Genomic DNA, 57,671 nt, shown 5'->3' with positions numbered 1-57,671 from the left:
CGGGCCAGGATCGTCACCTTGTAGATCGGCTCGATGTCGGGCATCGCCCACGCCGCGAGGGTGTGCCCACCCTCGTGGTAGGCCGTGATCTTCTTCTCCTGTTCGCTGATGATCCGGCTCTTGCGGCGCGGACCGCCGACGACGCGGTCGACGGCTTCCTCGAGCGCGGCGCCGGTGATCACGGTGCCGTTCTCCCGGGCCGTCAGCAGCGCGGCCTCGTTGATCACGTTGGCCAGGTCGGCGCCCGACATCCCGACGGTGCGCTTGGCCAGCCCGTCGAGGTCGGCATCGGGAGCCATCGGCTTGCCCTGCGAGTGCACCCGCAGCACGGACTTGCGGCCGGCCAGGTCGGGGCTGGTGACCGGGATCTGGCGGTCGAAGCGGCCGGGCCGCAGCAGGGCCGGGTCGAGGATGTCGGGCCGGTTGGTGGCCGCGATGAGGATGACGCCCTGGCGGTCGCCGAAGCCGTCCATCTCCACCAGCAGCTGGTTCAGCGTCTGTTCGCGTTCGTCGTGGCCGCCGCCCATACCCGCACCACGCTGGCGACCGACCGCGTCGATCTCGTCGACGAAGATGATGCACGGGCTGTTCTGCTTGGCCTGTTCGAACATGTCGCGCACGCGGGAGGCGCCGACCCCGACGAACATCTCGACGAAATCCGAGCCCGAGATGGTGAAGAACGGGACGCCGGCTTCCCCCGCCACGGCGCGGGCCAGCAGCGTCTTACCGGTGCCGGGCGGACCGTAGAGCAGCACGCCGCGCGGGATCTTGGCGCCCAGCGCCTGATACCGCGACGGGTTCTGCAGGAAGTCCTTGATCTCGTAGAGCTCCTCGACCGCCTCGTCGACGCCGGCGACGTCGGCGAACGTGGTCTTGGGCATGTCCTTGGAAAGCTGCTTGGCCTTGGACTTGCCGAAGCCGAAGCCCATCCGGCCGCCGGTCTGCATGCGGGAGAACATCACGAACAGCGCGACCAGCAACAGCAACGGGAGCATGTAGATCAGCAGCGTGCCGAGCATGCTGCTCTGGTTGACCACCGTGTTGATCTTGGCGTTCTTGCTCTGCAGCTGCTCGAACAGCGGCACGCCGTACCCGGTCGGGTACTTGGTGATGATCTGCTTGCTGCCCTCGACCTCGTTCTTCAGCTCCAGCCGAAGCTGTTGTTCGCGGTCGTCGAGCTGCGCCTTGTCGACGTTGTCGCCGGCGATCTGGGCCACCGCGACGGACGTGTCGACGGGCTTGTATCCGCGGGTGTCGTCGCTGAAGTAGAAGAACGACCAACCGAGCAACAACACCACGGCGATCACCGTGAGTGTGCGGATCACATTTTTTCGGTTCATGAGCGGGTGCGGTTCATCGATGTGTACAGCCGGCGAGCGGACCCGCCAACAAAATCCTTCCGAGATGCGCAGCTGGAATAGTCAAGGCTACCGCTAGACCAACGATTGGCAGTTCCCGGACGTTCACCTGTTCCTGGTTGAGTGGGCAGGTGCGCACGCAGATGGTGCAGACGAACGGGGTGTGGCTGCGCGTGGCCGAGGCCGGGCAGCGGGGCGCTCCGCTGGTGGTGCTCTGCCACGGCTTCCCGCAGCTCGCGTTCACGTGGCGACACCAGATCGACGCGCTGGCCGCCGCGGGCTATCACGTGCTGGCCCCCGACCAACGCGGGTACGGCGGCTCGGAGGCGCCCGAGGCGGTCGAGGCCTACTCCGTCGACGAGTTGACCGCCGACGTGGTCGGGCTTCTCGACTCGGAGGTCGGCGGTGGCGCCGACCAGGCGGTGCTGGTGGGCCACGATTTCGGCGCCGTGGTCGCCTGGACGGCGCCCCTGCTGGCGCCGCAGCGCTTCCGCGCGGTCGCCGGGCTGAGCCTGCCCCCGGTGCCCAGGCCCAGGGTCCCCACCACCCAGGCCTTCCGCCGCATCGTCGGGGACCGCTTCTTCTACATCCTGTACTTCCAGGAACCCGGCCCCGCCGACGCCGAGCTGGCCCGCGACCCGGCCACGACGTTCCGCAAGATCTTCGCGATGGGCCCCAGCGCCGTCAGTGACGCCACCGGCGCTGCCGCAGGCTTCCTCGACCGCCTCCCCGACCCGGGCCGGGTGCCGCCCTGGCTGTCGGAACGCGACTTCGCGGTCTATGTCGACGAGTTCACCCGCAGCGGGTTCACCGCACCGCTGAACTGGTACCGCTGCTTCGACCGCAGCTGGGAGTTGACGGCCGACCCGCCCGCGCCGACCGTCGACGTCCCCGCGCTGTTCATCGGCGGCACCGCCGACCCGACCCTGGCCTACACGCCGCGGCACCGGGCGCGTGAGGTCGTCACCGGCGACTACCGCGAGGTGATGATCGACGGCGCCGGCCACTGGCTGCCCGAGGAACGGCCCGACGAGGTGACGCGCCTGCTGACGGAGTTCCTCGCGGGCCTGCCCTGACCCCACGCCAGGTGCGCCGGCCACCCACTACTGTGCCTGGCATGCCGATCACAGCCACCGCCAGGAAAGTCACCCTCGCCGCCGCCAGCGGTCTGCTGGTCGCGGGACTCACGGCGTGTGACGCGCAGTCCGGACCGACACTGGAGCCCAGTTCGGACACCCGGCAGGTCACCGTGGTCGGCGAGGGACAGGTCGAGGGCACCCCGGACACCCTGACGGTCAACGCATCGATGGAGTCGTTGGCGCCGGACGCGACGACCGCGATGAACGAGACCAACGAACTGCAACAGCAGGTGATCGACGCGCTGGTCGAGCTCGGCATCGACCGCCGGGATCTGTCCACCACCGAGGCCAGCCTGCAGCCGCAGTTCGGGCCGCAGGACAACACCATCACCGCCTACCGGGCCACCAACTCGCTCGACGTCAAGATCCGCGACCTGACCCGGGCCTCCGACGCGATCTCGCTGGTGGTCAGCACCGGCGGCAACGCGGCGCGGGTCAACTCGATCAGCTACTCCATCGAGGACGACTCCCAGCTGGTGCGTGATGCGCGAGCCAGGGCGTTCGAGGACGCGAAGGACCGCGCCAACCAATATGCGCAGCTGTCCGGCCTGGATCTGGGCAAGGTCATCTCGATCTCCGAGTCGGCCGGGCCGACGCCGCCGGTGCCGATGCCCGCGTCCCCGCGGGCGCTGGAAGCCGCCGTGCCGCTGGAACCGGGCCAGCAGACCGTCGGCTTCACGGTGACGGTCGTCTGGGAGCTGGCCTAACCGACGGGCTCGACGAGCACCGGGATGCCGTTGAGCACCGCGGTGCCCGACAGTGGATCGAGCGTCGTCCCGTCGTTGAGTTGGTTGACGTTGACGCCCGGCTCGGCGGCGGCCACCTGCTGACCTGTGCCGGCACGGTCGTGTCCCCAGCCGTGCGGCAGGGAGGTGACGCCGCGGCGCATCCCGTCGTCGAGTTCCACCGGAACCACCAGCTCGCCCCCGGGCCCCTTCACCCGGGCGGTGTCGGTGACGCCGATCTCGGCCGCGTCGTCGGGATGGATCCGCAGGGTGCACCGGTTGGTGCCGCCGGCCAGCGCCGGCAGGTTGTGCATCCAGCTGTTGTTCGAGCGCAGATGGCGCCGGCCGATCAGCACCATCGCGGCCGGTGTCGACGTCACCGCCTCACGGAGCCGCGCGGTGTCGGCCACCAGCTGGTCGGGGGCGAGTTCGATTCGGCCCGAAGGGGTTCGGAGCACCTCGGCCAGCCGCGGCCGCAACGGCCCGAGGTCGATGCCGTGCGGTGCGGCCTTCAGCGCGGCCAGCGTCAACCCGTCGGGCCGGGCGCCGAACGCGTCGCCGTAGGCACCCAACCGGAGCATCAGGTCGAGTCGCCGCTCGTAGCCGGGGCCCTCGGCCAGCATCGCGGTCAGTTCGTCGACGTCCCGCCCGGCCACCGGTGAGTCCGGGTCGGCGGTCTCCTTGGCCAGCGTCGCCGCGATGACCTGATCGTCGACCAGAGCCGGATCGCCGTCAGCCCCGACGCCGGACAGGATCAGCACGATGCGCGCCAGGATCTCGGCCTCGTCGGGCCGGTCGGCGCGGGGCAGCACCGGCGGCGAGTAGCGCGCGTTGTTGCGCACCGCGAGCGCGTTGAGCGCCAGATCGAAATGCGGGCTCGCCGACGGCGGGGGCGGCGGCAGGATGACGTCGGCGTGCCGGGTCGTCTCGTTGAGGTAGGGGTCGACGCTGAGCATGAAATCCACACTCGCGAGCGCCCGGTCGAGGCGGTCGCCGTCGGGCGCGGACAGCACCGGATTGCCGGCGATCGTGACGATCGCCTTGATCTGCCCCTCGCCGGGGGTCTCGATCTCCTCGGCCAGCGCAGCCGCCGGCAGTTCGGACAGCGCCTCGGGATACCCGGACACGCGGCTGTGCCACCGACCGGTGCGGAACCCGCGGCCGGGCTTGGGCGGCCGCGGCGCCGGGGCGGTGGGCGCCAGCGGGAACATCACCCCGCCGGGCCGGTCCAGATTTCCGGTGAGGATGTTGACGACGTCGACGAGCCAGCTGCCCAGCGTGCCGAACTCGACGGTGGAGGTGCCGATGCGGCCGTAGACCGCGGCCGACGGCGCCGCGGCGAGCTCGCGGGCCAGCACCCGGATCTCCGACGCGGCCACGCCGCAGTGGTCGGCGACGACCTCGGGGGCGAAGTCGTCGGCCAGCGCCCGCACCTGCTCGAGACCGTCGACGTGCTCGGCCACCGGTCCGAGGTCGACGAGGGCTTCGTCGAACAGTGCGTGCACCACCCCCAGCAACAGCGCCGCGTCGGTGCCGGGGCGCGGGGCCAGGTGCCGATCGGCGATCTCGGCGGTGCGGGTGCGGGCCGGATCGATGACGACCAGCCGGCCGCCCCGCTTGCGCAGCGCGCGCAGCTTGCCGGGGAAGTCGGGGGCGGTGGTCACACTGCCGTTGGAGACCAGCGGATTGGCCCCGATCACCACCAGGTAGTCGGTGCGGTCCAGGTCGGGAACGGTGAACGCGACGGGGCTGCCGAACATCAGGCCCAGCGCCACGTGCTTGGGCATCTGATCGAGCGTGCTGGCCGAGAACACCTGCCGGGTGCCCAGCGCGCGCACCACCAGCGGGGTGTAGAGCCCGCCCGCGACGGTGTGCGCGTTGGGATTACCGAGGTAGACGCCGACCGCGCCACCGCCGTGCTGGGCGAGGACACCGCCGAGGCCGTCGGCGACCGCGGCGAACGCCTCGTCCCAGGTGGCCTCGGTCAGGACGCCGTCGCGCCGCACCAGCGGGGTGGCCAACCGGTCGGGGTCGTTGTCGAGTTCGGCGAAGCTGGCCCCCTTGGGGCAGATGAAGCCGGCGCTGAACACGTCGTCACGATCACCGCGGGCGCCGGTGACGCGGCCGTCCGCCAGCGTCAGCGTCAACCCGCAGGTGGCCTCGCAGAGTGGGCAGATCCTCAGCGCCGTGTCGGTCATGACCGCATTCTGCGCTCGTCAGCCGGCTTCGTACACCCTGGGTTCGAGGGTGCCGATGAACGGCAGGTCCCGATAGCGCTCGGCGTAGTCCAGGCCGTAGCCGACCACGAACTCGTTGGGGATGTCGAAGCCGACGTAGGTGATGTCGACGTCGGCGCGCACCGCGTCGGGTTTGCGCAACAGCGTGCAGACCCGCAGCGACCGCGGATTGCGGGTCGCGAGGTTGCGCAGCAGCCAGGACAGCGTCAGCCCGGAGTCGACGATGTCCTCCACGATCAGCACGTCGCGGTCGTTGATGTCGCGGTCGAGGTCTTTGAGGATGCGCACCACCCCCGACGACGATGTCGAGGATCCGTAGGAGCTGACCGCCATGAACTCCAGTTGGGTGGGCAGCGGAATCGCGCGCGCCAGGTCGGTGACGAACATGACCGCGCCTTTGAGCACCGTGATCAGCAGCAGATCCTGGCCGCCGGGGTCGGATGTCGCGTCGCGGTAGTGGTCGGCGATCTGCGCGGCGAGTTCGGCGGTCTTGGCGCGAATCTGCTCCTCCGACAGCAACACCGACTTGATGTCCCCCGGATACATCTGGTCAGCAGGCGCAGGCACGTCCACAGCGTAGCCGGGGCGGGGCGGCGCGCCCGGGCGGGTGGCGGCCGCTCAGACCGGCTCGCTGTACAGCCGTAAGCAGCCACCCCGGCGGCCCGCGAACAGGCGCACCCGGCGGCCGGTGCTGGGTACCGCCACCGCGCCCTGGCCGCGCCATGCGGTGACCAGCGCGTCGACCGCGCGCAGGTGGGTGTCGGTCAGCCCGCAGGCGCCGTGGGCGAGCAGCCATCCCCGCAACACGCGGCGCCGGACCGCGTCGGGCAGCTCGGTCAGCGCTGCGACGTCGGGCTCTTCGCCGAGACCGGACAGGACCGCGGCGGCCATCGCATCGAGCGCGTCGTTGTCCTCGCGCAGCGCGGTGGCGGTGCGGGCGAGCGCCTCGGCGACCCCGCCGGAAAGGACGTCTTCGAGCAGCGGCAGCACCTCGGTGCGCAGCCGGACCCGGGTGTAGCGCGGGTCCCTGTTGTGCGGGTCCTGCCACGGGGTCAGGCCGGCCTGCGCGCACGCGGCCCGGGTGAGCGCGCGGCGCACTCCCAGCAGCGGCCGGCACCACGGCGGGTCCAGTGGGCGCATGCCGGCGATCGAGCGGGCCCCCGAGCCGCGCCCCAGACCGAGCAGAACCGTCTCGGCCTGGTCGTCGAGCGTGTGCGCGAGCAGCACCGGCCGACCGTCGCGAGCCTGCTCGAGCGCGCGGTAGCGGGCCGTCCGGGCCGCCGCCTCCGGACCACCCGCACCCTCCACTTGCACCGGGATCACCTGCGCCGCAGTGCATCCCGCGACGATGGCCTGTTCTCGTGCGGCGGCGGCGACTGCGCGGGAATCGGGTTGCAGGCCGTGGTCGACGATCAGCGCAGTGGTCGGGCGCAGCCCGGCCGCGGCGATCGTCAGCGCCAGGGAATCCGCACCACCGGACAACGCGACACACCACGGACCCGGGTCGAGCCGGTGATCGCGCGCGAACCGCGCGACGGCGTCGCGCACCTGCGCTACAGCACCCGGTCGATCCATCGCTGTGGCACGTCGATCTCGGCGGGGCGCGGCAGGGTCTGCGCGTCGGTCCACACGACGTTGAACCGGTCCATGCCGACCTTGCCGACGACCTCGTCGACGAAGGCCTTACCGCGGGTGTACTGGCTCAGCTTCGCGTCGATGCCGAGCAGGGCGCGCAGAACACGTTGCAGCGGAGACTGTTTGCGTTGCCGGCGCTGGTCGAAGCGGGCCCGGATGGTGGCCACCGTCGGCACCACCGCCGGCCCGACCGCGTCCATCACGTGCTCGGCGTGGCCCTCCAGCAGCGTGCCCAACACCAGTAGCCGGTCGAGGGCCTCGCGCTGCGGCTCGGACTGCACGGCGCGCAGCAGGCCAAGCACCCCGCCCGTCGAACCCGGCTCTGCGGCAACCGGATCGCTGCGCCGGTCCCGCACATAGCCGGCCAGCCGGGAGACCACCTCGGTCAGGTCGTCGGTGGCCTCCTCGGTGAGCACCGCCAGCGCGTTCTTCATGTGTTCGGCCAACCACGGGTTGGCCCGGAACTGCACCCGGTGGGTGACCTCGTGCAGGCAGACCCACATCCGGAAATCCGCGGGCGCGACGCGCAGCTGGCGCTCGACGGCGATCACGTTGGGATAGACCAGCAGCAGTTCGCCCCCGCCCGGGGCGAACGGGTCGTACTGGCCCAGGATCCCCGACGACACGAACGCCAGCACCGCGGCGGTCTGCGCACCGGCGATCCGGCCGGTGATCATCCGGGGCTTGGCGCCGCCGTCGTCGGAACCGCCGCCGGTCATCACCTTCATCGAGTGCGTCGCCGCCCGGATCCACTGCGGGCGGTTGACGATTCGCGCCTCGGGGATCTCGCCGCCCTCTATCAGCCCGGTGACCTCGCGTACCGGGATCTCCGACGCGCGGGCCGAGTCGGTGAGTTGCTCGACCGACTGGCGCCGGGTGTAGTCGGTGGCCGGCGGCTCCGGCCGGGCCAGCTTGCCGCCCAGCGTGGCGGCCAGCTCCCAGTCCACGGCGCGCCCGACGGCGAACGACGCTCGGGCAGAACGGTTCACGTGCGACACCCGCAGGACCGCAGGGTCGCGGCGAAGGCGTCCAGCGCGGTGCGGCCGGTCGGTCCGGCGTCGTTGGACAGCAACGCGAACGTCAGCACCCGGCCGTCGGCGTCGGTGACGATGCCGGCCAGCGAGTTGGTTCCGGTCAACGAACCCGTCTTGGCGCGCAGGTACCCGGCCGCCTCGGTGTCGTGGTAGCGGTAGGACAGCGTGCCACTGCCGCCGGCGATCGGCAGCAGGTCGACCAGCGGCCGCAGGTCCGGGTGCTCGGTGCCGGCGGCCGCGGTGACCACCTCGTCGAGCGTGGCGGCGGTCAGCCGGTCGTCGACCGACAGCCCGCTGGAGTCGAACAGACGCGCACCTGTGGTGTCGATGCCGGCTTTCTTCAGCGTCGTCAGCACGGCGTCGGCGGCGCCGTCGAAGCTCTGCGGCTTGCCCAGCTCCGCGGCCACCTCGCGGCCGATCGACTCGGCCATCACGTTGTCGGAGAAGTTCATCATGTCGCGCAGCCGCTGCATCAGCGGCGGCGACTGCACCGACGCGATCTCGCGGCCCTGCGCAGCCGACGGGAGCACCCGCACCGTCTTCGGGTCGACCCGCAGCGCCGTCGCCAACGACCTCCCGGCATCCAGCGCCGGGGTCGCCGACCGGCGGGACTCGACGCTGACCGGCTGGGTACGGCCACCGTCGAGCATCACGGACTCGATCGGCGCGATGTCGCCGCCGTCGATGTCGAGCGGATCCCAGCCGACGGCCATCGACGGGCCCCTGTAGGCGCTGACGTCGACCGCCACGGTTCTGACGGTGACCCCGCTGCGGCGCACCTGGTCGGCAAGGTCGACGATGCGCGCCGCGTCCCGGTACCAGGTGTCCTGGCCCCGCGGCACGGCCGACAGCGTCTGGTCGCCGCCGCCGACGAGCACCACCACCCCGGGCGACGGCGTCACCACCCGCGTGGTCAGCCGGTCCTCGCGGTCGAGGACGAGCAGCGCGGCCGCGGCCGTAAGCGCCTTGTTCGTCGACGCCGGCTGCATCGGGATGCCCGCGCCCTGCTCCCACAGCTGCTCACCGCTCATCGCGTCGGTGATGCTTCCGGTGAACAGTCCGAGGTTCGGATCGGCCAGCACCGGGGCCAGCGCGGCGGCCAGCCCGTTCGGCGTCGGCTTGGCCGCGGAGTCGGTCACCGGTGTGACGCCGGGCTGCGCCGAGGCCGGGGCAGGCGCGGGCGGTGCGGCGATCTGCTCGCCGGACTGGCGGGCGGCCAGCACCGATGCCGCCCCGACCACGGCCACCAGCAGCACGACTGCCAGGCCGAGGAGCACGTAGGTGGATCGTCGCCACCGAGTGGGCCGCATGTAGTGCAGGGTATCGCTCGTCTAGGGTTAACCCGCGTCGTCGGCAGACGACCCCACGTCAGATCGAACCTAGGAGTCGCGGCGGTGCAGTTCGACGTCCTCATCGAGATCCAGAAGGGATCCCGCAACAAGTACGAGGTCGACCACGAGACCGGCAAGGTCAAGTTGGACCGCTACCTGTTCACCTCGTTCGGCTACCCCACGGACTACGGCTACATCGAGGACACCCTGGGCGAGGACGGCGACCCGCTCGATGCGCTGGTGCTGCTGCCCGAGCCGGTGTTCCCCGGGTGCATCGTCGAGGCTCGCCCGGTCGGCATGTTCCGGATGACCGACGAGAAGGGCGGCGACGACAAGGTGCTGTGTGTACTGGCCGACCCGCGCTGGGACCACGTCCAGGACATCGGCGACGTGTCGGACTTCGAGCTCGACGCGATCAAGCACTTCTTCGTGCACTACAAGGACCTCGAGCCGGGCAAGTTCGTCAAGGCCGCCGACTGGGTGGGCCGCGAGGAGGCCGAGGCCGAGGTGAACCGGTCGATCGAGCGGTTCAAGACCTCCGGCCACTAGCGATTTCGGCGTGATTGTCGACGCTCAGCGACGGAAACCACGCCGAAGCCGCTGAATTTGCACGGCCGTAACACGACGTAACGTCAGCGCTGCGTGCCGGTCCGATCATGGCGGCATGTTGTTGCATCAGGGGATCGGCCTCGACGCGTTCAACGGCATGCCGTTTCGCCGGGCCGTACACTGCGTCTTCGAGTGCTGCTACAGCGTGCCGCTGGCCGCCGGCCTGGCGCAGGCGCGCCCGTTCGACAACCACGACCAGCTGTTCCGTCATGCCGACGAGCTGCTGTTCAGCCTCAGCGAGGAGTCGATCGACTCGATCCTGCAGGCCCACCCGGACATCGGGCGGCGTCCCGGCAGTGCCAAATCCTCGGCGGAGCAATGCGCGGTGTTCGACGAGCGCCCCGAGGTGATGGCCGAGCTGTCGGCGGCGGCCAAGGCCTACGCGACGCATTTCGGGTTCGGCTTCGTCATGCTGGTCGACCGGCTCGGCGCCGACGACGTGCTCGCCGCCCTGCGGGACCGCCTGCACAACGACTACGACACCGAGCGCAAGGTGATGCGCAACGAGCTCGCACGGATCAACCGCACCCGGCTGGAACGCATGCTCGGCCCGGAGGGCGGCTTCGACTACTGGTGACGCGCGCTCAGCGCGGCGGCCCGGAATCGGGTGCCGGCTCGGGCGTGCGGCCGTTGCGGACGTCGTGCACACGGGTCTTGTACAGGCTGGCCACCGTGGTGATCAGCAGCGTGACGACGATGACGCCCAGGCTGGCCAGCGTCGGGATCTCCGGCACCGGGACGTGCTCACCGCCGTTGATGAACGGCAGCTCGTTCTCGTGCAGCGCGTGCAGCAGCAACTTGACCCCGATGAACCCGAGGATGACCGCGAGCCCCTGCGACAGGTAGACCAGCCTCTTGAGCAGGTCACCGAGCAGGAAGTACAGCTGCCGCAGCCCCATCAGCGCGAACACGTTGGCGGTGAACACCAGATACGGTTCGCGGGTCAGGCCGTAGATCGCCGGGATCGAGTCCAGCGCGAACAGCAGGTCGGTGGTGCCCAGCGCCACGATGACCAGGAACATCGGCGTCATCACCCGGGTGCCGTTGTCCCGCACCCAGAGTTTGAGGCCGTCCCAGGTGTCGGTGAACTTCAGCCGCTTCTGCGCGAACCGCACCACCGCGTTGTCGGCGTCGTCGTCGTGTTCGGTGTCGCGCACCAGCTTGACCGCCGTGTACACCAGAAACGCGCCGAACAGGTAGAACACCCACGAGAACTGCTGGATGGCGACCGCACCCAACGCGATGAAGATGCCGCGGAACACCAGCGCCAGGATGATGCCGACCAGCAGGGCCTGCTGCTGGTAGATCCGCGGCACCTTGAAGCTGGCCATGATGATCAAGAAGATGAACAGGTTGTCCACCGACAGGCTGTACTCGGTGAGCCAGCCGGCGAAGAACTCCAGGCCGTACTGGCTGCCGTGGAAGAACCAGGTCCACAGCCCGAACGCGATCGCCAGGCCGACGTAGAGGGTCAGGTAGCCGGCGGTCTCCCGCCGGGTCGGCTCATGCGGACGCCGCCCGATCACGATCACGTCGAACAGCAGGATCGCCATCGTCACCGTGAGCGTGATCGCCCACTCCAGCCCACTGACGTTCATTCATCCTCCGGTCGGGGTGTCAACGCCGGAGGTCGATCGGCGCCCTCCAAACTGCGCCATTCTGCCAGGCCGACGACCGACACGCGCAAGCCGGCGCCGCCCGGCAGCGACGTCCCGGTCCCGACGCTTAGGGTTTGACTCAGTGTCAGGGTGGGGTCGCCGCTTAGTGCGGTGGTTGGATCCTTTGCACCTGGTGTCTGGCTCGTAGGGTTTGTGCCGCCTTCGGGTTGGTGTGCATGCGTTTTGTCGGCATCAGGTGTGAAGGACCGGCCGGCGTGACTTGATAGGAGCGTGGCATCGCCCCCACTGAGGTTTGTCCGCCGACCGGCCCAACCGTCACCTCACAGTGAAGGAGGCAACCACCATGGTTGTTGTTGGAGCCGATGTACACAAGCGCACCCACACCTTCGTCGCCGTCGACGAGGTGGGCCGCAAGCTCGCTGAGAAGACCGTCACCGCGATCACCGCTGGGCATGCCGAGATGGTGATGTGGGCCCGGCAACGGTTCGGCGACGATGTCGTCTGGGCGATCGAGGACTGCCGGCATCTGTCGGCGCGTCTGGAACGCGATCTGTTGGCCCTGGGCCAGAAGGTGGTGCGGGTCCCCCCGAAGTTGATGGCCCAGAGCAGGGCCTCGGCCCGTACCCGCGGCAAGTCCGACCCGATCGACGCACTTGCAGTCGCGCGGGGTTTCCTGCGTGAGCCCGATCTTCCGATCGCCTCGCATGACGAGATCTCGCGCGAGCTCAAGCTGCTGGTGGATCGCCGGGAAGTCCTTGTCGCCCAACGCACCGCGACGATCAACCGATTGTTGTGGCGGGTCCACGAACTCGACCCCGGACACGCACCCAAACCGCGGTCGCTGGACCTGGCCAAACATCGCCGCCTGCTTGGTCAGTGGTTGGACACCCAGACCGGGATCGTCGCCGAGTTGGCCCGCGACGAGCTGGCCGACATCACCCGCCTGACCGAGACGATCAACACGTTGGCCACACGTATAGGCGAACGTGTGCGTAAGGTCGCGCCGGTCTTGCTGGCCATGCCGGGCTGTGGGGAGCTGACCGCGGCCAAACTGGTCGGTGAGGCCGCCGGGGTCAGCCGGTTCAAAAGCGAGGCGGCCTTCGCCCGTCACGCCGGGGTGGCGCCGGTGCCGGTGTGGTCGGGAAACACCCGTGGACGTGTTCGGATGACCCGGTCAGGCAACCGCCAACTCAACGCCGCACTACACCGCATCGCGGTCACCCAGATCCGCCTCGACGGCGTCGGCCAGACCTACTACCGACGCCGCCTCACCACAGGCGACTCCACACCCGAAGCCCTGCGCTGCCTCAAGCGCCGCCTGGCCCGCGTCGTCTACGGACACCTCCACACCGATCACAACAACCATCACAAGCCTTGCCAAACGGCAGCGGCTTGACATAGGAGAAACGCGTGACAGCAGCGGATTTCACGCCGCAGATCCCGAGCCAGTTCCTCCAATCTGCGCTAGCACCCCCACCGCGCACCCTGATCGACATCCTGTACGACACCGCGCAGCGCTACCCGGAGGCGCCGGCCCTCGACGACGGCGAGGTGCAGCTGACCTACGCCGAGCTGATCGGCGACATCGAGGACAGCGTTGCGTGGCTCGCGGCGCGCGGCATCGGCCGCGGCGACCGCATCGGCATCCGGATGCCGTCGGGCAGCTACGCGCTCTACGTCGCGATCCTGGCCACCCTGGCCGCCGGCGCGGCCTACGTGCCCGTCGACGCCGACGACCCCGCCGAGCGGGCCGAGCTGGTCTTCACCGAGGCCGACGTCGTCGCGGTGATCACCGAACGCGGGCTGGTGCGCGGGCCGGGTTCGTCGCGCGGCTGGCGGGCGGCGGCGCCGCTGAGCCGCGACGACGCGTGGATCATCTTCACCTCCGGCTCCACCGGCACCCCCAAAGGCGTGGCCGTCACCCATCGCAGCGCCGCGGCGTTCGTCGACGCCGAGGCCACCATGTTCTGCCGGGACAACCCGCTGGGACCGGGCGATCGGGTGCTGGCCGGGCTGTCGGTCGGGTTCGACGCGTCGTGCGAGGAGATGTGGCTGGCCTGGCGGCACGGCGCGTGCCTGGTCCCCGCGCCCCGCTCACTGGTGCGCAGCGGCATGGACCTGGGCCCGTGGCTGGTGACCCGCGACATCACCGTCGTGTCGACGGTGCCGACGCTGGCCGCCCTGTGGCCCCCGGAGGCGCTCGAATCGGTGCGATTGCTCATCTTCGGCGGTGAGGCGTGCCCGCCCGAGCTGGCCGACCGGCTGGCGGCCGGTCCCGACGGCGCGGGGCGCGAGGTCTGGAACACCTACGGTCCCACCGAGGCCACCGTGGTGTCCTGCGCGGCACGTCTGACCGGCGGCGGAGCCGTCAGCATCGGGTTGCCGCTGCCCGGCTGGGATCTGGCGGTCGTCGACGCGGCCGGCGAACCGGTCGGCGAGGGCCAGACCGGTGAGCTGGTCATCGGCGGTGTCGGGCTGGCCCGCTACCTCGACGCCGCCAAGGATTCCGAGAAGTTCGCCGCGATGCCTTCGCTGAGCCACCTCGGCTCCTGGAGCCGCGCCTATCGCAGCGGCGACCTGGTGCGCCTGGAGTCCGACGGCCTGTACTTCGTGGGCCGTGCCGACGACCAGGTCAAGGTGGGCGGGCGGCGGATCGAGCTCGGGGAGGTCGACACCGCCCTGCTGAATCTGCCCGGCGTGGCCGGCGGTGCGGCCGCGGTGCGCCGGACCCGCGGCGGCACCCCGGTGCTGGTCGGATATGTGGTCGCCGCCGATCCCGCCGGTTTCGACGTCGCCGGCGCGCGCGCCCTGCTCGCCGAGCGGCTGCCCGGGGCACTGGTCCCGCGTCTGGTGCTCGTCGACGAGCTGCCCACCCGTACCTCCGGGAAGGTGGACCGGGACGCGCTGCCGTGGCCCGTCGGCGACGACCGCGATCCCGGTGCCGCCGACCTGGCCGGGACCGCCGGCTGGCTGGCCGAGCTGTGGCGTGACGTGCTCGCCGCGCCGGTCGACGGGCCGCAGGCCGACTTCTTCGCGCTGGGCGGCGGCTCGCTGTCGGCCGCGCAGCTGATCGCCGCGCTGCGCGGGCGCTACCCCGAGGTGACCGTCGCCGATCTCTACGACCATCCCCGGCTCGGATCGCTGGCCGCCTACCTCGACGAGATGGCGCCGGCGCCGGAGGTGACCCCCCGGTCGGTCCGGCCGGTGCCGCGGTGGTCGCAGGCCGTGCAGGTGATCTCGACGGTGCCGCTGGCGATGCTGGGCGGCGCCCAGTGGGTGGTGTGGCTGGCGCTGGCCAACAACGTCGCCGCGCAGCTGGCCCTGGTGCCGTGGGCGCGGCCGGTCAGCTGGTGGTGGGTACTGGCCGGGTTCGTGCTCTTCGTGACCCCCCTGGGCCGCATGGGAATCGCCGCGTTCGGTGCGCGCCTGCTCGTCGGCACCCTGGCCCCGGGGAGCTACCGCCGGGGCGGACCCGAGCATCTGCGGGTGTGGCTGGCGGAGCGGTTGGCCGCCGCCGGCGGGGCGGAGAACATGGCCGGTGCGCCGTGGCTGGTGTATTACGCGCGTGCCCTGGGCAATTCGGTCGGGCACGGGGTGGACCTGCACTCGGCGCCGCCGGTCACCGGGATGCTGACCCTCGGGCATCGGTGCGCCATCGAACCGGAGGTCGATCTGACCGGCTACTGGGTCGACGGCGACACCTTCCACGTCGGTCCGATCACCGTCGGCAACGACGCCACGATCGGCGCCCGGACCACGCTGCTGCCCGGCGCCGTGGTGGGCAAGAACGCCGACGTCGCGCCGGGATCGGCGGTCGTCGGCAAGGTCAAGAACGCGCAGTACTGGAAAGGGTCACCCGCGGTGAAGTCGGGCAAGGCCAAACATCCGTGGCCGGACCAGCGTCCGCCGCGCGCACCGCAGTGGGCCGTGGTCTTCGGCGTGACATCGTTGCTGCTGGCCGCGTTGCCGCTGGTCGCGCTCGCTTCGGGGCTTGCGATCATCGGTGCGGCGGTGCGCGGCACCGAGTCGCCGGCCGCCGCGGTGACGCCGACCCTGGTGTGGCTGGTGCCCGCGACGCTGACCTCGCTGGTGGTCTACGCCGCGCTGACGGTGATCGGCGTGCGGGTGCTGGCCATCGGCCTGACCGAGGGGTATCACCCGGTGCGCAGCCGGGCCGGCTGGCAGCTGTGGGCCACCGAGCGGTTGATGGACTCCGCGCGAAATTATCTGTTCCCGATCTATGCGAGCCTGCTGACCCCGGCCTGGCTGCGTCTGCTCGGTGCGAAAGTCGGTCGGGGAACCGAGATCTCGACGGTGCTGCTGATCCCGAAGTTCACCGTCGTCGACGACGGCGCGTTCTTGGCCGACGACACCATGGTCGCGTCCTACGAACTCGGTGGCGGATGGATCCACGTGGCGCGGGCCACCGTCGGCAAGCGGGCGTTCCTCGGCAATTCGGGGATCACCCAGCCGGGGCGCCGCGTGCCCGACGACGGGTTGGTCGCGGTGCTGTCGGCCACGCCGACCAAAGCCAAGACCGGCTCCTCCTGGCTGGGCAGTCCCCCGATGCGGTTGCGCCGCAAGCCCACCGCGGCCGACGCCCTGCGCACCTTCCAGCCGTCGGCCCGCCTGAGGATGTTGCGGGCCGCCGTCGAGACCTGCCGGGTGGTACCCGTGGTGGTGACGTTCGCGCTGGGCGTGGCCGTGCTCGCCGCGCTGCAGGCGATGGCCGTGCACGTCGGCTGGTGGTGGGCGGCGCTGGCCGCCGGGGCGATACTGCTGGCCGCCGGCGGGCTGGCCGGCGCGGTCGCGGTGATCGCCAAACGGCTTGTGGTGGGACCGATCCGCGTGGGCGAACATCCGTTGTGGTCGTCGTTCGTGTGGCGCAACGAAGTCGCCGACACGTTCGTCGAGACGGTCGCGGCCCCGTGGTTCGCCCGGGCTGCCGCAGGAACCCCGGTGATGAACGTGTGGCTGCGCGCGCTGGGCGCGACGATCGGGCGCGGTGTGTGGTGTGAGACCTACTGGCTGCCCGAGGCGGATCTGGTGACGCTCGGTGACGGATCGACGGTCAACCGCGGCTGTGTGGTGCAGACGCACCTGTTCCACGACAGGATCATGCGGATGGACGTCGTCACGGTGGAAGCCGGCGCCACGCTGGGACCGCACTGTATCGCCCTGCCGGCCGCCCGGATCGGCTCCGGCGCCACCGTCGGCCCGGCCTCGCTGGTGGTGCGCGGCGACGAGGTGCCAGCGTCCACCCGGTGGCAGGGCAACCCGATCGCGCCGTGGCACGCCCGCCGCAAGAAGGGCGCGCCGGAAACCGGGACCAAATCCAAGAAGTCCGCGGCGGCGTGACCACCCGTCGACGCGCAGCCAAGAAAGCCGCGGCCCCGGTCATCGACCCGTACCTGCCCGGCGTCGGCAACTTCGGCTACCGGGTGTCGCGGTACGAGCTCGATCTCGACTACAAGGTCGCCAGCAACCGGCTGGCCGGTGCCGCGACGATCACCGCGGTGACGCTGGCCGAACTGACGTCGTTCACGCTGGATCTGTCGGGCGCGCTGACGGTGTCGAAGGTGTCGGTCAACGGACGCCGGCCGGCCCAGTTCCGCACCGCCGAGGACAAGCTGCACATCACGCTGACCGATCCCCTGCCCGCCGGCGCGGCGATGACGATCGTGGTGCGCTACGGCGGCAACCCGCGCCCGATCCGAACGGTTTGGGGCGCAGTGGGTTTCGAGGAGCTGACCGAAGGCGCGCTGGTCGCCGGCCAACCGAACGGGGCATCGTCGTGGTTCCCGTGCGACGACCATCCGGCCGCCAAGGCCAGCTTCGGCATCCGGGTGGCCACCGAGAGCCCGTACTACGCGCTGGCCAACGGCGCGTTGACCTCTCGGCGCGCCCGCGCCGGGACGACCACCTGGGTCTACGAGCAGGCGGAGCCGACCTCGACCTATCTGATCACCCTGCAGATCGGCGTGTACCAGCGGCACCGGATGAGCAAGAATGGCGTCGAGATCGCGGCCGTGCTGCCCGACCGGTTGCGCCGAGCGTTCGACCACGACTTCGCCCGTCAGCCCGAGATGATGGAGTTGTTCACCGAGTTGTTCGGGCCCTACCCGCTCTCGACCGGCTACACCGTGGTGGTCACCGACGACGACCTCGAGATTCCGCTGGAGGCGCAGGGCATTTCGATCTTCGGGGCCAACCACTGCACCGGTAGCCGATCGTCGGAGCGACTGATCGCCCACGAACTGGCCCATCAGTGGTTCGGCAACTCCGTCACCGCGCAACGGTGGCGCCACATCTGGTTGCACGAGGGCTTCGCCTGCTACGCGGAATGGTTGTGGTCGCAGCACAGCGGCGCGCGCAGCGCCGACGAACTGGCCCGCCACTACCATCAGAAGCTGGCCGGCTCCGCCCAGGATCTCGTGCTGGCCGATCCGGGCCCCAAGGACATGTTCGACGACCGTCTCTACAAGCGCGGCGCACTCACCCTGCATGCACTGCGCAAACAGCTCGGCGACTCGGATTTTTTTGCGCTGCTACGGGATTGGACCACCCGTTATCGACACGGAACCGCGGTGACCGACGACTTCACCGGTCTGGCCGCGCACTACTGCGACCGGTCGCTGCGCCCGTTGTGGAAAGCCTGGTTGTACACCCCTGAACTCCCGCCGCTGGACGGGTGGGCGTGACCGACGCGACCGCCGGTCCGTCCGGCGCGGTGACCCGGGGCAGCGTGGTCCGGGTCGGGACCGCCACCGCGGTGTCGGCGCTGTGCGGGTACGCCGTGCTCTACCTGGCCGCCCGCGACCTCGATCCCGCCGGGTTCTCGGTGTTCGGGGTGTTCTGGGGCGCATTCGGTCTGGTCAGTGGTGCGGCGTTCGGGCTGCTGCAGGAGACCACCCGCGAAGTCCGGGCGGCACCGTACGCGCCGCCGGGGGCCGAACGCACCCGTCCCATCGGTGTCGCGGCCGGGGTCGGCCTCGGCGCGGCCGCGGTGATCGCGGCCACCTCACCGCTGTGGTCCGGGCAGGTGTTCGTCGAGCAGCGGCTGCTCAGCGTCGCGTTGCTGTGTGTCGGCCTGGCCGGATTCTGCCTGCACACCACGCTTCTCGGGTTGCTGGCCGGGACCGACCGGTGGTCGCACTACGGCGCACTGATGGTCGCCGACGCCGTGGGCAGAGTCACGGTGGCGGCGGCCGGCTTCGCGCTCGGCTGGGGGCTGGGCGGCTACCTGTGGGCCACCGTGGCCGGAGCGATGGCGTGGCTGTTGATGCTGGCGGTATCGCCCACGGCCCGGGTGGCCGCCGGGCTGCTCACCCCCGGCGGCACCCGGGCATTCCTGCGCGGCACCGGACATTCGATCGCCGCGGCGGGCGCGTCGGCGGTGCTGGTGATGGGATTCCCGGTGTTGCTGCAGGCCACCTCCGAAGAACTGGGAGCTGCCGGCGGGGTGGTGATCCTGGCGGTGACGCTGACGCGGGCGCCGCTGCTGGTGCCGCTGACGGCGATGCAGGGCAATCTGATCGCGCATTTCGTCGACCAGCGTGCGCACCGGCTGCGAGCGTTGATCACCCCGGTGGTGGTGGTCGGCGCGCTCGGCGCGGCCGGGGTGGTGCTGGCGGGGCTGTTCGGGCCGTGGCTGCTGCGCGAGGCATTCGGCGCGCAGTACGTCGCCGACGGCGCGCTGCTGGCGTGGCTGACGGCCGCGGCGGTGGCCATCGCGTTGCTGACGCTGACCGGCGCGGCCACGGTGGCCGCGGCGCTGCACCGCGCCTACGCCGCGGGGTGGGTGAGCGCGACGGTCGCGGCGGCGCTGTTGCTGTTGCTGCCGCTGGACCTGCAGGTGCGTACCGTCGTCGCGTTGTTGTGCGGGCCGCTGCTGGGCATCGTCGTGCATCTGGCGGCACTCGTTACGGTGGCATACCGACCCTCCCGGCGGACATCGACGAGCTGACGACGAAGGAGACACCGTGACCTGGTTGGTGACCGGCGGCGCCGGATACATCGGCGCGCATGTGGTGCGGGCGCTGCGCGGCGCCGGTCTGGACACCGTGGTGATCGACGACCTGTCCACTGGTCTGGCGCGATTCGTCCCGGACGGGGTGCCGCTGGTACACGCCACCCTCCTCGACGCCGATGCGGTGCGCTCGACGCTGGACACGTACGGGGTGAGCGGAGTCATTCATATCGCCGGCTACAAGTACGCCGGGGAATCGGTGCAGCGGCCGCTGCACACCTACGAACAGAACGTGTCGGCGATGGTCACGCTGCTGGCCGCGACGACCGCCGCCGGTATCGACAAGGTCGTGTTCTCGTCGAGCGCGGCGACCTACGGCACACCCGAGACCGACGTCGTCGACGAGGGCACCGCGACCCGCCCGGAATCGCCGTACGGCGAGAGCAAGCTGATCGGCGAATGGTTGCTGCGCGACATCGGCGCCGCCTCCGGGTTGCGCCACACCAGCTTGCGGTACTTCAACGTCGTCGGCTCCGGTTCCGACGATGTCTTCGACGTCAGCCCGTTCAACCTGTTCCCGAAGGTGTTCGACATGCTTCTGCGGGGCCAGACCCCGCGGATCAACGGCGCCGACTATCCGACACCGGACGGCACCTGCGTGCGGGACTACGTCCACGTCGCCGACATCGCCGCCGCGCACGTCGCGGCGGCCCGCCGACTGGACGCGGGCCAGCCGATCGAGCGGGTGTACAACCTCGGCAGCGGCTCGGGCACCTCGGTGCGCGAGATCATGACGGCGATGCGCGCGGTCACCGGGGTCGATTTCGAACCCGAGGTGGCGCCGCGCCGGCCCGGGGACCCGGCCCGCATCGTCGCCAACGGCGACCTCGCCGCCCGGGACCTGGACTGGCGGATGCGCCACTCGCTGACCGACATGGTGGCCTCGGCGTGGTCGGCGCGCCAGGCCGCCGGCGCGTCCTATCCGACTGCTGGGACGGCCCCCTGACGGGCGCGCGTAACTGGGTCGCCCGCACCGCCGTAGCGCTGATCGCGCTGCATCTGGTGGTCCGGGCGGTGCTGGCGTTCGGCGGTTACTTCTACTGGGACGACCTGATCCTGGTTGGCCGCGCCGGCACCCAGGGCCTGCTGTCGCCCGGATATCTGTTCGACGACCACGACGGGCACGTGATGCCCGGGGCGTTCCTGGTCGCCGGGGTGATCACCCTGGTGGCGCCGCTGAACTGGGCGGGCCCGGCGATGAGCCTGGTGGTGCTGGCCCTCCTGGCCTCGTTGGCGCTGCTGAGGGCCCTGTGGGTGATCCTCGGATGGCGGCCGGTGTTGTTGCTGCCGTTGACCTTCGCGCTGTTCACGCCGCTGGCGGTGCCGTCATATGCGTGGTGGGCGGCGGCACTGAACTCGTTGCCGATGCTGGCCGCGCTGGCATGGGTCTGCGCCGACGCCATTCTGCTGGTGCGCACCGGGCGTCAGCGCTACGCGGTGTCGGCAGCGCTGGTGTACCTCGCCGGGCTGCTGTTCTTCGAGAAGTCGGGCATCATCCCGTTCGCCGCGTTCACCGTCGCGGCGCTCTACTTCCACGTCACCGCCGCCGCATCGGTGCGACAGGTGTGGGCGCGTGGCCTGCGCCTGTGGGCGGCCACGGCGGCTCTGACCGTCGCATGGGTCGGCGTGTATCTGATCGTCGTCGACCAGCAGCGCTGGAGTTTCGACCTGGCGATGACGTGGGACCTGCTGGCCCGTTCAGTGACCCACGGCGTCGTGCCCGGGGTGGTCGGCGGCCCGTGGGACTGGCAGCGCTGGGCGCCGGCGTCGCCGTGGGCGACGCCGGGCGTGCCGGTGATGGTGCTCGGATGGGTGGGCCTGGCTGTCGTGGTGGCGGTCTCGCTGGCGCGCAAACAGCGCATCGGCTGGGTGTGGCCGGCCGCGGCCGGCTACGCGGTGGCCTGTCAGGTGCCGATCTATCTGATGCGCTCGTCGCGGTTCACCGCTCTGGAGCTGGCGCAGTCGTTGCGCTACCTGCCCGACCTGGTGGTGATGCTGGCGCTGCTGGCGGCGGTCGCGCTGTGTGCGCCCAACCGGCCGGACTCCCACCGGCTGGACCGCTCGGCGCTGCGGTCGGCGATAGTGGCTTGCGCGGCAACGCTGTTCGTGGCCAGCAGCCTCTACTCCACGGCGACCTTCTACACCAGCTGGGGTGACAACCCGACCAAGAGCTATCTGCGCAACGCGCAGGCCGGTCTGGCCGCCGCCCACCGCTCCTCGGCGGCGCCGATGCTCGACCAGGAGGTCGACCCGCTGATCCTGCAGCGCATGGCCTGGCCGGAGAATCTGGCCTCGCACATGTTCGCGTTGCTGCGGGACCGTCCGGAGTTCGCCTCGGCCACCACGGATCTGCGCATGCTCGATCAGCACGGCAACGTCGTCGACGCGCTGGTCACGTGGGTGCGCAGCATTCGTCCCGGCCCCGACCCGCAGTGCGGATACCTGGTGCAGCCCGATTTCCCGGCCGAGATGCCGCTCGACGGGCCGCTGCTGCCTGCGGAATGGACCGTCGAGATCAACTACCTGGCCAACAGCGACGGCTCGATAATGCTGGCGCTGTCCGAGGGCGAGGATGTGCGCGTGCCGGTGCGGCCCGGCCTCAACCGCGTGTTCGTGCGGATGCCGGGAGCCGGCGATGCGATCACCGCCCGCGCGGTCACCGCAGCGCTGTCGGTGTGCATCGCGGCCGGCCCGGTCGGCTTCGTCGCTCCGAGGTAGGAGTCGTACTCGCCCAGCGTGCGCTGAGGGCGGAAAAACGGCGCTCTGAGCGCCACACACGCACGCTCGACGCATCGACGAACTGGTGGAGCCGCCTGGGGGAATCGAACCCCCGACCTATTCATTACGAGTGAATCGCTCTGCCGACTGAGCTAAGGCGGCCTGGTTGGGCGGGACGAGTCTACGGCAGGGGTCGGCACCGACCCAACTCAGCCGCGCAGCGCCTGCCCGACCGTGCCGACCATCGCGTCGACCGCGAACTTGGGCTTGACGTTGACCGCCAGCGCCTCCCGGCAGTCGAGCACGGCCTCGATGCAGCGCAACAGGGCCTCCGGCGACGCGTGGGCGGCCATCGCCGCGACCCGATCGGCCATGTCGGGATGGTTCGGGGTGACGTCGCCGGCGCCCGACGCGACCAGCAGCGCGTCCCGGAAATACGTCGCCAGGTCGATCAGCGCGCGATCCAGCGCATCGCGCGACGCCCGCGTCTGCCGCGACTTCTGTCGCTTCTCCAGGTCTTTCAGCGCCCCGGCGGCGCCGCGCATGGTGCCCGCGGTGCCCTTACCGGTGCCGCCGGCGCCCAGCGCCGTGCGCAGCTCTTCGGCCTCGGTTTCGTTGCGGTCCTCGGTCAGCGCTTTCGCTTCGGCCTCGGCGGTGGCCACCAATTCCTCGGCCGCGGCGTACGCCCGGGACGGGGTCGCGGCGTCGCGGGCCAGGCCCAGTGCCCGTCGGCGCCGCTCGCGGGCCTGTTCGTCGGTGGCCAAACGCCGCGCTCGGCCGACGTGTCCCCCACTGACCGACGCCGCCCACGTCGCGTCCGCCTCGGGGATGCCGTCGGCGTCGATCAGCACCTGCGCGATGGCCTTCGCCGGCGGTGTGGTCAGCGCGACGTGGCGGCAGCGCGACCGCAGGGTGATCGCGATGTCCTCCGGATCCACCGACGGCGCGCACAGCAGGAACACCGTCGACGGCGGCGGCTCCTCGACCACCTTCAGCAGCGCGTTGGCCGCACCCTCGGTGAGCCGGTCGGCGTCTTCGATCACCACGATCTGCCACCGCCCGGTACCCGGCCGGCGCGACGCGATCTGCACGATCGTGCGCATCGCGTCGACCCCGATCGACAACCCCTCGGGCACGATGCGGCGCACGTCGGCATGGGTGCCGGCCATCGTCGTCGCGCAGGCCCGGCACTCTCCGCAGCCGGGCACCGCGTCGGACGTGCACTGCAGTGCCGCGGCGAAACACAGCGCCGCCACCGACCGCCCCGACCCGGGCGGGCCGGTGATCAGCCACGCGTGCGTCATGACGCCGGCCTCAACCGCGACCTCGGCGTGAGCCGCGTCACCGCGGGCCGCGCGCGCCGCCGCGACGAGCTCCGCCTCAACTGCGTCTTGGCCCACAAGACGTGTGAAAACCCCGGCCATCGCCGATAACAGTAACGCTGCGAACCGACACGTCCGTCCCAGAGGCCACGTCCGCGTCAGCTGCGCCCGTTACGGTGAACCAATGGCCACGCAAGCGATCGAACCGGGGCGAATCAGTGCATTCGTCCGCTGGGTCGCGCGCACCCCGTGGCCGGTGTTCACGCTGGGCATGCTGCAGGCCGACATCATCGGCGCGCTGCTGGTGCTGGGGTTCCTGCGGTTCGGGCTGCCGCCCGAGGACCGGATCCAGCTGCAGGATCTGCCCGCGTACAACCTGGCGATCTTCCTCGGCTACCTGTTCATCTCGTTCACCGTCGCGTCCTACCTGACGCTGCGGATGCTGATCCCGGTGATGCGCTGGCAGCGCCGCGAGATGCTGCTGGGTGACCGGGACCCCGGCGACACCGAAGTGGCCCGGATGCGGGCGCTGCGCATGCCCTTCTACCGCTCGCTGATCAGCGCCACGAACTGGCTGCTCGGTTCGGTGGTCTTCATCGTCGCCAGCTGGCCGGTGGCCAGCAAATCCGCGCCGGTGGTGGCCGTCGCGACGGGCCTGGGCGCCACCGCCACCGCCATCATCGGCTACCTGCAGTCCGAACGGGTGCTGCGGCCGGTCGCCGTCGCCGCGCTGCGCGGCGGCGTACCGGAGAACTTCCGGGCGCCTGGGGTGATCCTGCGCCAGGTGCTGACCTGGGTCCTGGCCACCGGTGTCCCGCTGCTGGCGATCCTGTTGGCCCTGATCGCCAGCAAGTTCGCGGTGCTCACCGCGCCGGCCGACCGACTGCTGACCACGATTTTGCTGCTGGCCATCGTCGGGCTGGTGATCGGGCTGACGAGCACGGTGCTGGTGGCCATGTCGATCGCCGATCCGCTGCGCCAGCTGCGCTGGGCGCTCGGCGAGGTGCAGCGCGGCAATTACAACGCCCACATGCAGATCTACGACGCCAGCGAGCTGGGGCTGCTCCAGGCCGGGTTCAACGACATGGTGCGCGACCTGGCCGAACGGCAGCGGCTACGGGACCTGTTCGGTCGGTACGTCGGCGAGGATGTGGCCCGCCGGGCGCTGGAGCGCGGCACCGAGCTGGGTGGCCAGGAACGCGAGGTCGCGGTGTTGTTCGTCGACCTGGTCGGGTCGACGCGGCTGGCGGCCACCATCCCGGCCGCGGAGGTGGTGAACCTCCTCAACGACTTCTTCCGCGTCGTCGTCGACACCGTCAACCGGCATGGCGGCTTCGTCAACAAGTTCCAGGGTGACGCTGCGCTCGCCATCTTCGGGGCACCGATCGAGCATCCCGACGCGTCCGGGGCTGCGCTGGCCGCCGCGCGGGAGTTGCACGACGAGCTGATCAAGGTGCTCGGGGAGACCGAGTTCGGCATCGGGGTGTCGGCGGGCCGGGCCATCGCCGGCCACATCGGCGCGCAGGCCCGCTTCGAGTACACCGTGATCGGCGACCCGGTCAACGAGGCCGCCCGGCTGACCGAGCTCGCCAAGCTGGAAAAGGGCCATGTGCTGGCCTCGGCGGTGGCCGTCAGCGACGCGCTGGACGCCGAAGCGTTGTGCTGGGATGTCGGCGAGATCGTCGAGCTGCGTGGCCGCACCGCGCCCACCCAGCTGGCCCGGCCGGTGAAGCTGGCCTCCCCGGAGGAGGCGTTCTCCGAGCGGGCCCGCCTCGACGATCAGATGACGGGCGACGTCAGCCACTCGTCCTGACGGCTAGCTCTTCTTGGTGGCCTTCTTGGCGGGCGCCTTCTTCGCCGCGGCCTTCTTCTTGGCCGGCGCCTTCTTGGTCCGCTTCACCGGGCCGCGGGCGCGGCGGTCGGCCAGCAGTTCGGAGGCGCGTTCGTCGGTGATGGCCAGCACGTCATCGCCCTTGCGCAGGCTGGCGTTGGTCTCCCCGTCGGTGACATACGGCCCGAAACGGCCGTCCTTGACCACCATCGGCTTGCCCGACACCGGGTCGTTGCCCAACTCGCGCAGCGGCGGGGCGGCCGCGCCCTGCCTGCCACGGCGCTTCGGTTCGGCGTAGATCTTGAGCGCCTCGTCGACCGTGATCGAGAAGATCTGGTCCTCGGTGGCCAGCGACCGGGAATCGGTGCCGCGCTTGAGGTACGGGCCGTAGCGACCGTTCTGTGCGGTGATCTCCTCGTCGGTGTTCGGGTCCACGCCGACCACCCGGGGCAGCGAGAGCAGCTTCAGCGCGTCCTCGAGGGTCACCGTCTCCAGATCCATGCTGCGGAACAGGGATCCGGTGCGCGGCTTGGGACCGGTCGGCTTCTTGCCCTTCTTCGCCGGGGATCCCGCCTCGCCGTCATCGCCGCCCTTCGGCTCGGGCAGCACCTCGGTGACGTACGGTCCGTACCGGCCGTCCTTGGCGACGATCTCGTGACCCGTTTCCGGGTCGACACCGAGTGACCGGCCTTCCTGCGGTGTGGCGAAGAGCTTTTCGGCCAGTTCCAGCGTCAGCTCGTCGGGGGTCAGCTCGTCTTTGAGGTTGGCCCGCTGGGGTTTGAGCTCGCCAGGGTTGTCAGGATCGACGACCATCCGTTCCAGATAGGCACCGTTGCGGCCCACCCGGACGTTGACCGCGCGTCCTTCGGCATCGTCGAACAGCTTGATGGAGTTGACTTCTCGGGCGTCGATCTCCTCGAGATTGCCACCGACCAACTTCTTCAGACCGCCGGCCCGCGCGATCGATCCTTCCACGCCGTGCTCGCCACCGAAGTAGAAGTTGTTGAGCCAGTTGGTCCTTCGCTCATGGCCTGCCGCGATCTCGTCGAGTTCGTCCTCCATCGCAGCGGTGAAGTCGTAGTCGACCAGGCGGGCGAAGTGCTGTTCGAGCAGGCCGATGACGGCGAACGCGACCCAGGACGGGACCAGTGCGCTGCCCTTCTTGTGCACGTAGCCACGGTCCTGGATGGTCTTGATGATCGAGCTGTAGGTCGACGGGCGGCCGATGCCGAGGTCCTCGAGCGCCTTGATCAACGATGCTTCGGTGTAGCGCGCCGGTGGCGAGGTGGTGTGGCCGTCGGCGGTCAGGTCCCGGGCGTCGACCCGCTGCCCCTGGGTCAGGTTCGGCAACCGGCTCTCGGCGTCGTCGGCCTCGCCGCCGGCCAGGTCGTCGATGCTCTCCACATAGGCCTTGAGGAAGCCCGGGAACGTGATGGTGCGACCGCTGGCGTTGAACACGACCTGCTCACCCGACTGGGCTTGCCCGCCGATACGCAGGCTCAGCGTGGTGCCGCGGGCATCGGCCATCTGGGAGGCCACAGTGCGCTGCCAGATCAGCTCGTAGAGCCGGAACTCGTCGTTGTCGAGCTGGCTGTGCAGCTGGCCGGGCGTGGAGAACACGTCGCCGGCGGGACGGATGGCCTCGTGGGCCTCCTGGGCGTTCTTCACCTTGCGGGTGTACTGCCGCGGCGACGGGTGCAGGTACTCCTCGCCGTAGAGCTGGCGGGCCTGGTTGCGGGCGGCTTCGATAGCGCTGGCCGACAGCGTCGTCGAGTCGGTACGCATGTAGGTGATGTAGCCGTTCTCGTAGAGCCGCTGGGCGATGCTCATCGTGCGCTCGGAGGAGAACCGCAACTTGCGGCCGGCCTCCTGCTGCAGCGTCGAGGTCATGAACGGCGCGTAGGGACGACGGGTGTAGGGCTTCTGCTCGACCGACGAGACCGCCAGCTGGGCCCCGCGCAGGCCGGTGGCCAGCGCGTTGGCCGCCGCCTCGTCGAGGACCAGCACCTCGTCGGGCTTGCGGACCGCGCCGAGGGAGTCGAAGTCACGGCCGGTGGCCACGCGGCGCCCGTCGACGGTGTTGAGCTTGGCGGTGAAGGTCGGCGGGCTGGCCTGGGCGTCGGAGACGCTGGCGTCCAGCTCGGCGGTGACATCCCAGTATCCGGCGCTGCGGAACGCCATGCGTTCGCGTTCGCGCTGCACGATGATGCGGGTGGCCACCGACTGCACCCGCCCGGCCGACAGCTTGGGCGCGACCTTCTTCCACAGCACCGGAGAGACCTCGTAGCCGTAGAGCCGGTCCAGGATGCGCCGGGTCTCCTGGGCGTCGACCAGCGCGTTGTCCAGGTCGCGGGGATCCTCGGCGGCGGCGCGGATCGCGGGTTCGGTGATTTCGTGGAACACCATCCGTTTGACCGGCACCCGGGGCTTGAGGGTCTCGAGCAGGTGCCAGGCGATCGCCTCACCCTCGCGGTCACCGTCGGTGGCCAGATAGAGTTCGTCGACGTTCTTGAGCTTGTCCTTCAGCTCGGCGACGGTGCTCTTCTTCTCCGGGCTGATGATGTAGAGCGGTTCGAAGTCGGCGTCGACGTTGACGCCCAGCCGGGCCCACGGCTCGGACTTGTACTTGGCCGGCACGTCGGCCGCGGCCCGCGGCAGGTCGCGGATGTGCCCGCGCGACGACTCCACGATGTAGTTGGAGCCCAGGTAACCAGCGATTTTGCGCGCTTTGGTGGGCGACTCGACAATGACGAGTCGCCGGACAGTGCCGTTTGCCCCGCTGCCGCGGTCGCCGTCAGCCAATTTGGTCTTGCTCCACTTTCTTCTGTTGCCCGCAGGCCGGACCTCTGAATCCATGCTGCCTGCCTCGGCAACTGACAATTTGACACCCCGGGCCTACCGACGCAAACCGGCCCCCTCCGCGGTGACCGGCTCGACACTCCTACACCCGGGGCCATTGCACCACCGCTTCCGGATCCGCGGGCGGCTCTCCCACGTTCTCTACCAGCCGCGACAGCCTACGGCGGCCGCTGATGCGCAACGCCGGCCGAGAGCCTCGCGTGCCGATGAGCGTCGGCGCGATTCCAACCCGCATCATCGCCGACGCGAGCGCGGAATGCGTGTCGGGTGCGTGCGGGTCCAACCCCAGCAGATAGCGGTCATCCTCAGGTCTGCCCGCCGCCAGCGTCCAGGCCCGCAGTTCGCGCGGACCCGGTAGCCACTGCGGCGGCACCGTCTTGACCGCGCCCCTGGTCCACTCGGCGGCGATGGCGACCAACCGGACGTCCACCGAGGTGCGCACCAGCGGGCTGTCCTCCTCGGTACGGGCGATCTCGGGCTCCAGGTCCGCGTCGGCGATCATCTCCGCCAGCCCCTCGGCGCGCCAGAGCTCGTCGACCACCACCGACAACCGTGCGCCCTGCTCACCGGCGCCGCCGACCAGGACAACCTGCCCGGACGCAGCCAGGATCCCCGTCAGGTCGGCGATGGCCGGGGGCACCGACTCCGCCGAGAAGAAGGACAGCTGGCTCACACTTCAGACATTAGGCCAGCGCACCCGCACAGACCGGTTACCCGGCCGGGCGCTCCCCGGAAAGGAACACCCCCGCGGCGTCCGTGTGGACAGCGCGGGGGTGCCGTGAGGTCTGGGGTGGTCTCAGACGGCGCGGACGCCGGTAGCCTGGGGACCCTTGGGGCTCTGGCCGACCTCGAACTCGACCTTCTGGTTCTCTTCAAGGGTGCGGAAGCCGGAACCCTGAATCTCCGTGTAGTGGACAAAAACGTCAGCAGAGCCGTCCTCGGGGGCGATGAAGCCGAAGCCCTTCTCCGCGTTGAACCACTTCACAGTTCCCTGTGGCATCTTTCGTACATTCCTTCTCTGTATTCACCGGGCGGTCCGCCGTCTTTCGGTAGACCGGGCCCGTTCCGACCGCCATACCTTCGTGGAGTGCTCGGAACTCGACCCGACCTACAACCCTCGCAGGAACCGCGATCGCAACGTCGTTCCTGCGAGTGCTGATACACGAACACAGAAGCTGCGACCGTGGTAAGTCAATCACGTTCGGGGCCGCTGCGACAGTCTGACGAGGCCTTCGGGGGATCCTGTAGTGAACAATTAACTCCAGGACTGTTCGGGTGCGGCGTTTCGGGAGGGCGAGTTTGGCGGATCCGGTAGCCGATTTCGGCCGGGAACTGCTGGCGTATGCGGTCGAGGGGGCCGGAGCCGACAGCGCGGCCGACGACGCCCCCCTGCGCCACGTCGCCGATCTGCCCCCGCGGCGGGCCGCGACGCGGGCATGGCCGTGCTGGGCCGACTCAGATGTGGTGCGGGCCTTTCTCGATCGAGGAGTCGAGGCGCCGTGGTCGCATCAGCTGGCCGCGGCTCAACTGGCCCGCGACGGTCGGCACGTCGTGGTGAGCACCGGAACCGCCTCGGGCAAGTCGCTGGCCTACCAGTTGCCGATCCTGACCGCGATGGTGGAGGACCCCCGGGCCCGGGCGCTGTACCTGTCGCCGACCAAGGCTCTCGGCCACGACCAGTTACGGGCGGCGACATCACTGACGGCGGCCATACCGGCGCTCGCCGAGGTGGCGCCGGCCGCCTACGACGGCGACAGTCCGACCGAGGTCCGCCGATTCGCACGCGAGCGGTCCCGGTGGATCTTCTCCAATCCGGACATGATTCATCTGTCGCTGCTGCGCAACCATGCGAAATGGGCTGTCTTCCTGCGCCACCTGCGCTTCGTCGTGGTCGACGAATGTCACTACTACCGCGGCGTTTTCGGTTCGAATGTGGCGATGGTGCTGCGCCGGCTACTGCGGCTGTGCGCCCGCTACTCGCCCGACGGACAGATGCCGACCGTGGTCTTCGCCAGTGCCACCACCGCCGAACCCGCGGTCACCGCATCCGAACTGATCGGTCAAACGGTGGTGGAGGTGACCGAGGACGGATCGCCGCACGGAGCGCGCACCGTCGCGTTGTGGGAGCCTCCGCTGATCGACACCGTCGTGGGCGAAAACGGTGCACCGGTGCGTCGTTCGGCCGGCGCCGAGGCCGCCCGGGTGATGGCCGACCTGATGACCGAGGGCGCGCGCACCCTGACCTTCGTGCGGTCGCGCCGCGGGGCCGAACTCGTGGCCCTCGGCGCGCGGGCGAGACTGACCGACACCGCGCCCCATCTGGTCGAGCAGATCGCGTCCTACCGGGCCGGCTACCTGGCCGAAGACCGGCGTGAGCTCGAGGCCGCGCTCGGCGACGGCAGACTTCGCGGTCTGGCCAGTACCAATGCGCTCGAGCTGGGCGTTGACATCGCCGGTCTGGATGCCGTTGTGCTGGCCGGGTTCCCGGGCACCGTCGCCTCGTTCTGGCAGCAGGCCGGCCGCGCCGGCCGACGCGGCCAGGGCGCGCTGGTGGTGCTGATCGCCCGTGACGACCCGCTCGACACCTACCTGGTGCATCATCCCGCGGCGTTGCTGGACAAGCCCATCGAGCGGGTGGTGATCGACCCTACCAACCCGTATGTCCTTGGACCGCAACTGCTCTGCGCGGCCACCGAGTTACCGTTGAGCGACGCCGAGGTGCGGTTGTGGGACGCCGAGGAGGTGGCCGCAGCGCTGGTCGACGACGGACTGCTGCGGCGCCGGTCGGCCGGATACTTCCCGTCACCGGGAGTCGACCCTCATCCGGCCGTGGACATCCGGGGCGGAACCGGCGGGCAGATCGCCATCCTGGAAGCCGGCACCGGTCGGATGCTCGGCAGCGCGGGCGCGGGGCAGGCCCCCGCGTGTGTCCACCCCGGCGCGGTGTATCTGCATCAGGGCGAGACCTACGTCGTCGATTCCCTGGACTTCGAGGACGGTGTCGCCTTCGTGCGCGCCGAGGATCCCGGCTACACCACCTTCGCGCGGGAGGTCACCGACATCAGCGTCACCGGACCGGGCCGGCGCAGCCGTCACGGCGACGTGACGATAGGCCTGGTTCCGGTGTCGGTCAGCAACACCGTCACCGGATACCTGCGTCGCCGGATCAACGGTGAGGTAATCGATTTCGTCGAACTCGACATGCCCATCCGCACGCTCGACACCATGGCCGTGATGTGCACGATCACCCCGGAGGCTTTGCAGCGCAACGGGATCGACGTGCTGCGGTGGCCGGGTGCGCTGCACGCCGCCGAGCACGCCGCGATCGGGCTGCTGCCGTTGGTCGCCAGCTGCGACCGAGGCGACATCGGCGGGGTCTCGACGGCGGTGGGCCCCGTCGACGGGCTACCGTCGATCTTCGTCTACGACGGCCATCCCGGCGGCGCGGGTTTCGCCGCGCGCGGATTCGACACCATCACCGAGTGGTGGGGGGCCACCGCGTCGGCGATCGAGGCCTGTGAGTGTCCGTCGGGCTGCCCGTCCTGCGTGCAGTCGCCCAAGTGCGGCAATGCCAACGATCCCCTGGACAAGGCGGGGGCGGTGGCGGTGTTGCGGTTGGTGGTGGACGCGGTGGCGGCAGCGCCTTGGATAGGATCACCGTCATGAGCCACGACTGGCTGCTCGTGGAGACCCTCGGCGCCGAGCCTGTCGTCGTCGCGGAAGGCGTGCACACCAGAAACCTCATCCCGATCGGCACGGTCCTGCGCCGCAACCCTCACCTGATGGCGATTCAGACCGCGATCAGCGAGACGGTCCGTGGCGGCACCGGCCTGAGCAGCATCACCCCGAAGAGCGACAGCGTGATCCGCACCGAGGTCGTGCAGATGTCCGACGGGGTCATCCACGGCGTCCAGATCTGGGTGGGATCGGTGGACCAGGAGCCGCCGCCCCGCCCGCTGGTCGGGCCGTTGATCTGGAACCTCACCGAGGGCACCGCCACCGACACCACCGAGTCGCTGCGTGTCGGGGGCTGGGACCCGTCCCGGCAGAACCTGCACGGGCGGGCCTTCGCCGACGATCTCCCCCGCCGTGACCTCAACCCCTACGAGGCCAAGGTGCTGGGCATGGTGATCAAACCCGAACCGGGCGTGTTGATCTGCAGCACCTGGGACGTCAACGACTACCAGGGCCAGCCGATCACGGTCGGGTTCGTGTCGCGGTCGCTGGTCGAGGATCCCGACAGCAACGCCGAGCGGGTGATCTGCCGTGCGATGAACTGGCGCAGCGTGCGCGAGGGCGCGACCATTCAGCAGGACTTGTTGGCCCAGCGGATTCTCGACGGGCTGGCCGAGCCGGGCGTGCATCGGGCGTTGGTCGACCCCACGCACTGGACGCTGCTCAAATGGCTGGACGATCCGGCGCCGTTCTTCGACTGGCGTGCCGGTATGCGCAGCGACCGGGTGATCCATCCGCAGGACAAGGACGCGATGACCGCCATGGCCGGCCAGTTCGCGACCGGCCCGGCCGCGGGAGTGCTGCGACTGGTCGACCGCGACGGCGAGTGGACACCGGTGCACATCACCGTGCACCGTGTCGAACTCGAGGACGGCGTCACCGCGGCGTTGGCGGTTCTGCGCGCACCGACGGCTGACGAACTCACCGAACTCGCCGATCGCGACCGCCGGACGACCCGCCTGTCGCCCGGCCGGAAGGTGGGCTCGCGGCGAAGTCGGTGACGCTCAGTCCCCGCGGCCCTTGCCGGGGCCCTTGTCGTCGTTTCCGTTGTTCTTCTTCGGCTTGTCCGGTTTCCTCTCGGCCGGCGGTGCCGCCGGCGCGGATTCGACCGGCTGCACCACCGGTGGGGGCGGCGGAGGTGTGGTCGAGGGTGGCGGGACCGCCGTGCTCGTGCCGATGGGCCGGATGGGTTCCGGCGACGAGAACGGCTGCAAGGCCAGGGCCAGCCCCGCGACGAGGAACACCGACGCGATCGCCGCAAGGACCAGGAGCGGCCGGCGGGTGTCACGGCGAGCAGCGGCCGCCGGCCCCGGATATGCGGTCGGCGGCGGCACGGGCATCGGCAGGACCCGGGTCTGCGGCCGCGCGGCGACCGGTAGCCGCCCGGCCAGCGCGGCGCGCATCTGCTCGGCACTGCCGAACCGCTGCTCGGGCACGCGGGCCATGGCGCGGTCGATGACGCCGGCCAGCACCGGGTCGATGTCCGTGCGGCATACGCCCAACGGCGGTGGCGGTGCGTGCAGGATGGCGTGGGCCACCGCAGCGGGGTTGTCCTGTGGGAATGCCCGCCGGCCCAGCACCGCCTCGTAACCGATGACGCCGACGGCATACAGGTCGTCGGCGACAGAGGCAGGCGCGCCGGCCAGCCGCTCGGGGCTCATGTAGCACATGGTCCCGATGATCTGCCCGGTCCTGGTGGCCGCGCAGTCGGCGGTCTTGGCGATTCCGAAGTCCCCCACCTTGACGCTGTCCCTGGTCGCCGACACCAGGATGTTGCCCGGTTTGACGTCGCGGTGCAGCACGCCCGCACGGTGGGCGACGCTCAGCGCCCCCAGCACGTCGTCGAGCATCGAGCGGACCTGCGCGACCGGCATCGGACCGCGAGCCAGCTCGTCGGCGACGGTGTCGCCGGGCAGACGCTCCATCACGATGAACGGGCTGCCGTCGTGCTCGCCGAAGTCGTGCACCGCGACGATGTTCGGGTGCTCGAGGCCGGCCGCTGAGCGGGCTTCCTGCTCGAACCGGCGCCGATTGTCCGCGGTGTCGTCGAGGCCGGGATGCAGCATCTTGACCGCCACCGGGCGGTGCAGCAGGGTGTCGAACGCCTCCCGGACCTCGGCCATGCCGCCGCGGCCGAGCACACCGCCCAGTTCGTAGCGGCCGGCAAGCACGTCAGGGCCGGACATGGTCATCTGCGTAGCCTGACTTACCCCGGCGTAAACCCTCCGGCCGGCCCTCACGCCGGCCCGGCCCGGGCCACCGCCCGCGCGGGCCCGGGCGACCACGCCAGCCCCACCGGCACCGCCACGCGCACCGTGACGTCGAGGTCCTCGGTCCGGCAGTCCTCCACGGCGGCACCCGACGCATCGGCGATCCTGCGGGCCATCGCGCAGGCCGCATCCGGGCCCGAGGCCAGCCACACTGCCGCGCTGAACGCAGCCAGGTCGGCGGCGGCCTGCGCGCGGTGGCGCGCGACCATGGCTGCTCCCAGATGTGCGCCCGCGCCGGTGACCGCGGTCAGCGCGGCGATCATCGCCGCAGCGACGATGCTGGCCGCGCCGCGGTCGTCAGCCGTCCGGCTCCACCGCCGAGACGCTGCGCGCCCCGATCGGGATGCCCGGCAGCAGCGGCGACGTCGCCGAGGCGGTCGCCACCACGAAGTCGCCCGCGCGTCGCACCTGCACGCGGGCGCCTGTGGGCGCGATCTGGCGGGCCGTCTCGGTGGCGGCGGCGTCGTCTCCGCGCGCCGCCAGCCGCGCGGCCTCCCTGGCGGCGTCGATACACCGCAGCTGCATCGACAGCGCGGTGAGCCCGGCCAGACATACGGCCAGTACCGCCACCAGCGACAGCACCGCGAACGCGGCCTCGATCGTGACGCCCCCGGACTCACCGGTCAGACGTTGGTCGTCAACGCCCGGCTGATGATGTCGGTCAAGGCCCCGACGATGGAATCGCCGGTGACGACCGTGTACAGGATCGCGCCGAACGCCGCGGCAGCGATGGTGCCGATGGCGTACTCGACGGTCGACATGCCGTCGTCGTCCACGGCCAGCACGATCATGCGCGCCCGCAGCTCTCGCAGATGTTGCCTCATTGCTCCGGTTTCCTTTCATGAGTTGTCAAATCAGTCCCGTTTGCAGGACTTCGCCGGCCAAACCGACGATGACCGGCACGATGCCCAGACAGAGAAATGCGGGCAGGTAGCACAGCCCCAGCGGTCCGGCGATCAACACCGACGCGCGTTCGGCGCGCGCGCCGGCGGCGTCGCCGGCCTCCGCCCGCAACTGCGTGGCGAGGTCCTCGACGCCGCGTGCCAGCGCGGCACCCGATGCCGCGGAGCGCCGGGCCATGCGCAGGAACGCGTCGAGGTGTGCCGAACCCGAGCCGACACGGCTCTCCCACGCCTGGGCGGGGTCGGCGCCGAGCGCGAGCAGGTCGGCGGCGCGGCGCAGCAGCGCCGCCATCGCGGTCGGCGCCGTGGCGGCCACCGCGGATGCCGCCGTCGACACCGCCATCCCGGAGCGAAGACAGGCCGAGAGCACGTCGAGCGTGGAGGCCACTGCCAAGGGATCGTCGTCCCGACCGCCGGCACGGTCGTCGCGCGGCCGGCTCGGGGGTTCGGCCCTGCGCATCCGGCCGCCTGACGCGTCGAGCAGCAGCGCGGTCGCGAGCAGGACCGCGGCCCAGCTCACGACAGTGCTCCGGCGGTGATGTGGTCCGACCACAGCAGCCCAGCGCAGATCAGCGTGGCGCCGAGGAGTAGCAGCCAGCCGCCGGCGGGCTCGGACAGCAGAAAACGCAAGGGTTCGGCGCCGATGGCGTGGCCGAGTAGCACTCCCAGGACCGGCAGCCCGGCCAGGATGACCGCGGTGGCCCGGGCCCCCGCCATCCCGGCTTCCACGCTGCCACGGAACCGCTCCCGCTCGGTGATGTCGCGTTGCGCGGCCGCGAGCAGGGTGGCGATCGCCAGCCCGTGCGTGTGCGCCAGCTGCCAACACACTGCGAGCCGTTCCCAGTGGCCGGGCGAGGTCGTGCGCGCACCCTCGCCGCGTATCCCGGCTGCCACGTCGGCGCCGAGCCGAGCGCGCGCCGCCACGGCGCTCAGCGCCTCGGCCACCGGTCCGCGGGACTCGCGCGCGGCCACGGTCAGCGCCGCCACGGGGTGCGCACCGATTCGCAGTTCCCCGACCAGAACGTCGAGCGCTCCCTGCAGGACCTCGGCCTCGTGCGTGCGGTCGCGCGCCCGTCGGCGCCGCCGGCGGCGCACCAGCAGCGTGATGGTCAGCGCCGCGGCGGCAGCGACTGCCGGCCACGGCAACCACAGAGCCGGCACGGCGCAGCCCAGCGCCGCGAGCGCTCGCATCGGCACCCCCACCCGAGCCCCCGTCGCCGGGGCGCACGCCCACCCGCGCCGCGGCCCCGGGGCGGTCAGCACCGCCAGCGCCAGTACCAGCGCTGCGGCGGTCACGCGCAGCCTCGCGACCGCAACAGCCGATGCAGTTCCTCGGCGCCACCCGCGAGGCCGGTTTCCGCCCGCCAGCAGGGCAGCACGCCCACCACGCCCTCGGCATCGCGCCGCACCAGTCCGATCTCGCCGAGCCGGCGCCGTCCCGAGCCGTCCCGCGTCACGTGCAACACGACTTGGATGGCCGCGGCCAGTTGACTGTGCAGTGCGGCCCGGCCCAGCCCGCCCAATGCAGCCAGGGCCTCGAAGCGGGCGGGCAGTTCGGCGGGACTGTTGGCGTGCACGGTCCCGGCACCGCCGTCGTGGCCCGTGTTCAACGCCGCGAGCAGGTCGACGACCTCTGCGCCCCGCACTTCGCCGATCACGATCCGGTCCGGACGCATCCGCAGTGCCTGTCTGACCAGGTCGCGCACGGTCACCTCGCCGACACCCTCGACGTTGGCGGCGCGCGCGACGAGGTTGACCAGGTGAGGATGTCGCGGTGCCAGTTCGGCGGCGTCCTCCACACAGACGATGCGCTCGCTGTCGGGCACCGCGCCGAGCAACGCCGCCAGCAGCGTCGTCTTACCGGCACCGGTGCCGCCGGACACCACGAAGGCCAGCCGCGCTGCGATGATCGCGGCCAGCAGCCGCGCAGCGTCGTCGGCGATGGCACCGGCGCGGCGGAGTGCGTCGAGGTCTTGGGTGGCCGGCCGCAGTACGCGCAGCGACACGCATGTGCCGGCCGCCGCGATCGGCGGCAGTACCGCGTGCAGCCGTACCGTCAGGGGCCCTCCGGACGGGACGGCGAGGGTGGTGTGGTGGCCGTCCACCCAGGGTTGCGCCTCGTCGAGCCGGCGCCCGGCAGCCAGCGCCAAGCGCTGGGCGAGGCGACGCACCGCGGCCTCGTCGGCGAACCGCACAGAAGTGCGGCGCAGCCCGGTCCCGTCGTCCACCCAGACCGCATCGGGCGCGGTCACCAGCACGTCGGTGGTGCCCGGGGCGCACAGCAGGGGTTCCAGCACGCCGGCGCCGACGAGTTCGGTCTGCAGTTCCCGGAGGCTGCTCAACACCTCGGTATCGCCGAGCACTCCTCCGGACTCGGCGCGGATCGCCGCGGCGACGACGCTGGGGCGCAACGGGGCGCCCTCGGCGGCGAGCCGCTCGCGCACCCGCTCGATCAGCGGGCCCGTCACGCCGCGGCCTCGGGCAGCCGCTCCAGATGCGGGTTCTCCCGCAGCACCTCGAGCACGGTGCGGGCCGCCGCGCCGAGTGGACTGCGCCGCCGCAGCCGCAGCCCGCCCCGTTCGAGCATCGGGTCGATTCTCGGTTCCGGCCGCATGGCCGCGAGCACCGGCAACCCGACGATGCGCGCCACGTCGACCGGGCGCAGGCCACTCGGTGCAGGGCCCCGGACCACCAGCCCGGTGTTCGGGTTGGCTGCGGCCACCCACTGCGCCGTCGCCGCCGCCGAAGCACTTGACCGCACATCGGCGGGCGTGACCATCGCCACCAGATCCGCCAGCGCGAGCGCGGTGTCGGTCACCGCATTGGATTGTCGGGCCACATCGCAGATCACCGTGACGCCGGCACGGCTGCCGGCGTCGATGACCGATTCCAGTGCCGGGGCGCTGATGTCGTTGCTGAATTGATCACCAGCCAACATGCGACGGCAGGCCAGCACGCTGACGTCATGGCGCCGCGGCAGCGCGTCACGCAGCGCGGAGTAGGTCAGCCGTCCGCCGGTCAGGGACAGATCGGTCCACCGCAGTCCCGGCTCGGTCTCGCTGCCCAGCAGCAGGTCCAGACCGCCGCCACCCGGGTCGGCATCGACGAGCAGGGCCTCGGCCGCCACGCGCGCCAGCGCCGTGGCAAAGATCGAGGCACCCGCGCCGCCGCGGCCCGCCAGCACCGCGATCACCGGTCCGCGCGCCGCGGCATCGCGTGCGGCGGCCGCAGCCTCTGCCAGGACGGCCATCAGATCTCCGTCCTGCGTCGGCAGCTGGATCACCTGCTGCGCGCCCACCGCCACCGCGGACTCCCACTGCGCCGGCGTGGGCGCGGACGCGCTGACGAGCAGCACGCGGGGACGGCGCGGAAGCCCGCGGCCTACGCACCGCACGGCCGCGGGCTGATCCAGCAACACTGCGGCCGCTCCCGTCCAGACGCGGCGACTCGACGGCTCGACGGCGCGCACCAGCGTCAGTCCGGCGGCGGCCACCACACGTTCGATGTCGGCGGCCAGCGTCTGGTCCTCACACAGCGCGAGGATCGCCTCCGACGGGGAATGGGGTGCGCCAGCAGTCACACCATCAGCGTCGATGCGTTGCCGCACAGGCGAAAGCGCCGATCACGACGCCGGGAGAATCTGGGGATGAACTCTGCTTTGTGGAGGATTGCGCACCCGCGGGCGGGCGAAAATGCCGTTCCGCAATCACATTGGCGCGATTGATCTATCCGCTTTGCGAAACTTACCCGGAAAAAGGGACGACCCCCGCCAGGGGGGGAGGAGGCGGAGGTCGTCGTGTATCAGCCCCGGGGGGGTCGGGCTGATGCACACCCGGCATAAGCCGAGTGATGCCCACTATACACACGCGGCAACGGGCGGGCGCAAGACCGAAATGCGGAATAGTGACGTAAATCTGGGAAAGACTTCAGTCGCGGACACCTGTCGTGAACTGCCAATTTGTACAGGCTGCCGGAATCTGTCACACCCGCCGGCCCTATGCTGACCCGTGTGACCGCATCCGAGCCGTCGACCAGCGATTCCCCCGTCGCCGGGAGTTCGCCGCCGGATCGACCCGTGCGCACCGCAGCCTTCTTCGATCTCGACAAAACCGTGATCGCCAAATCCAGCACTTTGGCTTTCAGCAAACCCTTCTTCAATCAGGGTCTGATCAATCGGCGGGCCGTACTGAAGTCTGCATACGCGCAATTCCTGTTCCTGATGTCGGGAGCCGACCACGAGCAGATGGACCGCATGCGCTCCTACATCACCACCATGTGCGCCGGCTGGGACGTCGAGCAGGTCAGGTCGATCGTCGGAGAAACCCTGCACGACATCGTGAACCCGCTGGTGTTTGCAGAAGCCGCCGAATTGATCGCCGACCACAAGCTGTGCGGGCGCGACGTCGTGATCGTGTCGGCCTCCGGCGAAGAGATCGTCGCCCCCATCGCGCGCGCCCTCGGCGCCACCCACGCCATGGCGACCCGGATGGTCGTCGAAGACGGCCGCTACACCGGCGAGATCGCCTTCTACTGCTTCGGCGAGAACAAGACGGCGGCCATTCGCGCGCTCGCGGCCCGCGAGGGTTATGCGCTCGAGCATTGCTACGCCTATTCGGACTCGATCACCGACCTCCCGATGCTCGAGGCCGTCGGGCATCCCACGGTGGTGAACCCGGACCGGGCGCTCCGCAAGGAGGCCACCGCGCGCGGCTGGGCGGTGCGCACGTTCTCGCGGCCGGTGTCGCTACGCGACCGCATCCCCGCGCCGTCGGGCGCCGCCGTCGCGACCACCGCCGCGGTGGGGTTCACCGCGCTGGCTGCCGGCGCGCTGACCTATACGCTGCTGCGCCGGTTCGCGTTCTGAACAGCACCGACGGGACGTAGCTGCCGCTGTCTCGTAACAATCCGAACTCGGGGCACCGAATAGCCCTTGATGTGATCACGGTCACGTAGTACAAAGGGTTGTACGGAAGCCGGGCGAGGCCAAGGTCGAGCCGGAAGAGAAGGCTCTATCTCCCGACCCCGGACTCCCAGCACGGGTCCCGGAACCCACGCGGAGCACATACCGCGGAATAGGTAAAAGCGTTGCGGGCCTGCGTACTTGCGAAGAGCGAGCGGCGAACACGACCTTTTGGGTGAGGTCAGCGTCGAAGCGCATCGCATCGCGCCGAGGCCAACCCACGCAACCCGATACGCACGCTTGGTAACCGGAGACCAGTGCTTGGCGGGCGGCGCGCCGAAGTTTTTTCGAAGTACTTCGGACGCCGCCCGCTTCTATTTTGCTGAGGCTATTTCGCTGAGGCCATCTCCTGCGCGATGGACAGCGCCTCCCGCGCCCCGGCGTGCAACCCCTCGCTGCTGAGCACCAGCCACGCCGTCAGACCTTCGGGAGTGCCGGAGGCAAACCCGCGGGCCGCGGCCTGATAGTCATTCGAGCGGCGCATCCAGTGCACCTCGGGCACCCCCAGGCCGTGCGGATCCAGACCGCTGGCGATCGTGACGAGCCGCGACACCGCCCGCGCCACCACGCCGTCGGCGCTGCCGAACGGGGCCAAGGTCAGCAACTCGCCGTGCGCGACGGCGGCCAGCACCGCGGCAGGCACCCGCGTCGCACCGGTCACCAACGCGGCCAGCATCTCCAAGCGGGGTCCCACATCCGGGTGCGCCCGGGGCCGGCCCAGCACATCGGCGTCGACCAGGTCGGCGGCGGCCAGAGAGTGCAACCGCGCGAGTGCCTGCAACGGCGCCCGCCGCCACACGCCCACCAAGGCGCCCTCGCCGCCTTCGAGCGCCTCGGCCACCCGCAACGCGCCGGCCAGCACCGGTTCGGGACCGTCCGCCGGGAACTGCAACGCACCGCCGTCGAGCACCGACGACGCCCGGGCCGCGCGCAAACTGGCCTCCGCAGCGGTCTTGGGCCAGCCGCGCAGGTTGGTCCGGTGGCGGTGCGCGCGGCCCAACGCTTCGCCGGCCTCCTCGACGGCTTCGGCGACGCCGCGCAGCCGCAACAACGGCGCCAACGGATCTCCGCCGGGGGTAGGGCTGGTCACGCTCGCACACGCTAGCCGACCGTTGGACCGGCCAGCCATGACGTTCGTCGCGCCGCACGCGCCGCCCGCAGCGCCAGATGTGAGTTGCAGGTTTCAGCGGGACGCTCAGTGACTACCCTCACAACCATGACCGAGACGCACGTCGATGTTCCGTCGTCCTACCCCCCGGCCCCTGAGTTCGCCGCAAACGCCAACGCCACCGAAGCGCTGTACGCCGAGGCCGAAGCCGACCGGCTCGAGTTCTGGGCCACCCAGGCACGGCGCCTGGCTTGGGAGACCCCGTTCGACGAAGTGCTCGATTGGTCGGACGCCCCGTTCGCGAAGTGGTTCGTCGGCGGCCGGCTCAACGTGGCCTACAACTGCGTCGACCGCCACGTCGAGGCGGGCAACGGTGACCGCGTCGCGATCCACTGGGTCGGCGAACCGGTCGACGACGCCCGCGACATCACCTACGCCCAGCTCAAGGACGAGGTGTGCCAGGCCGCCAACGCGCTGACCGAACTCGGCCTGCAGGCCGGGGACCGGGTCGCGATCTACATGCCGATGGTCCCCGAAGCCATCATCGCGATGCTGGCCTGCGCGCGCCTGGGCGCGATGCACAGCGTGGTGTTCGCGGGGTTCTCCGCCTCGGCGCTCAAGGCCCGCATCGAGGATGCGCAGGCCAAATTGGTGATCACCGCCGACGGGCAGTACCGGCGCGGGTCGGCGGTGTCGCTGAAGACCGGGGTGGACGAGGCCATCGCTGGTCTCGGGGACGACAACCCGGTCGAGCACGTTGTGGTCGTGCGCCGCACCGGGATCGACACCCCGTGGACCGACGGCCGTGACAAATGGTGGGACGAGATCGTCCCGGCGGCCTCCACCGAGCACGCTCCGGAGGCGTTCGACTCCGAGCAACCACTGTTCCTGCTCTACACCTCGGGAACCACCGGTAAGCCCAAGGGCATCGTGCACACCTCGGGCGGCTATCTGACCCAGTGCGCCTACACCCACCACTACGTCTTCGACGTCAAGCCCGACAAGGACGTCTACTGGTGCACCGCCGACATCGGCTGGGTGACCGGGCACAGCTACATCGTCTACGGGCCGCTGGCCAACGGCGCCACCCAGGTGGTCTACGAGGGCACCCCGGCCTCCCCGACCGAACACCGGCACTTCGAGGTGATCGAGAAGTACGGCGTCACCATCTACTACACGGCTCCGACGCTGGTCCGCACATTCATGCGCTGGGGCCGCCAGATCCCGGCCGAGCACGATCTGTCGTCGCTGCGGCTGCTCGGGTCGGTCGGCGAGCCGATCAACCCGGAGGCGTGGCGCTGGTACCGGATGGCGTTCGGCAAGGACCAGACGCCGATCGTCGACACCTGGTGGCAGACCGAGACGGGCGCGATCATGATTTCGCCGCTGCCCGGGGTGACCAACTGCAAGCCGGGCTCGGCGATGCGGGCGCTGCCCGGCATCTCGGCCAAGGTCGTCGACGACGACGGCAACGAGCTCGAGCGTTCCCCCGACTACGGTGAGCACACCACCGGTTACCTGGTGCTCGACCAGCCGTGGCCCGCGATGCTGCGCGGAATCTGGGGTGATCCCGAGCGGTTCAAGGAGACCTACTGGTCCCGCTTCGCCGAGAAGGGCTGGTACTTCGCCGGCGACGGCGCCCGGATCGGGACCGACGGCGAGATCTGGGTACTGGGGCGGATCGACGACGTCATGAACGTCTCCGGGCACCGGATCTCGACCGCCGAGGTGGAGTCGGCGCTGGTCGGGCACTCCGGGGTCGCCGAGGCGGCGGTGGTCGGCGCGACCGACGAGCACACCGGTCAGGCGATCTGCGCGTTCGTGATCCTCAAGACCAGCGCGCACGGCGGCGAGGAGAACATGGTCGACGAGCTGCGCGCCGAAGTGGCCCGGGAGATCTCGCCGATCGCCAAGCCCCGCGAGATCCACGTGGTCCCGGAGCTGCCGAAGACCCGCAGCGGGAAGATCATGCGCCGGCTGCTGCGCGACGTCGCCGAGGGCCGCGAACTCGGCGACACCTCGACGTTGGTCGATCCCAGCGTGTTCGAGGCGATCCGGGCCAGCAAGTAGCCGTTACCGCACGGGGGTGAAACCGCTCCCCGGCCGCCCCTTGGCGGTGATGTCACCCAGCTGGGTGTTGAACGACATCGTCACCGCCGGGGTGTGCAGCGGGATGAACTTGACGACGCACGTCGGCAACGACTCGGAGAACGCGCCGTGCAGCATGCCGACCAGCCGGTTGTTGACGGTGACGGGGCCGCCCGAGTCCCCGGGCCCGCCGCACACCTGGTTGAGGATGGTGCCGGGCTCCTTGCCGGGACCCCAGGTGACCCCGCAGGAGTACCCGGTGGTGCGGCCGAGCTTGCAGGCGACGTCGCCGAACCTGGGGTCGGGCGCCAGCCCGTCGATCCGGAAGCCCTTGATCTCGCTGACCGGATTGACCTTCTGCGGGTCGAACTCGATGACCGCGTAGTCCAGGACGTCGTTGCCGGCGACCATCCGCCCGACCGGGCCCGCGGCCTCGGCGTCCTCGGCGGCCACCACCGCCCCGGGGCCGCCGCAGTGCGCCGACGTGAAGCCGACCAGGCTGCCGCGGTTGTCCGTGCCGATCGCGGTGAGCGTGCAGAAGGTCTCACCGTCGATCACCAGACCGGAACCCCCGCCCAGCGTCACCACCGGTGCGGCCGCCGCCGGAACGGCCGCCAGCGAACACCATGCGACCACCGCGAGGAGCAGCGCGCGAGCAGCGAGGCAGCGGTCGCCGATCTTCACGGATGAAACCCCAATCGATGTGCCCGACCCGCCAGCTCCTGCAGTTCCGGCAGTCTAACGTCACGGCGGCGTCGTTTAGCGCCACGCCACGTGGCAACATGAACCGCAACCGAATGGATATGAACCGCGCCTGATGGATCCGGCGGGAAGGAACATTGCGTGAGCGATCGCAAGAACGGCGTGCCCAGCACCGTGACGTCGATACCGCTGGTGGACCCCCACGCACCCAAGCCCGACCCGTCGATCGGCGACCTGGTCAAGGACGCCACCGCCCAGGTGTCGACGCTGGTGCGCGCCGAGGTGGAGCTGGCCAAGGCGGAGATCACCCGCGATGTGAAGAAGGGTCTCACCGGCAGCGTCTTCTTCATCGCCGCGCTGGTCGTGCTGTTCTACTCGACGTTCTTCCTGTTCTTCTTCGTCGCCGAGCTGCTCGACCAGTGGCTGTGGCGGTGGGCCGCGTTCCTGATCGTGTTCGGCATCATGGTCGTCGTCACCGGTGTGCTCGCGCTGTTCGGCTATCTGAAAGTGCGCCGGATCCGGGGCCCGCAGAAGACCATCGAATCGGTCAAGGAACTGCCCGAGGCGCTGACACCCCATGCGGACAAGAGAGCCGTCGCGGCGCCGGACGGCAAGCAGCCGGCGGCCGATCCGTCCGGCTGGTAATGGCCCCACCCGATCCGTCGGTCGTTCGCATCGACGGGCCGTGGCGACATCTCGACGTCCACGCCAACGGCATTCGGTTCCACGTCGTCGAAGCCGAGGGTGCCTCCGGCGCGCTTGACGAATCCCGACCGCTGACCGACCGTCCACTGGTCATCCTGCTGCACGGGTTCGCCTCGTTCTGGTGGTCCTGGCGTCATCAGCTGCGCGGGTTGTCCGGGGCCCGGGTGGTCGCGGTCGACCTGCGCGGGTACGGCGGCAGCGACAAGCCGCCCCGCGGTTACGACGGCTGGACGCTGGCCGGGGACACCGCCGGTCTGGTCCGCGCCCTCGGCCACAACTCGGCAACGCTGGTCGGCCACGCCGACGGCGGCCTGGTGTGCTGGGCCACCGCGGTGTTGCACCCGCGTGCGGTGCACGCCATCGCGGTGGTCAGCTCGCCGCACCCGGCGGCCCTGCGCGCATCGGCGCTGCGGCGCCGCGACCAGGGGCGGGCACTGGTGCCCTGGATGCTGCGCTATCAGGTGCCGCTCTGGCCGGAGCACATGCTGACCCGCGACGACGCCGCCGAAGTCGAACGGTTGGTGCGCTCCCGCTCGGGGGCCAAGTGGCCGGCCACCGAGGACTTCGCGCATACCGTGACGCACCTGCGGCGGGCGATCCAGATCCCGTCGGCGGCGCACTCGGCGCTGGAGTACCAGCGGTGGGCGGTGCGCAGCCAGCTGCGCTCCGAGGGCCGGCGTTTCATGCGTTCGATGAAGGGGCCGATCTCGGTGCCGGTGCTGCACCTGCGCGGCGAATCCGACCCGTATGTGCTCGCCGACCCGGTGTACCGCACCCAGCACTACGCGCCGCACGGCCGGTACGTCTCCGTCGACGGCGCCGGGCATTTCGCGCACGAGGAGGCACCGAACGCCGTCAACGAACAGCTGTCGCGGTTCCTGCAGCAGGTGTACCTGTGAGCGGCCGGCTCTGCTCGACCAGCCCGGTCAACCAGGGTTGATGCAGGTGCCGGTGGGCACCGGGTCGACGTTGCCCAACCGGGTCATCTGCCGGGCGACCTCGTCGGCGGTCAGCACGAAGCCGGTGTCCTTGTCCTCGACCGCGGCGCCGAAGACGACGCCGAGGACCTTGCCGCCGCGGTTGATCATCGGTCCGCCCGAGTTGCCCTGCGCGACCTCGCCCCGGATGGTGTAGACCTTCCGGGTGATCTCCTTGGTGCGGTAGATGTCGGGGCCGTTGAGCTCGATGGTCTCGCGCACCCGGGCCGGGGTCGCGACGAAGTCCCCGCCGCCGGGGTAGCCCATCACGATGCCGTCGGTGCCCGACGGCACCTCTCCGTCGGCGAACTGCAGCGGCGCCGAGGGCAGGTCGGGCACGTTGAGGATCGAGATGTCGGCGTCCGGGTCGTAGGAGACCACGATGGCGTCATAGGTCTGGCCGTCCACTTCGACCGTGACGGTGTCCGACCCGGCAACGACGTGGGCGTTGGACATCACCCGGTTGGGCGCCACCACGAAACCGGTGCCCTCCAGCATCTTCTGACAGCTGTTGGCCACCCCGCGCACCTTCACCACGCTGGACCTCGTCACGCCGACCACCGCGGAGTCCTTCAGCGACTGGTCGGGCTCGTCGACCGCGACCACCGGAGTCGGACCGAACGGCTTGAGGACATCCTGCAGCCCGGCGGTCTCCCACAGCGACGACAGCCGGTCGGGCACCGAGCGCAGCCAGTCCGGCGCGATCTCGTCGACCTCGGCGATGACCCGGGAGTCCCGCACCGCCGCGGCGAGGTTGGGCTGCGGCGACGACATCAGCGCGGTGCCCAGCAGCCACGCCGCGGTCAGCACCAGCACCAACTGCACCGCCACGCCGACGACGGAGTCGGCGATACGCAGGGCCGGATTGCGGATCGCTCCGCGCACCGCCCGACCGAGCACCACGCCGGCGATCTCGCCGATCACCACCAACGTCAGGATCAGGAAGAGCGTGACGAACAGCTTGGTGCGCGGGCCGTCGATGTGGTCGACGACGTGCGGGGCCAGCAGCACACCGGCCACCGCGCCGAGCGCGACCCCGATCAAGGCCAGCAGGGAACCCGGCGCCCCCGATCGCCAGCCGGACACGGCGGCGATGAGCGCTACGGCGAGTACGGCTAGGTCAAGCCACAGAGACGCGGTCATCGTTGCGCTTCACCGTAGCTGTCGTCGGTGTCCAGGAGTCTCATTGCCTCGTCGAGTTCGTAGACGTTGTCGGTGTCCCAGTCGGTGGACCAGCCGGCCACGTCGAGCATCGCCGAGATGACGTGACCCGTGAAACCCCACACCACCATCTGGTTGAGCAGAAACGCCGGGCCGGCTGCGCGCCGGGTGCTTCCCCTGCGGTACACCATGATCCGGTTCTCCGGGTTGGTGAAGGCGCGCACCGGGACCCGCGACACCAGCGCGGTCTCGGACCGGTCGACCACGGCGACGGGCCCCGGGTCCGGCGAGTACGCCAGCACCGGAACGACGTGGAATCCCGAGGGCGGGATGAACATCTTCTCCAGCGTGGCCAGCGGGCGCAGCCGGGTGGCGTCCACGCCGGTCTCCTCGGTGGCCTCGCGCAGCGCAGTGTGCACCGGGCTACGGTCCCCGGGGTCGGCGGCCCCGCCGGGGAACGCGGCCTGACCGGCGTGGTGGCGCAGCGTGGAGGCTCGGACGGTCACCAGCAGGTCGGCATTCTCAGGCAACCGGCCGGCGGTCCCGTCGGGCGGACCGGAGAACAGCACCAGCACCGCGGCGTCGCGGCGCGCACCGGTGACGGCCGCGGTGGCGTTGGCGGCGGTCACGGCCGCCATCACCTCGGCCGGCACCCGGCGCCGGTAGGCGTGGCGGACGGCCTCGGGGCGGTCGACCAGCGGCGTCAGCCACGCCGGAGACGTGTCGGGGACCAGTTCCCCGGGAGCGCCCTCGGGCTGGAAGTCCCAGCTCACCGTGCCATTCCTAAGCCACTCCGATCGTCGGCCGGACCGCATCAGCGATCTCCTCGGCCGTCGTGAAGGACCGAGGCAGAATTTCGGCCACGCTACCGTCCGCGCGCAGCACCACGGTGGCCGGCATAACGTTGGGCACCCGCAACGCGGCGGCGATCGTGCGCCGCCCGTCCTGCAGGGTCGGCAGCCGCACCCCGAGGTCGGAAAGCATCAGCAGCGCCGCTTCTTCGTTCTCGTCCTGATGCACGGTCACCACCGTCACGCCGGGTCCCACGCGCCGCTGGAACTCGGCCATCGCCGGAAGTTCGTCGATGCACGGACCGCACCAGTAGGCCCACAGGTTCAGGACGGTGGGCCGGCCGGCCAGCGCGGCGGCCACGTCGACATGCGATCCGTCGCCCGCGCACTCGAGGGTCAGACCGCGCAGCGGCTCGGGACCCGGGCCGGCGCCGGGCCGCGGACACGGTGCCAGGTCGGCGCGGCGGCGCGGTTCGGCCAGCGCCTCGGCGGTGTCGGCGGCGCGGCGGTCGCGTGGCGACACCGTTTCGGTCGTGGGCGCCGGGCCGGCGTTCCGGTCGTCGCCCAGTTCGCCCCACAGCGCGGTGGCGAGCGCGACGATGACGACCAGCGCGACCACGCTCCAGCGGGCTGATGTACTCACAAGCGACGGTCTACAGCCCGGCCAGCGCCAGCAGGTGCTCGGTCTCGGGTCCTTTCACCAGCGGCGCGGCCACCAGCGGATCGGTGGGTCCGGTACCGAAGGACGGGCAGTCCTTGGCCAGTACACACACGCCGCAGGCGGGCTTGCGGGCATGGCAGACCCGCCGGCCGTGGAAGATCACGCGGTGGCTGAGCAGCGTCCACTCGGAACGCTCGATCAGTTCACCGACGGCGTGCTCGACCTTGACCGGGTCCTCCTCGGAGGTCCAGCGCCATCGCCGCACCAGCCGGCCGAAATGGGTGTCGACCGTGATGCCGGGGATGTCGAACGCGTTGCCGAGGATGACGTTGGCGGTCTTGCGCCCCACCCCGGGCAGTGTCACGAGTTCGTCGAGGCTCCCGGGCACCTCGCCGTCGAAGCGCTCCACCAGCTCCTGGCCCAGCTTGATCAGCGCGGTGGTCTTGTTGCGGAAGAATCCCGTCGGCCGGATGAGTTCTTCGAGTTCGGCGCGGTCGGCCTGGGCGTAGTCCAGCGCAGTGCGGTACTTCGCGAACAGCGCGGGCGTGGTCAGGTTGACCCGCTTGTCGGTGCTCTGCGCCGACAGGATGGTGGCCACCGTCAGTTCGAGGGGGTTGGTGAAGTCCAGTTCGCAGTAGACGTGCGGAAACGCCTGCGCCAGCGCCCGATTCATCCGGCGTGCTCGACGCACCAGCCCCAGCCGGGTTTCCCGGTCCCACTTCCTGCTCGACGTCCGCCGGGCCGGTGCGGACGCACCGCTGGTCGTCTCACCCACGCTCACCAGGCCAGGGTACGTACCGCCCGCGACGCGCCGAGCAGCGCCCGGCCGCGGATCACGCCTTAACGTGGGCTTTTCGTGATCCCGTTGAGACCTTGAACGTGTTTACTTCTGCGGTGTGTCGTGGTTGCTCGTCGCGTTCATCCCGGGGTTGCTGATGCTGGCGACCTTCGGTCTGGAACGCGTCGAGGCGGGTTTGCGGCACGACACCTTCTCGGCGGCGGACGTCGCCGAGTTCCTCGACAAGGCCGAGGCCGGCGACGTCGACGCGCTCGCGCGTAACGGTATGGACAGCGCGTTGCACGGGCTGGCCCAGCGTCGCGGTGAGGTCGACTCGGCCACCGGCGGGCTTTCCACCGTGACACCGGCATCGGGTTTGCCCACGCGCGAGTACTTCCACGGTCGGCTCAATAATGAGTTTCAGCAGACCCGGCACGCCAATCCTGTGTAGCGTGGGCTGGTCACGAAACGCCGTACCTCTAGACTGATCCCGCGATCGCTTCAGAGGTCGGCGCGCGCATGACCATTCATCGAACAGCTTTAAGAGGGGCAACGTGGACGAGATCCTGGCCAGGGCCGGAATCTTCCAAGGGGTCGAACCGAGCGCCGTTTCCGCGCTGACCAAGCAGCTGCAACCCGTCGACTTCCCGCGTGGGCACACCGTGTTCGCCGAGGGCGAGCCCGGGGACCGGCTGTACATCATCATCTCGGGCAAGGTGAAGATCGGCCGCCGTTCCCCGGACGGCCGGGAGAACCTGCTGACCATCATGGGTCCGTCCGACATGTTCGGCGAACTGTCGATCTTCGACCCGGGACCGCGCACCTCGAGCGCCACCACGATCACCGAGGTGCGTGCCGTGTCGATGGACCGTGACGCGTTGCGCGCCTGGATCGCCGACCGCCCCGAGATCGCCGAGCAGCTGCTGCGCGTGCTGGCCCGCCGCCTGCGCCGCACCAACAACAACCTCGCCGACCTGATCTTCACCGACGTGCCCGGCCGGGTGGCCAAGCAGCTGTTGCAGCTGGCCCAGCGGTTCGGCACGCAGGAGGGCGGGGCACTGCGCGTCACCCACGACCTGACGCAGGAGGAGATCGCCCAGCTCGTCGGCGCTTCCCGCGAGACCGTCAACAAGGCGCTGGCCGACTTCGCCCACCGCGGCTGGATCCGGCTGGAGGGCAAGAGCGTGCTGATCAGTGACAGCGAACGGCTGGCGCGCCGAGCGAGGTAACGAGCGAGCATCCGGTACCGAGCGAGGTAACGAGCGAGCATCCGGTACCGAGCGCGTTAGCTCCGGCGCAAGTAGTCCAGCTGGGCCTGCACGCTGGATTCCGCGGCATCCCACAGCTTCTCGTCGACGTCGGTGTAGACGTGTTCGACGACCGCGCGGGCCCCGGCGTCCTCCCCGAGTTCGCGCAGCGCGCCGCGCACCTGCTCCAGCCGCTGCTCGCGGTGCGCGAGATAGGTCTCGCTGACGGCGACGACGTCGTCGAGGTCGGGCCCGTGGCCGGGCAGCACCCGGCGTTGCGCCAGACCGGCCAGCCGTCTCAGCGACTCCAGGTAGTCGCCGAGGTCGCCGTCCTCGGTGTCGATGACGGTGGTGCCGCGACCCAGGATCGTGTCGGCGGTCAGCACGGCGTCCTCGAGCAGGAACGACATCGAATCGGCAGTGTGGCCGGGGGTGGCCAGCACCGTGATCCGCAGGCCCGCCGCATCGATCACTTCGCCGTCGGCCAGCGGTCCGCCGAGTCCGCGCTGGAATCCGCTTCCCACCGACCGCACCACCGCGCCGGTCAGTTCCACCAGACGGTCGATGCCGCCGGTGTGGTCGCCGTGCCGGTGGCTGATCAGCACCAGCGGGATCGGCCCGAGTTCGGCCAACCGCTCGATGTGCTCGTCTTTGTCATCGGGCCCGGGATCCACGATCACCATCTCGTCGCTGCCGGGTCCGCGCAGCACCCAGGTGTTGGTGCCGTCGAGCGTCATCAGGCCCGGGTTCTCGCACAGCAGCACCGAGGCGGTCTCGGTCACCGGCCGCAGCAGGCCGTAGGCGGGATGTTCCAGGCCGCTCACCGGACCCCTAGCCGCTGACCTCGACGATGATCTCCACTTCGACCGGCGCGTCGAGCGGCAGCTCCGAGACCCCCACCGCCGAGCGGGCGTGCGCCCCGGCATCGCCGAACACCTCGACGAACAGCTCGGAGGCACCGTTGATGACGCCGGGCTGGCCGCCGAAACCGGGTGCCGACGCGACGAAGCCGACCACCTTGACCACCCGCACGACGGCATCGAGCCCGACCAGGGAATCGACGGCGGCCAGCGCGTTGAGCCCGCACTGCCGGGCCAGGTCCTTGGCCTGCTCGGGAGATACGTCCGCCCCGACCTTGCCGACGGCGGGCAGCTTGCCTGCGGTGATCGGCAGCTGACCGGCGGTGTAGACGAGGTTGCCGGTGCGTACGGCCGGAACGTACGCCGCCACCGGCGCCACCGTCTCGGGCAACGTGATGCCGAGCTGGCCCAGCCGGTCCGACCAGCCGCTCACTTGGGGCGCTTCAGGTACGCGACGTGCTGTTCCCCGGTCGGTCCGGGCAGTACGGAGACCAGCTCCCAGCCGTCCTCGCCCCACTGGTCGAGGATCTGCTTGGTGGCATGTGTCAGCAACGGGACGGTCGCGTACTCCCATTTGTTCGCTTCGCTCACGTTTCCCACCAGCCTTGTGCACTCATGACACCGAGCCTAACGGTCGGCACGTAGGCCTTGGCTAGCATGCACTGGTGGCAACCACACCGAACGGGACAGCGACCGGTCCCCGGGCGACCGGCTGGCCGTCTCGCCTGACCAAAGCCCGCCTGCACTTCGTCTCCGGCAAAGGCGGCACGGGTAAGACGACGATCGCTGCCGCACTGGCGCTGGCGCTGGCCGCCAACGGCCGCAAGGTGTTGCTGGTGGAAGTCGAAGGGCGCCAAGGCATCGCGCAGCTCTTCGACGTGCCGCCGCTGCCGTACGACGAGGTCAAGATCGCCACCGCCGAGGGTGGCGGTCAGGTCAACGCGCTGGCGATCGACACCGAGGCCGCGTTCCTGGAATACCTCGACATGTTCTACAACCTGGGGTTGGCCGGCCGGGCGATGCGCCGCATCGGCGCGGTCGAGTTCGCCACCACCATCGCGCCGGGTCTGCGCGACGTGCTGCTGACCGGCAAGATCAAGGAGATCGTCACCCGCACCGACAAGGACCGCGGCAAGCACGCCGTGTATGACGCCGTCGTCGTCGACGCTCCCCCGACGGGCCGCATCGCCCGGTTCCTCGACGTCACCCAGGCCGTGTCGGAGATCGCCAAGGGCGGGCCGGTGCACTCGCAGGCCGAGGGCGTGGTCAAGATCCTGCACTCCGACGCGACCGCGGTGCACCTGGTGACGCTGCTGGAAGCCCTGCCGATCCAGGAGACCGTCGAGGCCATCGAAGAATTGCGTCAGATGAACCTGCCGATCGGCAGCGTCATCGTCAACCGCAACATCCCGGCCTATCTGCCGCCCGACGCGCTGGCCAAGGCCGCCGACGGGGACGTCGACGCCGACACCGTGCGCGCCGAGCTCGAACAGGCGGGAATCACCCTGTCGGACAAGGATTTCGCGGGGCTACTGACCGAGACCATCCAGCACGCGACCCGGATCGCGGCGCGCACCGAGAGCGCCGAACAGCTCGTCGAGATCGACGTGCCGCGGTTGGAGTTGCCCACCCTGTCCGACGGGGTAGACCTGGGCAGCCTGTACGAACTGGCCGAAGAGCTCGCCCGCCAGGGCGTGCGGTGAGCGGAGGACATCGATGAGCACCACCCCACCGGCCCTGGACATGGCCTCGATCCTGCGCGACCGGGCCAACCGCGTCGTGGTGTGCTGCGGCGCCGGCGGCGTCGGCAAGACCACGACGGCGGCCGCGATGGCGCTGCGGGCCGCCGAGTACGGGCGCACCGTCGTCGTGCTGACCATCGACCCGGCCAAGCGATTGGCGCAGGCGCTGGGCATCAAGACCCTGGGCAACACGCCGCAGCGGGTGCCGCTGGCGGCCGAGGTTCCCGGCGAGCTGCACGCGATGATGCTGGACATGCGCCGCACGTTCGACGAGATGGTGGTGCAGTACTCCGGCCCCGACCGCGCGGACGCGATCCTGGAGAACTCCTTCTATCAGACGGTGGCGACCTCGCTGGCCGGCACGCAGGAGTACATGGCCATGGAGAAGCTCGGCCAGCTGCTGGCCGAGGACAAGTGGGACCTGATCGTCGTCGACACCCCACCCTCACGCAACGCGCTGGACTTCCTGGACGCGCCGAAGCGGCTGGGCAGTTTCATGGACAGCCGGCTCTGGCGGCTGCTGCTGGCCCCGGGCCGGGGCTTCGGCCGGCTGGTCACCGGTGCGGTGGGGCTGGCCATGAAGGGGATGTCGACCGTGCTGGGGTCGCAGATGCTCTCCGATGCAGCGTCGTTCGTGCAGTCCCTGGATGCGACGTTCGGGGGGTTCCGAGAGAAAGCCGACCGCACCTACGACCTGCTCAAACGTCGTGGCACCCAGTTCGTGGTGGTCTCGGCGGCCGAGCCGGATGCACTCCGGGAGGCGTCGTTCTTCGTCGACCGGCTGTCCAGCGAGCACATGCCGCTGTCGGGGCTGATCCTCAACCGCACGCATCCGACGCTGTGCGATCTCACCGCGGAGCGCGCCGCCGAGGCGGCCGAGAAACTGGCGCAGACGGCGCCGGATTCGGTGACCGCGGCCGCGCTGCGCATCCACGCAGACCGGGCCTCGACGGCCAAGCGGGAGGTGCGGTTGCTGTCGCGGTTCACCGGCGCCAATCCGCACGTGGCCATCGTCGGCGTGCCGTCGCTGCCGTTCGACGTGTCGGATCTGGACGCGCTGCGCGCGATCGCCGATCAGATCACCGGCGAGGCGGCACAGGTCGGCTGAGTTTGCCGGATTCAGCCGGCGCTGCGGTGCTTGCGCTGCGCGGCAAAGAAGTCAGCCCAGGAAACCACGTCGGGGTGCTGCTTGAGTAGGGCGCGCCGCTGGCGTTCGGTCATCCCGCCCCAGACACCGAATTCGACGCGGTTGTCCAGCGCGTCGGCGCCACACTCGGCGATCACCGGACAGTGCCGGCAGATGACCGCGGCCTTGCGCTGTGCGGCGCCGCGGACGAACAGTTCGTCGGGATCGGTCTGTCGGCACCGGGCCTGGGAGACCCACGCAATTCGGGCTTCGGCCTCGGCCCCGTGCAAGGGGGAATGAGCCGACGGATTCACGGTGGCCTTGCGTGCGGCGGGCTTTGTAACTGACACCAGCGATCCCTTCGTTCTGGCCGCGCCCCGACAACGCAGACGATTCAACACGGACGACGATCACGAGGTGCGATCTACGCCACACTGCGAGTACCGGGTGTGACCTGTATCGCACTGTGCGCTCAATTTAGGTGGTCAGGCGTAGTTTGCGCAATACGTTCGTGACCAGTTTTTTGGGACGACCGTGCCGTCAGACCGGTACAGTGTCCGATTCCCGTTTTTGGCACGCAGTGCCTCAACCCATTGCCGCTGCTCGCACAGTGGCCGGCTTGGCAGCGTCGTTACTCTGTACCCATGCCGGAGGAGACCGAGACGCGGCCGACGCCGCCGCCGAAGTCGGTGACGGTCATCAAGTTGGCGTGGTGCTGCCTGCTGGCCAGCGTCATCGCCGCTGCCTTGATGTTCCCCGTCGTGGGCGGGGTCGGGCTGATGTCCAACCGGGCCTCCGACGTGGTGGCCAACGGTTCGGCGCAGTTGGTCGAGGGCGAGGTGCCGCAGGTCTCGACCATGGTCGACGCGCAGGGCAATGTCATCGCGTGGCTGTATTCCCAGCGCCGTTTCGAGGTTCCCAGCGAACAGATCGCCAACACCATGAAGCTCGCGATCGTCTCGATCGAGGACAAGAGGTTTGCCGAGCACAACGGCGTGGACTGGCAGGGCACGCTGACCGGGCTGTCGGGCTACCTGTCCGGCGACCTCGACACCCGCGGCGGCTCGACCATCGAACAGCAGTACGTCAAGAACTATCAGCTGCTGGTGATCGCCCAGACCGACGCCGAGAAGCGCGCGGCGATCGAGACCACCCCGGCGCGCAAGCTGCGCGAGATCCGGATGGCCCTGACCCTGGACAAGACGTTCACCAAGCCCGAGATCCTGACCCGCTACCTGAATCTGGTGTCGTTCGGCAACGGGGCATTCGGGGTGCAGGACGCCGCCCAGACCTACTTCGGGATCGACGCGTCGCAGCTGAACTGGCAGCAGGCCGCCCTGCTGGCGGGCATGGTGCAGCAGACCAGCGCCCTGAACCCGTACACCAATCCCGACGGGGCGCTGGCCAGGCGCAACGTGGTGCTGGACACCATGATCGAGAACCTGCCGGAGTACGCCGACGAGCTGCGCGCGGCCAAGCAGCAGCCGCTCGGGGTGCTGCCGCAGCCCAACGAGCTGCCGCGCGGGTGCATCGCCGCCGGTGACCGGGCCTTCTTCTGCGACTACGCGCTGGACTACCTCGCCCGCGCGGGGCTGAGCAAGGACCAGGTGGCCCGGGGCGGCTACCTGATCAAGACGACGCTCGATCCCGTCGTGCAGTCGTCGGTGAAGTCGGCGATCGACAGCTTCGCCAGCCCGACGCTGCCCGGGGTGGCCAGCGTGATGAGCGTGATCCGGCCGGGCAAGGAGTCCCACCCGGTGCTCGCGATGGCCAGCAACCGCACCTACGGGCTGAACCTGGACGCCGGGGAGACAATGCAGCCGCAGCCGTTCTCGCTGGTCGGCAACGGGGCCGGCTCGGTCTTCAAGGTCTTCACCACCGCTGCCGCCATGGAGATGGGCATGGGCATCAACGCCCAGCTCGACGCACCGGGACGCTTCGAGGCCAAGGGCCTGGGCAGTGGCGGCGCGCGCGGCTGTCCACCGGCGACCTGGTGTGTGCAGAACGCCGGGAACTACCGGGGCTCGATGAGCGTCACCGACGCGCTGGCCACGTCGCCGAACACCGCGTTCGCGAAGCTGATCGCCCAGGTCGGTGTGCAGCGGGCGGTCGACATGTCGGTGCGGTTGGGGTTGCGCTCGTACGCGCTGCCCGGCACCGCACGTGACTACGACCCCGAGAGCAACGAGAGTCTGGCCGACTTCGTCAAACGCCAGAACATCGGCTCGTTCACGCTGGGCCCGATCGAGGTCAATGCCCTGGAGCTGTCCAATGTCGCGGCGACGCTGGCCTCGGCGGGCACCTGGTGCCCGCCCAACCCGATCGAAACGGTCTTCGACCGCCACGGCGAAGAGGTGTCGGTGACCACCGAGACCTGCGAGCAGGTCGTGCCCGAAGGCCTGGCCAACACGCTGGCCGTGGCGATGAGCAAGGACGACACCGGGGCCGGCACGGCCGCCGGGGCTGCCGGTTCGGTCGGCTGGGATCTGCCGATGTCAGGCAAGACGGGTACCACCGAAGCCAACCGCTCTTCGGCGTTCCTGGGCTTCACCAACCAGCTCGCCGCGGCCAGCTACATCTACGACGACTCCCCCGCGCCGACCGAGCTGTGTTCGTTCCCGCTGCGCCAGTGCGGATCGGGCAACCTGTTCGGCGGCAACGAGCCGGCCCGGACCTGGTTCACCGCGATGAAGCCGATCGCCACCAACTTCGGCGAGGTGGTGCTGCCGCCGACCGATCCACGCTACGTCGAGGGCGGCCCGGGCTCCCGGGTTCCCAGCGTGGCGGGGCTGCGTGAGGACACCGCCCGCCAGCGGATCCGGGAGGCCGGTTTCCAGGTGGCCGACGGGGTCTCGACGGTCAACAGCACCTCCTCGCGCGGCACGGTCGTCGGCACCTCCCCCAGCGGTCAGACCATCCCGGGTTCGATCATCACGATCCAGGTGTCCAACGGCATCGCGCCGCCGCCGCCTCCGCCGCCGCCGTCCGCGCCGGCGGCTCCCGGACTGCCGCCGCCCCCGGTCGGCCAGCAGGTGATCCAGATCCCTGGGCTGCCGCCGATCACCGTGCCGGTGCTGGGGCCGCCGCCGCCTCCGCCGCCGGGCTGATCAGCGGGGAGATCGGTGGGTGACCCCAGGTGGCAGTAGGCTGGGGTGATGCCTGCTGTCAAGACCGCCGCAGCCGCAACGCTCGGCACGCTCGTCGCTGGAATCGGTTATGCCGCGCTGATCGAGCGCAACGCCTTCGTCGTCCGCGAGGCGACGATGCCGGTGCTGTCTCCCGGTTCGGCTCCGCTCAAGGTGCTGCACGTCAGCGACATCCACATGCGTCCGACGCAGCGCCGCAAGCAGGACTGGCTGCGCGACCTCGCCCGCTGGGAGCCGGATCTGGTGGTCAACACCGGGGACAACCT

Annotated in this window: 52 protein-coding genes and 1 tRNA gene (2 of these 53 cut by a window edge); 23 read left to right on the top strand and 30 right to left on the bottom strand. The window is 70.3% G+C overall.

The features are described from left to right. Positions 1 to 1,340: the 5' portion of an ATP-dependent zinc metalloprotease FtsH gene (gene ftsH / locus G6N31_RS23970; protein ID WP_098005037.1), read on the bottom strand. The gene continues 1,012 nt to the left of window position 1, outside the view; the window shows 1,340 of its 2,352 coding nt (coding positions 1-1,340); it begins with the start codon at positions 1,338 to 1,340; its stop codon lies beyond the left edge, outside the window. A 161-nt stretch (positions 1,341 to 1,501) separates the two neighbouring features. Between ftsH and G6N31_RS23965 the strand changes: the two genes are divergently transcribed. Next, entirely contained in the window at positions 1,502 to 2,434 is a 933-nt protein-coding gene (locus tag G6N31_RS23965) for an alpha/beta fold hydrolase (RefSeq protein ID WP_179964372.1), read from the top strand. 41 nt (positions 2,435 to 2,475) lie between these two features. After that, entirely contained in the window at positions 2,476 to 3,204 is a 729-nt protein-coding gene (locus G6N31_RS23960; RefSeq protein WP_098005039.1) for an SIMPL domain-containing protein, read from the top strand. Here the strand turns inward: G6N31_RS23960 and G6N31_RS23955 are convergent. From G6N31_RS23955 to dacB, 5 genes are all read right to left on the bottom strand, one after another. Further along, positions 3,201 to 5,420, bottom strand: coding sequence for a molybdopterin-dependent oxidoreductase (locus G6N31_RS23955; protein WP_098005040.1), 2,220 nt, complete (start codon positions 5,418 to 5,420; stop codon positions 3,201 to 3,203). The two genes, G6N31_RS23960 and G6N31_RS23955, sit on opposite strands and share 4 nt — an antisense overlap. A gap of 18 nt (positions 5,421 to 5,438) precedes the next feature. After that, positions 5,439 to 6,005: a hypoxanthine phosphoribosyltransferase gene (gene hpt / locus G6N31_RS23950; protein ID WP_179964371.1), complete on the bottom strand. Its 567-nt coding sequence runs from the start codon at positions 6,003 to 6,005 to the stop codon at positions 5,439 to 5,441. Between the two features lie 72 nt (positions 6,006 to 6,077). Continuing rightward, the gene (gene tilS / locus G6N31_RS23945) at positions 6,078 to 7,034 is read right to left on the bottom strand and encodes a tRNA lysidine(34) synthetase TilS (RefSeq protein WP_098005042.1); all 957 of its coding nucleotides are present in this window, start codon (positions 7,032 to 7,034) and stop codon (positions 6,078 to 6,080) included. Next, positions 7,013 to 8,083 (bottom strand): Rv3626c family coenzyme F420 biosynthesis-associated protein, encoded by a 1,071-nt coding sequence (locus G6N31_RS23940; protein WP_098005054.1) that lies wholly within the window; start codon positions 8,081 to 8,083, stop codon positions 7,013 to 7,015. The genes tilS and G6N31_RS23940 overlap by 22 nt, the downstream gene beginning before the upstream one ends. Beyond that, the gene (gene dacB, locus G6N31_RS23935) at positions 8,080 to 9,438 is read right to left on the bottom strand and encodes a D-alanyl-D-alanine carboxypeptidase/D-alanyl-D-alanine endopeptidase (RefSeq protein WP_098005043.1); all 1,359 of its coding nucleotides are present in this window, start codon (positions 9,436 to 9,438) and stop codon (positions 8,080 to 8,082) included. The genes G6N31_RS23940 and dacB overlap by 4 nt, the downstream gene beginning before the upstream one ends. 84 nt (positions 9,439 to 9,522) lie before the next feature. Between dacB and G6N31_RS23930 the strand changes: the two genes are divergently transcribed. Next, a complete protein-coding gene (locus tag G6N31_RS23930; RefSeq protein WP_098005044.1) occupies positions 9,523 to 10,008 on the top strand; it encodes an inorganic diphosphatase in 486 nt (161 codons plus the stop codon). 115 nt (positions 10,009 to 10,123) lie between these two features. Further along, the gene (locus G6N31_RS23925; protein ID WP_098005045.1) at positions 10,124 to 10,645 is read left to right on the top strand and encodes a 2-oxo-4-hydroxy-4-carboxy-5-ureidoimidazoline decarboxylase; all 522 of its coding nucleotides are present in this window, start codon (positions 10,124 to 10,126) and stop codon (positions 10,643 to 10,645) included. Positions 10,646 to 10,652: 7 nt separating this feature from the next. Here the strand turns inward: G6N31_RS23925 and G6N31_RS23920 are convergent, their stop codons facing one another. After that, complete coding sequence (locus tag G6N31_RS23920) at positions 10,653 to 11,666, bottom strand: TerC family protein (protein ID WP_098005046.1); 1,014 nt, start codon at positions 11,664 to 11,666, stop codon at positions 10,653 to 10,655. 346 nt (positions 11,667 to 12,012) lie between these two features. Here G6N31_RS23920 and G6N31_RS23915 point away from each other — a divergent pair, with 346 nt between their 5' ends. From G6N31_RS23915 to G6N31_RS23890, 6 genes are read left to right on the top strand one after another with little or no spacing between them, the layout of a single operon-like run. Further along, positions 12,013 to 13,083, top strand: coding sequence for an IS110 family RNA-guided transposase (locus G6N31_RS23915; protein ID WP_179964232.1), 1,071 nt, complete (start codon positions 12,013 to 12,015; stop codon positions 13,081 to 13,083). 14 nt (positions 13,084 to 13,097) lie between these two features. Next, positions 13,098 to 17,045, top strand: a complete 3,948-nt coding sequence (locus G6N31_RS23910) for a Pls/PosA family non-ribosomal peptide synthetase (protein WP_098006259.1) — start codon at positions 13,098 to 13,100, stop codon at positions 17,043 to 17,045. Further along, positions 17,042 to 18,388 carry a M1 family metallopeptidase gene (locus tag G6N31_RS23905; RefSeq protein WP_098006257.1) on the top strand — a complete coding sequence of 449 codons (1,347 nt, stop codon included), beginning with the start codon at positions 17,042 to 17,044 and terminating at the stop codon, positions 18,386 to 18,388. Before G6N31_RS23910 ends, G6N31_RS23905 begins: the two co-directional genes overlap by 4 nt. Continuing rightward, the gene (locus G6N31_RS23900; RefSeq protein WP_098006271.1) at positions 18,385 to 19,653 is read left to right on the top strand and encodes a hypothetical protein; all 1,269 of its coding nucleotides are present in this window, start codon (positions 18,385 to 18,387) and stop codon (positions 19,651 to 19,653) included. Before G6N31_RS23905 ends, G6N31_RS23900 begins: the two co-directional genes overlap by 4 nt. A gap of 16 nt (positions 19,654 to 19,669) precedes the next feature. Next, on the top strand, positions 19,670 to 20,662 hold the full coding sequence (gene galE / locus G6N31_RS23895) for a UDP-glucose 4-epimerase GalE (RefSeq protein WP_098006255.1): 993 nt from the start codon (positions 19,670 to 19,672) through the stop codon (positions 20,660 to 20,662). Continuing rightward, positions 20,659 to 22,434: a hypothetical protein gene (locus tag G6N31_RS23890; protein ID WP_179964370.1), complete on the top strand. Its 1,776-nt coding sequence runs from the start codon at positions 20,659 to 20,661 to the stop codon at positions 22,432 to 22,434. Before galE ends, G6N31_RS23890 begins: the two co-directional genes overlap by 4 nt. 86 nt (positions 22,435 to 22,520) lie before the next feature. Here G6N31_RS23890 and G6N31_RS23885 read toward each other — a convergent pair. Next, positions 22,521 to 22,596: transfer RNA gene (locus G6N31_RS23885), tRNA-Thr, on the bottom strand. A 47-nt stretch (positions 22,597 to 22,643) separates the two neighbouring features. Then, entirely contained in the window at positions 22,644 to 23,858 is a 1,215-nt protein-coding gene (locus G6N31_RS23880) for a DNA polymerase III subunit delta' (protein WP_098006253.1), read from the bottom strand. Positions 23,859 to 23,940: 82 nt separating this feature from the next. Between G6N31_RS23880 and G6N31_RS23875 the strand changes: the two genes are divergently transcribed. After that, positions 23,941 to 25,569 carry an adenylate/guanylate cyclase domain-containing protein gene (locus tag G6N31_RS23875; protein WP_098006251.1) on the top strand — a complete coding sequence of 543 codons (1,629 nt, stop codon included), beginning with the start codon at positions 23,941 to 23,943 and terminating at the stop codon, positions 25,567 to 25,569. A 3-nt stretch (positions 25,570 to 25,572) separates the two neighbouring features. On the opposite strand, the gene topA is transcribed toward G6N31_RS23875, so the two are convergent. The 3 genes from topA to G6N31_RS23860 all read right to left on the bottom strand — a co-directional run bounded on the left by topA (position 25,573) and on the right by G6N31_RS23860 (position 29,446). Next, positions 25,573 to 28,389: a type I DNA topoisomerase gene (topA, locus tag G6N31_RS23870; protein WP_098006267.1), complete on the bottom strand. Its 2,817-nt coding sequence runs from the start codon at positions 28,387 to 28,389 to the stop codon at positions 25,573 to 25,575. 139 nt (positions 28,390 to 28,528) lie between these two features. Beyond that, the gene (locus G6N31_RS23865) at positions 28,529 to 29,119 is read right to left on the bottom strand and encodes a hypothetical protein (protein WP_098006248.1); all 591 of its coding nucleotides are present in this window, start codon (positions 29,117 to 29,119) and stop codon (positions 28,529 to 28,531) included. Between the two features lie 123 nt (positions 29,120 to 29,242). Beyond that, positions 29,243 to 29,446 carry a cold-shock protein gene (locus G6N31_RS23860; RefSeq protein WP_006243848.1) on the bottom strand — a complete coding sequence of 68 codons (204 nt, stop codon included), beginning with the start codon at positions 29,444 to 29,446 and terminating at the stop codon, positions 29,243 to 29,245. Between the two features lie 299 nt (positions 29,447 to 29,745). Between G6N31_RS23860 and G6N31_RS23855 the strand changes: the two genes are divergently transcribed. Both G6N31_RS23855 and G6N31_RS23850 read left to right on the top strand, forming a co-directional pair. After that, positions 29,746 to 32,112: a DNA 3'-5' helicase SftH gene (locus G6N31_RS23855; RefSeq protein ID WP_098006246.1), complete on the top strand. Its 2,367-nt coding sequence runs from the start codon at positions 29,746 to 29,748 to the stop codon at positions 32,110 to 32,112. Continuing rightward, on the top strand, positions 32,109 to 33,182 hold the full coding sequence (locus G6N31_RS23850; RefSeq protein ID WP_098006244.1) for a PAS domain-containing protein: 1,074 nt from the start codon (positions 32,109 to 32,111) through the stop codon (positions 33,180 to 33,182). The genes G6N31_RS23855 and G6N31_RS23850 overlap by 4 nt, the downstream gene beginning before the upstream one ends. 3 nt (positions 33,183 to 33,185) lie before the next feature. Here the strand turns inward: G6N31_RS23850 and G6N31_RS23845 are convergent, their stop codons facing one another. Genes G6N31_RS23845 through ssd form a run of 8 tightly spaced genes read right to left on the bottom strand, consistent with a single transcriptional unit; the run spans position 33,186 to position 38,933 of the window. Further along, entirely contained in the window at positions 33,186 to 34,367 is a 1,182-nt protein-coding gene (locus G6N31_RS23845; RefSeq protein ID WP_098006265.1) for a serine/threonine-protein kinase, read from the bottom strand. A 50-nt stretch (positions 34,368 to 34,417) separates the two neighbouring features. After that, positions 34,418 to 34,714, bottom strand: coding sequence for an Rv3654c family TadE-like protein (locus G6N31_RS23840; protein ID WP_098006242.1), 297 nt, complete (start codon positions 34,712 to 34,714; stop codon positions 34,418 to 34,420). Between the two features lie 34 nt (positions 34,715 to 34,748). After that, complete coding sequence (locus G6N31_RS23835) at positions 34,749 to 35,051, bottom strand: TadE family type IV pilus minor pilin (RefSeq protein WP_163722497.1); 303 nt, start codon at positions 35,049 to 35,051, stop codon at positions 34,749 to 34,751. A 23-nt stretch (positions 35,052 to 35,074) separates the two neighbouring features. Then, positions 35,075 to 35,275, bottom strand: coding sequence for a DUF4244 domain-containing protein (locus G6N31_RS23830; RefSeq protein WP_098006240.1), 201 nt, complete (start codon positions 35,273 to 35,275; stop codon positions 35,075 to 35,077). A gap of 25 nt (positions 35,276 to 35,300) precedes the next feature. Beyond that, positions 35,301 to 35,873, bottom strand: a complete 573-nt coding sequence (locus G6N31_RS27175) for a type II secretion system F family protein (RefSeq protein WP_179964231.1) — start codon at positions 35,871 to 35,873, stop codon at positions 35,301 to 35,303. After that, complete coding sequence (locus G6N31_RS27170) at positions 35,870 to 36,649, bottom strand: type II secretion system F family protein (RefSeq protein WP_098006238.1); 780 nt, start codon at positions 36,647 to 36,649, stop codon at positions 35,870 to 35,872. Before G6N31_RS27170 ends, G6N31_RS27175 begins: the two co-directional genes overlap by 4 nt. Beyond that, positions 36,646 to 37,821: a TadA family conjugal transfer-associated ATPase gene (locus G6N31_RS23815; RefSeq protein ID WP_163722349.1), complete on the bottom strand. Its 1,176-nt coding sequence runs from the start codon at positions 37,819 to 37,821 to the stop codon at positions 36,646 to 36,648. The genes G6N31_RS27170 and G6N31_RS23815 overlap by 4 nt, the downstream gene beginning before the upstream one ends. Further along, positions 37,818 to 38,933, bottom strand: a complete 1,116-nt coding sequence (ssd, locus tag G6N31_RS23810) for a septum site-determining protein Ssd (RefSeq protein WP_234815184.1) — start codon at positions 38,931 to 38,933, stop codon at positions 37,818 to 37,820. The genes G6N31_RS23815 and ssd overlap by 4 nt, the downstream gene beginning before the upstream one ends. A 417-nt stretch (positions 38,934 to 39,350) precedes the next feature. Here ssd and G6N31_RS23805 point away from each other — a divergent pair, with 417 nt between their 5' ends. Further along, entirely contained in the window at positions 39,351 to 40,217 is an 867-nt protein-coding gene (locus tag G6N31_RS23805) for an HAD-IB family hydrolase (RefSeq protein ID WP_098002062.1), read from the top strand. Positions 40,218 to 40,641: 424 nt separating this feature from the next. Here G6N31_RS23805 and G6N31_RS23800 read toward each other — a convergent pair whose 3' ends face one another. Further along, positions 40,642 to 41,442, bottom strand: coding sequence for an oxidoreductase (locus tag G6N31_RS23800; protein WP_276057631.1), 801 nt, complete (start codon positions 41,440 to 41,442; stop codon positions 40,642 to 40,644). 87 nt (positions 41,443 to 41,529) lie between these two features. On the opposite strand from G6N31_RS23800, the gene acs reads away from it, so the two are divergent. Then, positions 41,530 to 43,491, top strand: coding sequence for an acetate--CoA ligase (gene acs, locus G6N31_RS23795; protein ID WP_098002064.1), 1,962 nt, complete (start codon positions 41,530 to 41,532; stop codon positions 43,489 to 43,491). Between the two features lie 3 nt (positions 43,492 to 43,494). Here the strand turns inward: acs and G6N31_RS23790 are convergent, their stop codons facing one another. Then, positions 43,495 to 44,187 (bottom strand): chymotrypsin family serine protease, encoded by a 693-nt coding sequence (locus tag G6N31_RS23790; RefSeq protein WP_435404858.1) that lies wholly within the window; start codon positions 44,185 to 44,187, stop codon positions 43,495 to 43,497. 165 nt (positions 44,188 to 44,352) lie between these two features. Between G6N31_RS23790 and G6N31_RS23785 the strand changes: the two genes are divergently transcribed. Continuing rightward, a complete protein-coding gene (locus G6N31_RS23785) occupies positions 44,353 to 44,856 on the top strand; it encodes a phage holin family protein (RefSeq protein ID WP_098002065.1) in 504 nt (167 codons plus the stop codon). Further along, positions 44,856 to 45,815, top strand: coding sequence for an alpha/beta fold hydrolase (locus G6N31_RS23780; RefSeq protein WP_098002066.1), 960 nt, complete (start codon positions 44,856 to 44,858; stop codon positions 45,813 to 45,815). Before G6N31_RS23785 ends, G6N31_RS23780 begins: the two co-directional genes overlap by 1 nt. Positions 45,816 to 45,842: 27 nt before the next feature. Here G6N31_RS23780 and marP read toward each other — a convergent pair whose 3' ends face one another. Genes marP through nth form a run of 4 tightly spaced genes read right to left on the bottom strand, consistent with a single transcriptional unit; the run spans position 45,843 to position 49,281 of the window. Next, positions 45,843 to 47,036, bottom strand: a complete 1,194-nt coding sequence (gene marP, locus G6N31_RS23775; RefSeq protein ID WP_098002067.1) for an acid resistance serine protease MarP — start codon at positions 47,034 to 47,036, stop codon at positions 45,843 to 45,845. Continuing rightward, positions 47,033 to 47,827 (bottom strand): NUDIX hydrolase, encoded by a 795-nt coding sequence (locus tag G6N31_RS23770; RefSeq protein WP_234815185.1) that lies wholly within the window; start codon positions 47,825 to 47,827, stop codon positions 47,033 to 47,035. Before G6N31_RS23770 ends, marP begins: the two co-directional genes overlap by 4 nt. Positions 47,828 to 47,837: 10 nt before the next feature. Next, positions 47,838 to 48,488: a TlpA family protein disulfide reductase gene (locus G6N31_RS23765; RefSeq protein WP_098002069.1), complete on the bottom strand. Its 651-nt coding sequence runs from the start codon at positions 48,486 to 48,488 to the stop codon at positions 47,838 to 47,840. Between the two features lie 10 nt (positions 48,489 to 48,498). After that, positions 48,499 to 49,281, bottom strand: a complete 783-nt coding sequence (gene nth, locus G6N31_RS23760) for an endonuclease III (RefSeq protein WP_420090268.1) — start codon at positions 49,279 to 49,281, stop codon at positions 48,499 to 48,501. 121 nt (positions 49,282 to 49,402) lie between these two features. On the opposite strand from nth, the gene G6N31_RS23755 reads away from it, so the two are divergent. Continuing rightward, positions 49,403 to 49,735 (top strand): hypothetical protein, encoded by a 333-nt coding sequence (locus G6N31_RS23755; RefSeq protein WP_098002071.1) that lies wholly within the window; start codon positions 49,403 to 49,405, stop codon positions 49,733 to 49,735. Between the two features lie 103 nt (positions 49,736 to 49,838). Further along, entirely contained in the window at positions 49,839 to 50,513 is a 675-nt protein-coding gene (gene crp, locus G6N31_RS23750; RefSeq protein ID WP_005138643.1) for a cAMP-activated global transcriptional regulator CRP, read from the top strand. 56 nt (positions 50,514 to 50,569) lie between these two features. Here crp and G6N31_RS23745 read toward each other — a convergent pair whose 3' ends face one another. Genes G6N31_RS23745 through sp36 form a run of 3 tightly spaced genes read right to left on the bottom strand, consistent with a single transcriptional unit; the run spans position 50,570 to position 51,982 of the window. Further along, positions 50,570 to 51,346 (bottom strand): MBL fold metallo-hydrolase, encoded by a 777-nt coding sequence (locus G6N31_RS23745; protein WP_098002230.1) that lies wholly within the window; start codon positions 51,344 to 51,346, stop codon positions 50,570 to 50,572. A gap of 16 nt (positions 51,347 to 51,362) precedes the next feature. After that, positions 51,363 to 51,824 (bottom strand): RidA family protein, encoded by a 462-nt coding sequence (locus G6N31_RS23740; RefSeq protein ID WP_098002072.1) that lies wholly within the window; start codon positions 51,822 to 51,824, stop codon positions 51,363 to 51,365. Further along, positions 51,821 to 51,982: a Sp36 family protein gene (gene sp36 / locus G6N31_RS23735; protein ID WP_098002231.1), complete on the bottom strand. Its 162-nt coding sequence runs from the start codon at positions 51,980 to 51,982 to the stop codon at positions 51,821 to 51,823. Before sp36 ends, G6N31_RS23740 begins: the two co-directional genes overlap by 4 nt. A 74-nt stretch (positions 51,983 to 52,056) precedes the next feature. Between sp36 and bagA the strand changes: the two genes are divergently transcribed. Together bagA and bagB are read left to right on the top strand one after the other, a co-directional pair. Continuing rightward, positions 52,057 to 53,094 carry an ATPase BagA gene (bagA, locus tag G6N31_RS23730; protein WP_098002073.1) on the top strand — a complete coding sequence of 346 codons (1,038 nt, stop codon included), beginning with the start codon at positions 52,057 to 52,059 and terminating at the stop codon, positions 53,092 to 53,094. Between the two features lie 13 nt (positions 53,095 to 53,107). Next, the gene (bagB, locus tag G6N31_RS23725; RefSeq protein WP_098002074.1) at positions 53,108 to 54,241 is read left to right on the top strand and encodes an ATPase BagB; all 1,134 of its coding nucleotides are present in this window, start codon (positions 53,108 to 53,110) and stop codon (positions 54,239 to 54,241) included. 11 nt (positions 54,242 to 54,252) lie between these two features. On the opposite strand, the gene G6N31_RS23720 is transcribed toward bagB, so the two are convergent. After that, positions 54,253 to 54,609 (bottom strand): WhiB family transcriptional regulator, encoded by a 357-nt coding sequence (locus tag G6N31_RS23720; protein ID WP_098002075.1) that lies wholly within the window; start codon positions 54,607 to 54,609, stop codon positions 54,253 to 54,255. A 294-nt stretch (positions 54,610 to 54,903) separates the two neighbouring features. Between G6N31_RS23720 and ponA2 the strand changes: the two genes are divergently transcribed. Next, positions 54,904 to 57,366 (top strand): transglycosylase/D,D-transpeptidase PonA2, encoded by a 2,463-nt coding sequence (gene ponA2, locus G6N31_RS23715; RefSeq protein WP_163722347.1) that lies wholly within the window; start codon positions 54,904 to 54,906, stop codon positions 57,364 to 57,366. 48 nt (positions 57,367 to 57,414) lie between these two features. Further along, positions 57,415 to 57,671 carry the 5' portion of a metallophosphoesterase gene (locus tag G6N31_RS23710; RefSeq protein ID WP_098002077.1) on the top strand. The gene runs 691 nt beyond the window's last position, so the window shows 257 of its 948 coding nt (coding positions 1-257); the start codon lies at positions 57,415 to 57,417; its stop codon lies beyond the right edge, outside the window.

Origin of the sequence: Mycolicibacterium duvalii (assembly GCF_010726645.1) — a bacterium.
GTDB classification, from domain to species: domain Bacteria; phylum Actinomycetota; class Actinomycetes; order Mycobacteriales; family Mycobacteriaceae; genus Mycobacterium; species Mycobacterium duvalii.
This window is presented reverse-complemented; position numbering and strand designations above follow the sequence as displayed.

Coding starts and splice junctions, on each gene's coding strand:
- G6N31_RS23965 (WP_179964372.1), top strand. CDS start 1,502: ATGGTGCAGACGAACGGGGTGTGGCTGCGCGTGGCCGAGGCCGGGCAG.
- G6N31_RS23960 (WP_098005039.1), top strand. CDS start 2,476: ATGCCGATCACAGCCACCGCCAGGAAAGTCACCCTCGCCGCCGCCAGC.
- G6N31_RS23955 (WP_098005040.1), bottom strand. CDS start 5,420: ATGACCGACACGGCGCTGAGGATCTGCCCACTCTGCGAGGCCACCTGC.
- hpt (WP_179964371.1), bottom strand. CDS start 6,005: ATGTATCCGGGGGACATCAAGTCGGTGTTGCTGTCGGAGGAGCAGATT.
- tilS (WP_098005042.1), bottom strand. CDS start 7,034: ATGGATCGACCGGGTGCTGTAGCGCAGGTGCGCGACGCCGTCGCGCGG.
- dacB (WP_098005043.1), bottom strand. CDS start 9,438: ATGCGGCCCACTCGGTGGCGACGATCCACCTACGTGCTCCTCGGCCTG.
- G6N31_RS23925 (WP_098005045.1), top strand. CDS start 10,124: ATGTTGTTGCATCAGGGGATCGGCCTCGACGCGTTCAACGGCATGCCG.
- G6N31_RS23920 (WP_098005046.1), bottom strand. CDS start 11,666: ATGAACGTCAGTGGGCTGGAGTGGGCGATCACGCTCACGGTGACGATG.
- G6N31_RS23880 (WP_098006253.1), bottom strand. CDS start 23,858: ATGGCCGGGGTTTTCACACGTCTTGTGGGCCAAGACGCAGTTGAGGCG.
- G6N31_RS23875 (WP_098006251.1), top strand. CDS start 23,941: ATGGCCACGCAAGCGATCGAACCGGGGCGAATCAGTGCATTCGTCCGC.
- G6N31_RS23860 (WP_006243848.1), bottom strand. CDS start 29,446: ATGCCACAGGGAACTGTGAAGTGGTTCAACGCGGAGAAGGGCTTCGGC.
- G6N31_RS23850 (WP_098006244.1), top strand. CDS start 32,109: ATGAGCCACGACTGGCTGCTCGTGGAGACCCTCGGCGCCGAGCCTGTC.
- G6N31_RS23845 (WP_098006265.1), bottom strand. CDS start 34,367: ATGTCCGGCCCTGACGTGCTTGCCGGCCGCTACGAACTGGGCGGTGTG.
- G6N31_RS23840 (WP_098006242.1), bottom strand. CDS start 34,714: ATGATCGCCGCGCTGACCGCGGTCACCGGCGCGGGCGCACATCTGGGA.
- G6N31_RS23830 (WP_098006240.1), bottom strand. CDS start 35,275: ATGAGGCAACATCTGCGAGAGCTGCGGGCGCGCATGATCGTGCTGGCC.
- G6N31_RS23805 (WP_098002062.1), top strand. CDS start 39,351: ATGCTGACCCGTGTGACCGCATCCGAGCCGTCGACCAGCGATTCCCCC.
- G6N31_RS23800 (WP_276057631.1), bottom strand. CDS start 41,442: ATGGCTGGCCGGTCCAACGGTCGGCTAGCGTGTGCGAGCGTGACCAGC.
- acs (WP_098002064.1), top strand. CDS start 41,530: ATGACCGAGACGCACGTCGATGTTCCGTCGTCCTACCCCCCGGCCCCT.
- G6N31_RS23780 (WP_098002066.1), top strand. CDS start 44,856: ATGGCCCCACCCGATCCGTCGGTCGTTCGCATCGACGGGCCGTGGCGA.
- marP (WP_098002067.1), bottom strand. CDS start 47,036: ATGACCGCGTCTCTGTGGCTTGACCTAGCCGTACTCGCCGTAGCGCTC.
- bagB (WP_098002074.1), top strand. CDS start 53,108: ATGAGCACCACCCCACCGGCCCTGGACATGGCCTCGATCCTGCGCGAC.
- ponA2 (WP_163722347.1), top strand. CDS start 54,904: ATGCCGGAGGAGACCGAGACGCGGCCGACGCCGCCGCCGAAGTCGGTG.